This window comes from Vibrio sp. NFR (assembly GCF_027587095.1).
GTDB classification, from domain to species: Bacteria; Pseudomonadota; Gammaproteobacteria; order Enterobacterales; family Vibrionaceae; genus Vibrio; species Vibrio harveyi.
On the sequence record NZ_JAPPTN010000004.1, the window covers coordinates 1 to 57671 of the forward strand.

Annotated in this window: 40 protein-coding genes and 1 pseudogene (1 of these 41 running past the window's edge); 31 read left to right on the plus strand and 10 right to left on the minus strand. The window is 43.8% G+C overall.

Annotated features, from left to right (window positions below; translation table 11 throughout):
• The 4 genes from OH463_RS08815 to OH463_RS08830 all read left to right on the plus strand — a co-directional run.
• A partial coding sequence (locus OH463_RS08815) for a hypothetical protein (RefSeq protein ID WP_269991012.1) occupies positions 1 to 540 on the plus strand: 540 nt, incomplete at its 5' end.
• A gap of 762 nt (positions 541 to 1302) precedes the next feature.
• A complete protein-coding gene (locus OH463_RS08820; RefSeq protein WP_269991013.1) occupies positions 1303 to 3021 on the plus strand; it encodes a hypothetical protein in 1719 nt (572 codons plus the stop codon).
• Between the two features lies 1 nt (position 3022).
• Entirely contained in the window at positions 3023 to 4258 is a 1236-nt protein-coding gene (locus OH463_RS08825) for a TolB family protein (protein ID WP_253649602.1), read from the plus strand.
• The gene (locus OH463_RS08830; RefSeq protein ID WP_269991015.1) at positions 4251 to 8942 is read left to right on the plus strand and encodes an OmpA family protein; all 4692 of its coding nucleotides are present in this window, start codon (positions 4251 to 4253) and stop codon (positions 8940 to 8942) included. Before OH463_RS08825 ends, OH463_RS08830 begins: the two co-directional genes overlap by 8 nt.
• 70 nt (positions 8943 to 9012) lie before the next feature.
• On the opposite strand, the gene OH463_RS08835 is transcribed toward OH463_RS08830, so the two are convergent.
• Positions 9013 to 10650, minus strand: coding sequence for a sigma-54 interaction domain-containing protein (locus OH463_RS08835; protein ID WP_050903711.1), 1638 nt, complete (start codon positions 10648 to 10650; stop codon positions 9013 to 9015).
• Complete coding sequence (tssH, locus tag OH463_RS08840) at positions 10637 to 13315, minus strand: type VI secretion system ATPase TssH (protein ID WP_269991017.1); 2679 nt, start codon at positions 13313 to 13315, stop codon at positions 10637 to 10639. The genes OH463_RS08835 and tssH overlap by 14 nt, the downstream gene beginning before the upstream one ends.
• A gap of 454 nt (positions 13316 to 13769) precedes the next feature.
• Here tssH and OH463_RS08845 point away from each other — a divergent pair, with 454 nt between their 5' ends.
• The 13 genes from OH463_RS08845 to tssG all read left to right on the plus strand — a co-directional run bounded on the left by OH463_RS08845 (position 13770) and on the right by tssG (position 29297).
• Entirely contained in the window at positions 13770 to 14288 is a 519-nt protein-coding gene (locus tag OH463_RS08845) for an Hcp family type VI secretion system effector (protein ID WP_005449492.1), read from the plus strand.
• Positions 14289 to 14360: 72 nt separating this feature from the next.
• On the plus strand, positions 14361 to 16439 hold the full coding sequence (tssI, locus tag OH463_RS08850) for a type VI secretion system Vgr family protein (RefSeq protein WP_009696465.1): 2079 nt from the start codon (positions 14361 to 14363) through the stop codon (positions 16437 to 16439).
• Positions 16439 to 16924, plus strand: a complete 486-nt coding sequence (locus OH463_RS08855) for a hypothetical protein (RefSeq protein WP_187993646.1) — start codon at positions 16439 to 16441, stop codon at positions 16922 to 16924. Before tssI ends, OH463_RS08855 begins: the two co-directional genes overlap by 1 nt.
• Before the next feature lie 99 nt (positions 16925 to 17023).
• Positions 17024 to 18343, plus strand: coding sequence for a hypothetical protein (locus tag OH463_RS08860; protein WP_269991019.1), 1320 nt, complete (start codon positions 17024 to 17026; stop codon positions 18341 to 18343).
• On the plus strand, positions 18324 to 19316 hold the full coding sequence (locus OH463_RS08865) for a DUF2169 family type VI secretion system accessory protein (RefSeq protein WP_269991021.1): 993 nt from the start codon (positions 18324 to 18326) through the stop codon (positions 19314 to 19316). The genes OH463_RS08860 and OH463_RS08865 overlap by 20 nt, the downstream gene beginning before the upstream one ends.
• Positions 19309 to 20253 (plus strand): hypothetical protein, encoded by a 945-nt coding sequence (locus tag OH463_RS08870; protein WP_269991023.1) that lies wholly within the window; start codon positions 19309 to 19311, stop codon positions 20251 to 20253. The genes OH463_RS08865 and OH463_RS08870 overlap by 8 nt, the downstream gene beginning before the upstream one ends.
• A gap of 223 nt (positions 20254 to 20476) precedes the next feature.
• On the plus strand, positions 20477 to 22477 hold the full coding sequence (locus OH463_RS08875; protein ID WP_050903531.1) for a serine/threonine protein kinase: 2001 nt from the start codon (positions 20477 to 20479) through the stop codon (positions 22475 to 22477).
• A complete protein-coding gene (tssA, locus tag OH463_RS08880) occupies positions 22477 to 24054 on the plus strand; it encodes a type VI secretion system protein TssA (RefSeq protein WP_050940858.1) in 1578 nt (525 codons plus the stop codon). The genes OH463_RS08875 and tssA overlap by 1 nt, the downstream gene beginning before the upstream one ends.
• A 26-nt stretch (positions 24055 to 24080) precedes the next feature.
• Positions 24081 to 24587, plus strand: coding sequence for a type VI secretion system contractile sheath small subunit (gene tssB / locus OH463_RS08885; protein WP_005449476.1), 507 nt, complete (start codon positions 24081 to 24083; stop codon positions 24585 to 24587).
• Positions 24588 to 24595: 8 nt separating this feature from the next.
• The gene (gene tssC, locus OH463_RS08890; RefSeq protein WP_005449474.1) at positions 24596 to 26071 is read left to right on the plus strand and encodes a type VI secretion system contractile sheath large subunit; all 1476 of its coding nucleotides are present in this window, start codon (positions 24596 to 24598) and stop codon (positions 26069 to 26071) included.
• Positions 26072 to 26132: 61 nt separating this feature from the next.
• Positions 26133 to 26543, plus strand: a complete 411-nt coding sequence (gene tssE, locus OH463_RS08895) for a type VI secretion system baseplate subunit TssE (RefSeq protein ID WP_005449472.1) — start codon at positions 26133 to 26135, stop codon at positions 26541 to 26543.
• A gap of 10 nt (positions 26544 to 26553) precedes the next feature.
• Positions 26554 to 28302 (plus strand): type VI secretion system baseplate subunit TssF, encoded by a 1749-nt coding sequence (gene tssF, locus OH463_RS08900; RefSeq protein ID WP_005449470.1) that lies wholly within the window; start codon positions 26554 to 26556, stop codon positions 28300 to 28302.
• Complete coding sequence (gene tssG / locus OH463_RS08905) at positions 28299 to 29297, plus strand: type VI secretion system baseplate subunit TssG (RefSeq protein ID WP_009696473.1); 999 nt, start codon at positions 28299 to 28301, stop codon at positions 29295 to 29297. Before tssF ends, tssG begins: the two co-directional genes overlap by 4 nt.
• Before the next feature lie 97 nt (positions 29298 to 29394).
• On the opposite strand, the gene OH463_RS08910 is transcribed toward tssG, so the two are convergent.
• The 3 genes from OH463_RS08910 to OH463_RS08920 are packed head-to-tail and all read right to left on the minus strand — an operon-like array spanning position 29395 to position 34601.
• Complete coding sequence (locus OH463_RS08910) at positions 29395 to 29847, minus strand: Lrp/AsnC family transcriptional regulator (RefSeq protein ID WP_005449466.1); 453 nt, start codon at positions 29845 to 29847, stop codon at positions 29395 to 29397.
• A 32-nt stretch (positions 29848 to 29879) separates the two neighbouring features.
• Positions 29880 to 33269, minus strand: coding sequence for a type VI secretion system membrane subunit TssM (tssM, locus tag OH463_RS08915; protein WP_269991025.1), 3390 nt, complete (start codon positions 33267 to 33269; stop codon positions 29880 to 29882).
• A gap of 27 nt (positions 33270 to 33296) precedes the next feature.
• Positions 33297 to 34601 carry a type VI secretion system ImpA family N-terminal domain-containing protein gene (locus OH463_RS08920; protein ID WP_114092926.1) on the minus strand — a complete coding sequence of 435 codons (1305 nt, stop codon included), beginning with the start codon at positions 34599 to 34601 and terminating at the stop codon, positions 33297 to 33299.
• A gap of 623 nt (positions 34602 to 35224) precedes the next feature.
• On the opposite strand from OH463_RS08920, the gene OH463_RS08925 reads away from it, so the two are divergent.
• The 13 genes and pseudogenes from OH463_RS08925 to OH463_RS08985 all read left to right on the plus strand — a co-directional run bounded on the left by OH463_RS08925 (position 35225) and on the right by OH463_RS08985 (position 49723).
• Positions 35225 to 35824, plus strand: coding sequence for a hypothetical protein (locus OH463_RS08925; RefSeq protein WP_005449462.1), 600 nt, complete (start codon positions 35225 to 35227; stop codon positions 35822 to 35824).
• 9 nt (positions 35825 to 35833) lie between these two features.
• Entirely contained in the window at positions 35834 to 37348 is a 1515-nt protein-coding gene (locus tag OH463_RS08930; RefSeq protein ID WP_269991026.1) for an FHA domain-containing protein, read from the plus strand.
• Entirely contained in the window at positions 37341 to 37841 is a 501-nt protein-coding gene (tssJ, locus tag OH463_RS08935) for a type VI secretion system lipoprotein TssJ (RefSeq protein ID WP_005449460.1), read from the plus strand. Before OH463_RS08930 ends, tssJ begins: the two co-directional genes overlap by 8 nt.
• Before the next feature lie 11 nt (positions 37842 to 37852).
• A complete protein-coding gene (gene tssK, locus OH463_RS08940; RefSeq protein ID WP_009696478.1) occupies positions 37853 to 39178 on the plus strand; it encodes a type VI secretion system baseplate subunit TssK in 1326 nt (441 codons plus the stop codon).
• Complete coding sequence (gene icmH, locus OH463_RS08945; RefSeq protein WP_025505396.1) at positions 39175 to 39966, plus strand: type IVB secretion system protein IcmH/DotU; 792 nt, start codon at positions 39175 to 39177, stop codon at positions 39964 to 39966. Before tssK ends, icmH begins: the two co-directional genes overlap by 4 nt.
• 149 nt (positions 39967 to 40115) lie before the next feature.
• The gene (locus OH463_RS08950; RefSeq protein WP_080993213.1) at positions 40116 to 41633 is read left to right on the plus strand and encodes a PAAR-like domain-containing protein; all 1518 of its coding nucleotides are present in this window, start codon (positions 40116 to 40118) and stop codon (positions 41631 to 41633) included.
• Positions 41634 to 41635: 2 nt separating this feature from the next.
• Complete coding sequence (locus tag OH463_RS08955; RefSeq protein ID WP_100224515.1) at positions 41636 to 42382, plus strand: AHH domain-containing protein; 747 nt, start codon at positions 41636 to 41638, stop codon at positions 42380 to 42382.
• 7 nt (positions 42383 to 42389) lie between these two features.
• Positions 42390 to 42956 carry an imm11 family protein gene (locus OH463_RS08960; protein WP_005449454.1) on the plus strand — a complete coding sequence of 189 codons (567 nt, stop codon included), beginning with the start codon at positions 42390 to 42392 and terminating at the stop codon, positions 42954 to 42956.
• A 21-nt stretch (positions 42957 to 42977) separates the two neighbouring features.
• Positions 42978 to 43466, plus strand: a complete 489-nt coding sequence (locus OH463_RS08965) for a hypothetical protein (RefSeq protein ID WP_005449451.1) — start codon at positions 42978 to 42980, stop codon at positions 43464 to 43466.
• A 154-nt stretch (positions 43467 to 43620) separates the two neighbouring features.
• Positions 43621 to 44196, plus strand: coding sequence for an imm11 family protein (locus OH463_RS08970; protein ID WP_422456321.1), 576 nt, complete (start codon positions 43621 to 43623; stop codon positions 44194 to 44196).
• Between the two features lie 8 nt (positions 44197 to 44204).
• Positions 44205 to 44695: pseudogene (locus OH463_RS08975) on the plus strand (hypothetical protein).
• A gap of 199 nt (positions 44696 to 44894) precedes the next feature.
• Positions 44895 to 48209 (plus strand): DUF5107 domain-containing protein, encoded by a 3315-nt coding sequence (locus tag OH463_RS08980; RefSeq protein ID WP_017188939.1) that lies wholly within the window; start codon positions 44895 to 44897, stop codon positions 48207 to 48209.
• Positions 48210 to 48295: 86 nt separating this feature from the next.
• A complete protein-coding gene (locus tag OH463_RS08985) occupies positions 48296 to 49723 on the plus strand; it encodes a sugar porter family MFS transporter (RefSeq protein ID WP_017188940.1) in 1428 nt (475 codons plus the stop codon).
• Positions 49724 to 49814: 91 nt separating this feature from the next.
• On the opposite strand, the gene OH463_RS08990 is transcribed toward OH463_RS08985, so the two are convergent.
• Positions 49815 to 51035: an ROK family transcriptional regulator gene (locus OH463_RS08990; RefSeq protein ID WP_045487629.1), complete on the minus strand. Its 1221-nt coding sequence runs from the start codon at positions 51033 to 51035 to the stop codon at positions 49815 to 49817.
• Positions 51036 to 51185: 150 nt separating this feature from the next.
• Between OH463_RS08990 and OH463_RS08995 the strand changes: the two genes are divergently transcribed.
• The gene (locus OH463_RS08995) at positions 51186 to 52058 is read left to right on the plus strand and encodes an aldose 1-epimerase (RefSeq protein WP_017819187.1); all 873 of its coding nucleotides are present in this window, start codon (positions 51186 to 51188) and stop codon (positions 52056 to 52058) included.
• Positions 52059 to 52161: 103 nt separating this feature from the next.
• Here the strand turns inward: OH463_RS08995 and OH463_RS09000 are convergent, their stop codons facing one another.
• The 4 genes in view from OH463_RS09000 to OH463_RS09015 are tightly spaced (at most 6 nt apart) and all read right to left on the minus strand, a layout consistent with a single transcriptional unit that may run on beyond the window.
• Positions 52162 to 53364: a type III PLP-dependent enzyme gene (locus tag OH463_RS09000; RefSeq protein ID WP_017819186.1), complete on the minus strand. Its 1203-nt coding sequence runs from the start codon at positions 53362 to 53364 to the stop codon at positions 52162 to 52164.
• Positions 53357 to 55183, minus strand: coding sequence for an IucA/IucC family protein (locus OH463_RS09005; protein ID WP_269991035.1), 1827 nt, complete (start codon positions 55181 to 55183; stop codon positions 53357 to 53359). Before OH463_RS09005 ends, OH463_RS09000 begins: the two co-directional genes overlap by 8 nt.
• The gene (locus tag OH463_RS09010; protein WP_269991037.1) at positions 55155 to 56354 is read right to left on the minus strand and encodes an MFS transporter; all 1200 of its coding nucleotides are present in this window, start codon (positions 56352 to 56354) and stop codon (positions 55155 to 55157) included. Before OH463_RS09010 ends, OH463_RS09005 begins: the two co-directional genes overlap by 29 nt.
• Positions 56355 to 56360: 6 nt before the next feature.
• Positions 56361 to 57671, minus strand: the 3' portion of a protein-coding gene (locus OH463_RS09015) for an IucA/IucC family protein (RefSeq protein WP_269991039.1). Its footprint extends 501 nt past the window's final position; only the last 1311 of its 1812 coding nucleotides appear in the window; its start codon lies off the right edge, out of view — the gene reads right to left on this strand; the stop codon is at positions 56361 to 56363.

Consider the following 57671-nt stretch of genomic DNA (forward strand, 5'->3'; position numbering starts at 1 on the left):
CTAGGTACTGCGACGATCAACTGGACGCCACAGGTTGGCACTCACACCCAATGGGAAGGTTTAGTTCAAGTGGCAGCGGTAGCCGATTCAGTGAAGAGCGTAGAGTTAACGCTGCAAGGCTTTGAGGATGCAACTGGCAATGCTGGTGAATCGTTCACATCGAGTAAGGCGTTAACTATCACACCAACAATTACTCTCGAAACTATCAACGATGTATCAGGTGCGACAACGGTAACCGTCAATGGTACCAGTACTCGTTTTGAGGTAGATGACACAATCGAAATCAAAGCTGTTGATAGTGCTGGCGTAGAAGTAACAGGGAATACACTTGTGCTTGTCGGCGGAGCATGGACGATCGATTTAGACCTTTCAACCCTAAAAGATGGTGTCATTACTGTCTCCGCAAAAGGCACTAACGCGTTATCTGCTACAGCTGATGAGGAGAGCACAACATTCAATTACGACAGTACGACGGCTCTTGTTATTCCAACGTCTTGGGGTAAACATCATGGTGATATCCCCTTGCTTAATGCAGCCTAATTGAAAGCGAGCTCTTAGCTCGCTTTTTTTACCTAGATTTAAGTGATCTAAATCAAACGATTCGCTTTTTATAATAATTTAACCGGATGATTCAATGGTCTTTCTACAAGGTGAATTATCTAGAATACCTATAAGTATTTTGTTTTTAGATGGTGTTGGTGTGATTGTGGTGGTCAATTTAGATATGTAATGGTGAATATGCCACGTTGAGAATATGTCGCAATATTATATAGTTACGGCTGATTGCTATACCCCAAGTATAGAGTTCTGCAAACGATAGGGTACAACCTATCACTTGTGTAATCGTATTGAAGTGACACCAACCTAGCATCACGTCAAAACGGTTATGCGTTTTTGTGGGTGTGATAAGCACTCACCTTTTTATTCACGCTTTCTCAGTAGTAATTAACCAACCAACGTATTGTTACTGGGGAAGCTGCTCCCTTTAGAGCCTTGGCTTGCCGCTATATTTTGGTCTATTGAAATTGTTAACTTCTGCCCAAAAACGAAAAAAAACCGATTTCTGAAAATATAACTTTTGAAAGGTTTGGGTGGTTATTGTGCCTTTATTGCTAGTGATAATTACCAATAAGCCTGTCTTTTTGTTGTTTTTAATGGTTTTAACCTTTTCGTCGTTTTCTCTATCTGATTGAATGTTATAAATTTAATTAGTAGCATTGAGCCACCAAATCGTACTTGTAAGCCTTATCAGCTTAAATGTCACCGCAACCATATTTACGATGTTGGTTGTGGAGAATCCAAATGCATTTAGTTTGCAAATTTATACCTAGCTCGAAGCTATCCTCCAACGAGCTATCTTATGTTCTTACGCCAGACGAGTGTATAGGGCAGCTTTCGCGTTTGCGAAATTCAGATGACATTCTTAGAAACCTCCCTAAAGAGTTTGCGCAAAAGATTTCTCTCTCTGCCAAGAAAACGACCAGCGGATTGTTAGCTGCGATCAGAATCGAATTGGGCAAAGGTAGCTGGGTTCCATTATCTTCCTTCGCTCGTAGGTCGCCATTAACGGATTCTCAGTTGCAAAGTTTCCCTAGGCTTAAAACACTCGTTGACTCTGTTTCTGCTTCGAATGAAAGCAAAGTTTTCAAAGCGGGTTATAAGCAGGTTACTGATGATGTAGCTCTAGTCCGCAGTTACACGCATGTACCTTCTGAGCCAAGCCCAGAACAAAAAATTGTTGTCGAATTTGCAGGGCAGTGGGCTAGCAATGCAGCATGTTTGATGTTGGGTAAAACCGAAGCTCAAAAAGAAAAAGTGACTGTAGGCAAGGCCGATACCGAGAACAAACACCGCAGCCTCGCGACGTTTAAAGATCTCGATGCTGAAGGCAAAACGCTTTATATCAAAATCCCTTGTTCCGACCAGCCTCAGCCAATCTTGCTTAAACTCGCCGAAGACCTGCAGCCCGTTGATCAAGAAACGCAGATGGACGAGTGGGATAACGTGTTGGTGCCTTTGGTTCCAGTTCATAAAAGTGATTCAGGGTATGTATCTATTGAAAGCGGTTATATTTATGTCGTTTGGCAATCAGAAGTTTGGCGAGAAATCCAAGTTCAAAACGACGGACGCTTTTCTGATGTCGATCTATCACTCTACCAAAGCACTAAGTCCTCGCCTCAAAGATCAGTCGATATTAGCTTATATGACGAAGACTCCGAAGCATTTCTGTCAGGGGAAGCGTTTCAGTTGTACCAAGACGGTAAAAAAGTCTATGAGGGTGTGTTGGACGAATATGCTTGCGCCCGTGTTTTTGGTCTTACTGCAGAAGAAGTTGAGGTAGTGGTCGCTGATTGGCCTAACGAAGGCGAAACATACACAGAATTACTTCAAACCGAGTTGAGTCCATTTAAGGCTGGAAGTAAAACTAAGAGAGAGCCGCTTGGTGTTCCTTTGCCTCATATTTGGCTTCCATACAAAATAAACGGCAGCGTACAAAGTGATGTTGCTCTTTATTATTCTCGGGCTCAACTCAATACTCAGCAACTCAATGAATTAAAGAGCGGGAATAACGAGAAAGCGATTAAAGTAGACCTCAGTGATTATTCTTCTGCTCATAACTTTGATGCGAGCTCCGAACCTGTGATTTCGCTGCCGAATCTAGATACTCAAGTGCTAAGCAAATCAGATTACAATGTCGTCAGTCAAAAAGAGCAGGGTGTTGCTGCTGCTGTTGTTAACTCCCCAAGTGAAGGCATTGTAATCACGTATAAAAGCAACCCTCAGTGCGATCAACCGGATGATTATTTCCAACTGACGTGTGTTGATGAAACATGGAGCCAAAAGATTTTTTTGCGCGAGGCTGAGTTTGTGGATCAGTATTGTAAAGAAGTCGTGTTTAGTGGTTGGTTACCAGAAGTTAAAAGGGTCAATCTAACCCGTCATTGCAGATCTCATAACTCAGATAAAACGGTCTTAATGTCAGTAATTTATCAAGACATTGAACTCACGGAACTATTATAAAATGAAACGAACAACGTTAAGTATCACACTTCTTTCGACAGTTATGTTATTAGCAGGCTGTGGTGACGAAAGTAATCAAGCTTCGAATGTTGCAACTACACAATCCGTAGAAAAAGAACCTACTCAGAAGGCTTGTTACGATGTCGGTGAAACAACGTCACTCGATCGCAAAGATGTAACCGGACCACGCTGCCAATGGCAAAGTGAGCACAACTTTATTGTTTACTCTGAAGATCTGTCCAAGCCTGAATACCCAGGTACACTTCCCGTAAAACCAGGCTATGCTGTTCGCAGAGCAAAAGAGTGGCCTCGTGAAGACTTGTCTGATGCGAGCTCTTATGACAAACCTCGAATTCAGTTTTGGTGGAATAATGTCAGCTCACGAGACCCTCTCGTAAACGATTACGAAAATGGCTACAAAATTTGGAGCGTGAAAATTGATGGGACAGATTTACGTTTAGTTACGGATGATATGCCAAGTATGGCGTCACCTCAGACCTTTGTGACGAGCCGTTCCCCTAATAATCGTTATGTGGCATACGCATACAGTTATGGCGAGCCTCTGATAAAAGCGATCTTTGACTTAAAAACGCAACAGACCATTCAGTTGGGCAGTGCGCGCACCAAGCCATATTTGGTCTGGGCGGATGACTCTAGCTACATCTATTTCTCAGACGGTTTTAAGCGCTATAAATACACACTCGCGACAGGAATCAAAGAAGAGGTAGACGTACCGTTGTCTGAAAATACGGTCATTGTAGACGGCAAATTAATCAATGCCGCGGGCTTGGGGGTTGGGGTTTATGACGCCAAGACACTCAAACGCTTATACACTATTTTACCTGAAAAAGAGTTTGAAGACTCCGTCGATATTGAAAAGCGTATCTACCGCCAAATTGCGATCAGCCCTAATGGTAAGTATGTATGGGGAATAAACTCGTATCGTAAGGTGCTGATCAACGTTGAAGAAAAAACGTGGCTTGCGTTTTCTAAGGAAGGCGATGAAAAGAACGTTTATGCTAAAGTGGGCAATATCAGTAACAACGGTAATGAAACACAAAGAGGAGCAGCAATAATAACCATAAGACGTTATGGGCCAGATCTCCGTTATGAAATGAATGGAAATGGTGCTCAGTCATGGAAGGTGATTCAATCTGGTCAAAACACGATAACACCAGTGTTATATAATGCCGATGCTAATTATGGACGCTTTCTGGAGGTAGATAACGATGAGTAATAACTTTAAGTATTTACCAACAGATGTCTATTTGTTCGGTGTCGATTTTCCTAATATTGGGGATGCACAGAACCCTCAATATAGAGCGATTAATATCGAAAAAGATCTGACCTCATTAGAAGAGTTGAAAAATATCCGCCCTATGTCACGTCTTCCTATTGCCATAAATTTAGGTGAGGAAAGCGCTGCTCTTTGGGCGACAGACGATTTAGGCCGTTTACATGTACTCGGTGATTCAACGCAGAAAAACCCAAAAACCAACGTCAATCAGGTTTTGGCACTGCGTTCGCCCGTACATGAACTAACACAGAAGACGTATAAGCTGTCTTTTCCTGAATGGTCAATGCTTACAGAGTTGGCGATTGGTGCGCAGAGTAAGGCTCGCCCAATCAAAAAGGCGTGCGCAGACCTCGCTTCTATCTTAGAAAAGCTAAAGGGGTATGGCGGTGATCAAACGCTTAACTCGCTAGAAAAAAAAGTGGAATATGCTGTTACAGAAGTAAAGCGTTCACAGCTCGCACCAAAATATGAAGTAGGTACTCAAGCGCTAACTGATGAGCAAGTTACATATAACAAATGGTATGACTCTGTACCTGAAGATAAGCCCATTCGTGGTTTTATCGTGCCAACTTTTTCATTTCTCGCTGTAGCGTTTTCAACCGATGATTATGACCTCGCTATTGTTGATGTAAAGCGTTTCGACGAGACAACGAGTACACATAAAAGCTTACAAGAAGAGGACACTGTAACGCAGGCTAAACTTGATAAAATCAGCGGTTCGCATCGTCCAATCGCGTTGTTTCCGTTGGCGTCAGAGGATTTTACTGATGGCATGTACACCATTGAAGTGGTTTTCGACCGAGAGTCTGCAGGTAAAATTCCCGAATTTGCCCAGAATGCCACTAATGTAACCAAAGAGTATGATGAGTTTGGACTTATCTCCAGAGTCACCTACGAGCTACGAGAGTACATCACGCTTAGCCAAACGACACCGTTTGGTAAGATCGCGGTTGTTGCGGGCGACATGATCTCACTTGAAGAGTCTTTGATATACCAATTTCCTACGCAGTTTAAAGCTCTACAAGCCTTCCGGATGGGGGAGCTTGAAAACCTAGAGAATAGCGGAACGACTGCCAGTATGAGTGCAGCGCTGTGGGAGATTGGAACAAAAGTTACACCAAGTTTGGTTAATGCTGGCATTAATATTCATCAAAATCCCTCAAGTAAACACGACGTGATTGGAAGTTTAGCAAATACGTTTTGGGGGCAAGTAGACAAGGGCGCTTTACCCCCAGCCATGATTTCGGCATTGGAGTTTTCATTTGGGGTATCGGCGACTGCAGCAGCTTACCAAACTCTTCAAGATTTACGCCAAGCAGCATCGGAATCTGAGCGTGCAGCTCAAGTGGGCTTAAAAACGCTTCTCAAAGAGAAAGGGTTTGATAAAAGTAAGTTCTTTACCAAGGTTATTGAACCTGCGAGAAATGGTAATGCCCACGTTGTGGCGGGGAGTGCTGCTAGAACGTGGTTGACAGGTAACGGCAGTGTCAAAAGCTTTTTGTCGCCCTTTGCTGGTGCCGGGCTCAATGCAATTAACACCTTCTATGAGATAAAAGAGATCACTGACAAAACCGAGCAATTACGCTTAGCAGAAGAGAAAGCTAAACTCAGGAAAAGTTATTTTGAGCAGGTATCACGTGATTATCTGAACTGGGTACCAGTCTGGAAAGAAAGTCTGAAGAGCGGGGAATTACTACTTAAGCAAATCATAGATAAGTTAGGCGACAATGTAACGTTTACTGACAGCATTCCGAATGACGTTGCTGAAGACAGTGCAATGTTTGTTCAAGACCATAAAGGTGCCGGTTTACGCTTGGTTTTTCCTTTTGATAACAATCAGGTTCAAGCCCCTCACTTGTCATATTTGGCTGCTGTTGATAAAGAATTATCCAAGATTCCAAATGCCGTTGTTGAAATCGAAGGGCATGCCTGTCAAAACGGTGATTCAGAATATAACCAAAACCTTTCGCAACAGCGAGCGCAGCATGTTGCTGAGTTCTTTTCTTCAGTCAGTGACATTCGATTTTTTGGCGAACGTCGACCGATAGTCGAGGTACCAAACAACGAAATCAAACGCGAAAACGCTCAACTTAATATTAACCGACGTGTTGAGGTTCGAATCTACCTACAAGAGTTTGCGGCGAGAATTCCACCGAGTCGACTCGGCTTTAAGGCTATGGAGCAAGCGCGTTTAGCTCAGTTAAATGCGAACTTGGGAGAAGAAGCAATTGCAAAAGAGCTCAAGCTAGCTATCTTCGAGATGATCGTTGGTATGGCTTGCTATGTTCCGATAATAGGACAGGCAGCAAGAGGCTTTTTCGTTGTCAAAGAAGGCGGGAAAATGCTGATGAGTGGCGCCCAGTTGCTAGACTCTGCGCTCTTCGATTATTACTTGTCTTCCTACAACGAAGTTAGAAAAAGCATATCTGCGATTGAACAACTTAGCCATGAAACCACAGAGATTATTGATTCATTGGCTGAAATTAATACTCAATTGACCGAGATGTATTTTACGTCTTCAGAGGCGTTAGTTGAGCACCTAGGAAAAGCAACGGGTGCAAAGGAGTTGATTAAGCGCTATCAACGCCGTGCACTTGCTATTAATGGTTTGGTGCTTTTGATTCAAAGAGCTTGTGCTGAGGGCGAACAAGAGTTCACAAAGCAGTGGCGAGTATTAGCCATTGATGAATACATTCAGCGATATATTGAAACCGATGGCTGGATATTAAACACAGAGTTAAAAGAAAACTTGTGTAACTTGTGGCTCCAAGAACTCATGCGTCGTGAGGGACACAAGCAATTAGTTGAAAGTTACGGTGAAGAAATAGCGGAACAAATCATTACTCGTAACAAAGCCAACTATATTGCTCCAAAAAGGAAAGATGTTTCTGGGGCGTTTAATGTCGCGTTTCCAGTGCAAGACAAGCTCTATAATCGCGATCAACAACGGGGCTTAGTGGAGTTTGCGACACAGTTTAATGTTGAGTCTAAAAGATTATCAGAAGAGGACCTAGGGTTCGTTAGGTTATTAGTCTCTGAGCCTCATGACAATTCTAAATGGGTCACCTTTGATGAGTGGGAGAAGGCACGATTAAAAGCAAATAAAAAGGTGCGATTATCGCCTTTCCACCGTTTGAAGTGGCAAATGGTGTTAGGCAAACAAAGTCTAAAACAGATGACGTCAAATGTGTTTCAGTGTGAGATGTCTTATCAGCGCACTGACGGTTTACTTAATACCAGTGGGCCTAAGTTTAATTTGATGTTCAAACCGATGAAACACGAGGAATTTAGTGTAGACCCCAAAGGTGAGTTGGCCGAATTTTTTGAGGCGGAAAAAGCAGATAGCAAAGTCCTTATTGGTTGTGAGTTTGAGCCGTATTTTTACTTTGGTGATGATGTCTTCTCTGGAGTGAAGCCTTTGATCGCCAAGCATGATTTAGTCGATTATAGCGGCTACTTATCTAAAGTTGCTCTCGGTCCGATTTTTGGGCAGGTGATAAAAATTGACTCCCAACAAGATGTACTCAAAGAATATGTAAACAGCGGTGGCTTCAAAAATATGACCTATGAGTTCACTCTCTCTGGAAGCAACTATAAGCTACCAGTACGAGTGGACAAGACAGTCGGACGATTTATTACGTCACCTAGACAGATTCCTGTAGGGGTTGATACAAACCATAACTATACACTCTCTGCTAAATCGGGCTTTTTGGCGAACGGAAATAGTGTGTCAGAGAAAGATTTGTTAACGCTAGATTTTGTCTTACATAGTAAAGTTCATAAAGGCCCGACAAAGCCTGTTATCGATGACATTAAGCACAGTGCGATTGCGGTCAACTACGGGAATAAACGACAGTTTATGAACGAGGACAGTATGTTCACTACTGCAGATGAGCTAAAAGGCTTTGATTGGACTTCGAAGAAGTCATTCGCTATGGAAGTTATGCTCATTGGTGGCAAGCATAGAAAAGAGTCGTATCAGGGCCAAAATCTTGAATGGCAGAGTGTTCCAGTTTCACTAAAGCTCTCAACCACTTTTGATAATGAAGCCGTATTTGGATCTGAAACTACCTCTGGTCCTGAGCATCTAAGTAACCTTACTTATATTGGGATACTAAAGAAGGACGGTTCTAAATGGATGCTAGATGACAGCGATGTGATTAACAAAAATATAAGCGCAGATTTTGTCTCTGAGGCTCTATCCAACATAGACATGGAAGAAGATTTCGGTGGTAAGGTCGTCTACGCGTCTCGATTCGAGTTCGCATTTAAAGCGCTGAACGGGCAAGAAATCAAGGGACTTCGACCATTTGGCCCCGTTGTTTCGACATCTGGTAGATTCCAAGAAGCAGTTCTAAAGGTGTCCTCTCTAACACAACGCAATACAGCGGAAAAGACGCCGTTCAAACTTGGAAGCTTTGAGATGTCGTTAGGCAGGCAGTACAAAAATGTAGATGAATTATCTTATTTTTCTGATTGTGAAGACCCAAGCTATAAAGTTGATAAAGATATGTACATCAACTGGGCAAAACTGAAACCAGACGAGCGTACAGAACGTTTGGTAACTTGGATTAGAGACCCATACTTGGCAACCATAATTGAAGCGTCGATTCTCAACAAATAAAAAAACCGCCTTCGGGCGGTTTTTCTTTTCTTATCAATGAAAACTGAAGTAGGAGTTCTCGTTTCTCCAATCAACCCGCTGCAGAAATATCGTATTTCTTCATCTTATGGTTGAGGGTACTCATTGGTAGAGCCAACTGTTCGGCGGCTTTCTTGGTGTGCCAGTTGCAGGCATTTAAGCAGTCGATGATCACTGTACGCTCGTACTGACTGACCACTTCCTTAAGACCCATCAAGCCATCGTCAGAATCAGAACGCCTTGGTTCTTGAACTGGCTGTTCAGGTTGCTCGGTAACAGGGGAGACAGCATTAACTTCGAAGCTTGGCACATCTTCTAGTATTTGTTCACCAAACTCAATGTGAGTGATGGTTTCAAAATCGGACAGTAGCACTGAGCGTTCGATGATGTTTTTAAGCTCACGCACGTTACCCGGGTATGGGTACGCAAGAAGCTGCTTTCGTACGTTGGCACTTAAGCCTGGTGCCTGTGGTAAACCTAACGTGTTAGTCGTGTGCTGAACAAAATGTTCCGCAAGTGGAATAATGTCCGACTGACGTGCTCTCAGTGGTGGTAAGGTAATCGGGAATACATTCAAACGATAGAACAAATCGGCACGGAAGCCACCATCTTTGATTCGCTGCATGAGATTACAGTGGGTGGCCGCGATTACGCGAACGTCTACCTCAATCTCTTTGCTAGCACCGATAGGGCGAACCTTACGCTCTTGTAGCACACGCAAAAGCTTTGCTTGCAGTAGCATTGGCATATCGCCGATCTCATCTAAGAAAAGCGTACCACCATTGGCTGCTTCAAACAGACCGACTTTGTCTTTATCTGCACCAGTGAATGAGCCTTTCTTATGACCGAAGAGTTCCGATTCTAATAATTGCTCTGGGATTGCGGCACAGTTCTGAACGATCAAAGGCTGCTCTGCTCGGTTAGAGTTTTCGTGAATGTATTTCGCGATCACTTCTTTACCAGCGCCCGTTTCACCACGCAATAACACATCGACAGGAAGGGATAACACCTTATCAAGTCGATTCAAGACATTGAGCATTTCTTCGCTCTCTGCAATAGGACCCTGATAGGTTTTTTGGGTACGCTTTTTGAGTTGAGTGTTCTCACGAAGCAGTGCTTGGTTATCGGCACTCAGGCTTTTGATCACTTGCCCATATTGCTCTAACCAAACCGCTTGGCGAATATTGCTTGCGGCCATGCGACAGAACTCGGTGAGTGCGGCTTCGTTGTCGATAACGCTCAAATCGAGCAAGACCAAGAGTCCAATGGTCTTACTTGCGCTGTCGATCAGCGGCCAAGCCAGTAAATTCTCGCTTTTTAATCCCAGCGTCTGCTCAGTTTGATAGATACTGTCACAGTCATAGCCGTTGTACTTATACAACTCGTTAATCAACACCACCTCACCATTGCGAATGGCAAAGTTAAATGGGTCGTTCTCACTAGCGGAATCTATCTGCAATGCCTCCCAAGGGTGGGAAACAATCGTTTTATCGTTATGGTGAGCGGTACTTGGAATTAACGCCTGGCCAGTCTGATCCAAAACAAAAATGATGCCGTGCTTTGCGAGGGTCATTTGTCTCGCAGCAGTCAACACGGCATCTAAGGTTTGGGTAAGCTGGCTGCGATCAGCCAAAGATTGACTGATCGCAAGTAGGGCGCTGCTAAGTTCGCTATGGTTAGCTGAACGCATAGGTTAGTGTTCCTTGCTCATCGACAGACACTTCGATTTGCGTATGTGAATCATCCTTGTCATGCACTAGTAGCTGAGTCGATAGCTGAGGCAGTAGTTGACGGTTGATGACCGCATCAATGTTACGCGCGCCTGTTTCAGCAAGACGACAGTTACCAAGTACGAACTCAACCAAGTTATCTTCGTAGCTCAAAGACAACTTATGATGACTCTGTAGACGCTGAGAGACTTTGTTGAGTTTGTGGTGGATGATTTCTGTCATTGCCTCGTCAGACAGAGGCACAAACGGGAGTACCGACATACGTGCCAATAGCGCTGGTTTGAAATGCTGGTTCAAAGTAGGGCGGATAGCCTCTGCGATGATGTTGGCATCAATGTCTTTTGATTGATGAACCAAAGATTCAATCTCATGCGTTGCAAGGTTGCTAGTCATGATGATTAGCGTGTTCTTGAAGTCGATAGTACGACCTTCACCGTCGCTCAGTGTGCCTTTATCGAACACTTGGTAGAACAGGTTCAATACTTCTGGATCCGCTTTTTCAACTTCATCAAGCAGTACAACTGAGTATGGACGTTGACGAACGGCTTCTGTGAGCATGCCTCCTTCACCGTAGCCTACATAACCCGGAGGTGAACCGATTAGGCGAGATACCGTGTGCTTCTCTTGAAACTCAGACATGTTGATGGTCGTCATGAAGCGCTCACCACCAAACATTTGGTCGGCAATTGCACGAGCGGTTTCGGTTTTACCCACACCGCTTGGACCAACGAGCAGGAATACACCTGTCGGTGCGTCTGGGTTTCCTAGGCCGGCTTTTGCAGTTTGGATACCTTCAGACAGTGCATCGATAGCGTATTCTTGACCTTTGATGCTTTGTGCTAGGCTTTCTTTTAGTTTAAGAGTGGTTTCTGCTTCGTCTTGAAGCATCTTACCCATTGGAATACCAGTCCAGTCCGAGATCACGTGGCTGACTTCATCTGGACCCACTTCAAAGTGAACCAGTGGGTTGTCATTGCGGATTGCGTCTAGCTGTTCTTGGCAGGCTGAAATTGCAATGCGAACCGCTTCTTCATCCATTTCTGCGCATGGAGAAATGTCTTGCTCATGTTCTGATTCTTCATCAGTAATCTGCTGTTCTTCGTCGGTTTCACCAGACACTAACTCATGTAAACGAGAACGTAGTGCAATCATTTCTTCGATTTGCTCTTTCTCTTTGTGCCATTGTGCTTCTTGTTCTGCTAATTCTTCTTTTGTTGCTTCCATTGCCAGTTTTAGGTCTGGAATATTAGCAAGACTGTGTTTATCGCCTGTTTGTTGTAGCGCATCTCTCTCAAGGGCTTCGAGCTCGCGCTGTTGTGCAGCAAGCTCTTGTTGAAGTGTTTCTACAGACGCAGGAATGGCATTTAGACTGATGTTCACACGCGCGCATGCTGTATCTAGAACATCAATGGCTTTATCTGGCAGTTGGCGACCCGAAATGTAACGAGCTGAGAGCGCTGCAGCTGCGGTGATGGCATCATCGCGAACATATACATTGTGTGATTTTTCGTAAGCAGGGCGCAAACCACGGATGATCAATGCCGCTTGTTCCGGAGAAGGCTCGTCGAGTTTCACAAGTTGGAAACGACGCGCAAGGGCAGGATCTTTCTCGAAGTACTTTTTGTATTCCGACCAGGTTGTTGCTGCGATTGTCTTGACTTCACCACGGGCTAGTGCAGGCTTTAGCAAGTTTGCAGCATCGCTGCCGCCTGCTTGGTTACCGCCACCAACAAGTGTGTGTGCTTCATCGATGAAAAGAATGATAGGGGTTGGCGAGTTTTTCACTTCATCCAATACAGCGTTTAGGCGTTTCTCGAATTCACCTTTTACGCTTGCCCCGGCTTGTAGAAGTCCCATATCCAAGCCATAAAGCTCGACACCTTTTAGGTTGTCAGGCACATCGCCTTGCACGATCTTAAGTGCTAGTCCTTCAACGACGGCTGTTTTACCAACGCCAGGCTCACCAACCGCAATAGGGTTGTTTTTGCGACGACGGGCAAGAATGTCCACAATTTGGCGGATCTCTTGGTCACGGCAGAATACTGGATCGATTTCGCCTTTGCGTGCTTTACCAGTGAAGTCGGTCGTGAACTTGCTCAGTGCTGAGCCATCTTCACGAGCTTGAGTGTTTTCTGACGTGGCGACTTGCGCTTCGATAGAGTGGCTCGTTAGCTCTGCAAAGTTGCGTTTGAGACTATCAGGATTTAGGGCTTCAAGGATAGAGGCGTAACCGTGTTGACCGTAACGTAGAGGGTTGCTAACAAGAGTAAGGAGCAGAGCACCGGAGCGGATTTGTGTTTCAGACAGATCTAAAGAAGAAACCAGCCAGCTTTCTTGTAACCATTCAATTAATAAAGCAGAAAAAACGGGTTTGCTGCCATTCCCTTTGGCGTTGGTATCGAGAGTAGATCGAACCGATTGCCTTAATAAGTTCTCTGAACAATCAAAATGACTTAATAAGACGTCAAAATCACTATTTGGTCTTTCTAATAGACTCAATAAATAGTGCTCAATTTGAACTTCGTTTGCTTTTTCAGAAACTGCAAGTGCAGCTGCGTCTTCTAGTGCAACTTTTGCTATCGGGTGTAGACGCTGAATTAATGAAGAAAGGTTTATATTTATCATGACCATTTAATTCTTTAGAGGAAAAGATGTAATGGCTATTATACTAAAAGTGACAATGCTCTTTTTTTATCAAGATGTTTTAACTAGCGTTTATTGGTGATTTTAATGAGAGTATTAGTGGTAATATTTATCGTGGCGAATCATACTTTGTTATTTTGAATTAATTAATAGTGAATATAACCAAAAGGCTAGATTTATTAACTTTATTGTCTTGTTGTTATATGGTTATTTCCACTTTTTATATTCGAAACAATTTATTATTATTTGAATCCAATTTTTTGGTTTTTCAACCAATAAATTGTACTTAACAAATAGGTAAATAATGGCTGATTTCTTGTAAATTATTGTATTTTATTGTTTATTTTAGTTGGCATGGAGATTGAATATACCAAGTAGTCGCGGTGATAAGCGATTTGGTGATTAAACAAAACAGATTTTAGAAAAGGAAATAGCGATGCCAACTCCAGCATATATGTCTATCAACGGTGAAACTCAAGGTCACATTACAAAAGATACTTACTCTGCGGACTCTGTAGGTAACACATGGCAAGAAGCTCACGTTGATGAGTTCCTAGTGCAAGAGCTTGATCACGTGCTAACTGTTCCACGTGACCCACAAAGCGGTCAGCCAACTGGTCAGCGTGTACACCGCCCACTTGTTGTAACTAAAGTTCAAGACCGTTCTTCTCCACTACTATTCAACGCACTAGTATCTGGTGAAAAACTTCCTGAATGTGTGATTCGTTTCTACCGCACTTCAGTTCAAGGTAAGCAAGAGCACTACTACTCAATCAAACTGATTGATGCGCTACTTGTAGATATCCAAACTCGTATGAACCACTGTCAAGACGCAGCAACCGCAGACCGTGTGACAGAAGAAGTACTTAAGTTCACTTACCGTGCAATTGAAGTGACTCACGAAAACTGTGGTACAGCGGGTAACGACGACTGGCGTGCTCCACGCGAAGCTTAATTGCTCTTTGCGTAAAGATTCAGGGCCAACAATTGTTGGCCCTAATCCGATTATTTGTATCAGGTAAAAGATATGGTGAATGACGTAGAATTTAAATTTGAAGTGCCTGGATGTGGGCATGAATTTCGAGTAGAAAGTTTTCAAGTGAATGAAGAGCTTTCGAAACCTTTTCACATCAGTCTCTCATTACTTTCACTTGATCCAGATATCTCTTTTGATGCGTTAATACGAAAAGCGGGCACATTAACCCTTTATGGACAAGGTGTTGGTGCTGCACGTGTATTTAACGGTGTCGTGAATGAAGTTCGCTATTTGGGGACTGGGCGCCGTTTCTCTCGATACCAATTGGTTTTGGTGCCGCAAGCTTGGTTTTTATCTCAGCGTCAAGATTGTCGAATTTTCCAGCAGAAGTCTGCGCAAGATATTATTACTGAAGTGCTGGATGATGGGGCAGTCACCGATTATCGCTTCGAGCTTTCAGGCATATATCCTCCCAAAGAATACGTTCTTCAATATCGTGAATCGGACTTGCATTTCGTTCAGCGCATGATGGCTGAGCACGGTATGTGGTACTACTTCGACCATACTGATGCAAATCACACCATGGTAATAGTGGATAGTAATGATGCGATTGCACCTTTGGTGAGTTCGCCAATCAATGCTTCTTACATTGGACCGATTGTTTATCATGCTGATGGTGGTGGCGTTGCCGATCGTGAGCACATCTCCGATCTAGAGTTAGTTAACCGGGTGCGAACGGGTCAGGTTACGTACACGGATTATAACTATGAGCAACCAAAGATCCCGCAAGAGATGACGCATGCGGGCGATCTTGACCAAGACTTGAAGCAGTTTGATTACCCTGGTCGTTACGTGGATCCTGCGATGGGGCAGGTAAGAACGACGGAATGGATGTCTGAACATATTGTTGATAATCAACAGGTTGAAGCGAGCAGTGATGTGATGCGTTTAGCATCTGGTTACAGCTTTAATGTCAGTGAACATCCTCGCGCTGAAATCAACCGTGACTACCTCATGTTATCTGTCATGCACACAGGGCAAGATCCACAGGTGCATGAAGACGAAACGAGTGGTATGCCAACCACTTACTACAACCAGTTCTCTTGTATTCCACGCGATGTGGTATTTAGAGCGCCTAAATTGGCTGCACCTGTTGTTGATGGTCCACAAACCGCTGTTGTGGTTGGTCCTGCTGGTGAGGAGATCTACACCGATAAACTCGGACGAATTAAAGTTCAGTTCCATTGGGATCGCTATGGTGATAACGATGAGCACTCAAGCTGTTGGATTCGTGTAAGTCAATCGATGGCAGCGCCAACTTGGGGGGCTGTGTATTTGCCGCGTATTGGTCATGAAGTGGTCGTCACGTTCCTTGAGGGTGACCCAGATCGTCCGTTAGTGACTGGGGCTGTGTACAACGGTCTGCATTTCCCTCCTTATGCGCTACCTGAGAACAAAACGCGTACTACGTTCCGTACCCAAACACACAAGGGGACAGGCTACAACGAGCTGAGTTTTGAAGACGAAGCAAACCAAGAAGAAGTCTACATTCATGCTCAAAAAGATATGTCGACTAAAGTACTCAACAACCGTTACCGCGATATCGGTCAGGATGAGTTCTTAAAGGTAGCGCGTCATCAAACCAACGAAGTGCATGGTGACCACAAAGAAACCATTGATGGTCATAAGACTACGCAAGTAAACAGCACATTTACCGAGACCGTAGAGCAAGATGTAACCGTCACTTACAACGCCAACGAAACTCAGTATGTAAAGAATAACTCTGATTTAGAAATTGGCGATAACCGCACGACTAAGATCGGTAAAAACGACGATTTGGATGTGGGTGAAAACAGTAACCTGACGGTAGGGGCGTCTAAGAGTTCGGACATCGGTGCCGATGACAATCAAACCGTAGGCGGCAATTTAACGGTATCGGTCAAAGGTAACACATCATACAAAGCCGACGGTGCGACGCAAATCATCAGTGGTGACAAGATTGTGTTGAAAACAGGCGGCTCTTCATTAGTGATGAACAGTGATGGCTCAATCAAGCTGTCTGGCTCTTCAATCACCATTGAGGGCAGCGATAAAGTCGTCGTGAAGGGTGGTAACGTAGCGATTAACTAATGATGGAAAAACAACTACTTACTACAGAAACTATCACGAAACAGCAAGCCGATACTCCGGCTTGCTTTTCGCGCTTTGGAACCATAGTCGCCATCAACGAATCCACAGGCAGTGTTCGAGTTGATTTTGATGGAAATCCATTTAACCAGCCACTTACCGCAAGGTTAGGGCGTGGCTTTCGTCGTTCTGAGTTACAAATGGCCATCGATAACCAGTTAAGTTGTCGAATTGAATTCCTGAACGAAGACTTAAGCTTGCCATTCGTGACGGACATATTCTTTTCCATTTTGGATGATTCTGACGAATTTGTATTAAGAGCCAAAAAGATGGTGATTGAGACAGAACAGGAGCTGATCGTTAAAAGCGGAGAGACAGAAACTCGCTATAGTGGGCGCGATGGTCGTATCACCACAAAGGCTAAGTACGTCACCTCTCAAGCAGAAAAAGCACAAAAAATTCAAGGTGGAACGATAGCAATTAACTGAGCACAACGAGCTGATTGTTAATAACTAACTAACCATTACTAACTAATTGCTACTAGTTGACTGCTATCGCGTTCTCGTACGCTAACAATGGATAAGTAGATGCGACAAAGAATCGGTGTCGAGCACCTAAAGGCACCTATAACCAATCAAGACGTTGAAGGTGCGTTGGCGAAAGCCGAACGTGCAGTGAGCGACCTTTCCCAACTGCCAGCAACATGGCTGACCTTTTGCAACGAAAAGCTTTCTATCGCCTCAGAGAGCCTCGGATTCTTAATTAGGCAAAGAGTCCAAATTCATAAACGTGGTTATCCAAGTCGTGAATTGGAGTATCTCAAGCTCATTGAGCGCCAAATTGCTGAGCTCAAGCAGGTTTACTTATCGTTTTATCGATTAGCACCGGGGGTGATTCATCAATTAAGAAACCAAGAGCCAGAAATCTATACCTGGATCATGCTTCAAGGAGAGTTAGGCTCAGAGCTTGATAACCTTTTGTGTGGTCTGAGTTTACTCGAAGAGCTAGACAGGCATACCGCTATGGTGATTGTTACGCAATCGCCAGTAGAGCATATCGATAGTGTGATGTCTGAACTTATCGAAGGTAAAGTGAAAGCCAGCGCGTATTATTTTGAGTGCCTACGTGTCCGCCAAGCATTGAGTGTTGCGTTGATTAAACGTTGGCACAAAGCGGAAATCATCCTTTCCAATATCGCTTTGCCATTACTGGCGTTGCAGGATGTGGAAGAGGGTATTGAATGGATCAACGACAATGCTAATGGCGAACAGTATCTGTTTGAACGTTTGATTACTAAACGCGACCGAGGCACTTGGTTCCGTCAGTATTTTGGTACTGAACGGAGTCAGTTGCCTTCTGATCAAATACTCACTTTTGCAAAATTATTGGAGCTTAGAGAGTTTGAAGTGTTTGATATTTCTTCTTCGTTAGCTCCTGTCGATTTTGCACTGAGTGGGGATCACAGGCTAGTACCTAGAATCATCGATCACTTGCAAAGTTTAGAAGAAGATGAAGGCGAAGTTTGGATTCAAGCATTGTATGTGGTCTACGGAAAACTTCTTCCCCTGACTCCGCAAGACATTGGCGTTGAGCATGAGTGGGGAGAGATTATCGATTTGCTTAACGAGTGGGTGGAAGATGAAAAGTATGTCCAAAACCTACCCAGTCGTATGGGTTATGCATTGAGCTTCGAATCTACTTTAACGGCGATGCAAGATGCCAATGTTGATGTCATGTTCCGCGATTGGCTATGGCGTCAAATCTGTATTCAATCAAGAGCTTATGTGCCATGGGATATGGCTATGCCGATCCATCAGCAAGACTGGAACTTTAACAATTTAAAAGCCGCACCTTCGGCGATCGAACGATTCAACTTAAGGAATAGCAATGCAGTTATGGGATATTGAAGCGCACCCAGAGCTATCACTTAAAGGGCGTTTTCAACGTGATGAAAACGGCGATGAAGTGTGGGTTGTTGTCGCTAAACGTACTTGGCAATTCGATGGTGTGGTTTGGCACGAATTAGGTGAAAGTGAAATCTTCGATGATCCCCAATATTTGGGCGAAGAAGGCTTCTCTGCGATGAAAGTTGACCACGAGTTTGCGTATACCAAAGACAACACAGATGTACTTGTTTACGGCAAAGCGCGCAGCTACGCGAAAAAGCCAGTGACATACCAAGAGTGCCGAGTTCTGATTGATGGTCATATCGATAAGACTCTCGCTATCCACGGAGAGCGCGTGTGGGTTGAACACGGGGGGAGTATCACACTCAGTAAACCGACGCCCTTTATAGAAAGAGATATTGATTACACCTGCGCGATCGGTGGTGACTTACGTAACCGAATTGGCGGTGGTGTCGCTGATTCCAATAAAGTGTTACTTGAGCAGAAAGTGCCCTCGGTTTTCTACCCGAGAGAAGAGTGGAGTGCTACTTCAAAAAATCTGCGAGTGGCGGGCTTTGGACCTATTCCCCCATTTTTTGAGTCTCGCCAAAAACTGGCTGGTACGTTTGATGAAGATTGGATTGAAAATCGCAAACCAATGCTACCGCTGGACTTCGATAGGCGCTTTTTTCAAAGCGCGCCCACCGACCAACAATGCAAAGGTTTTCTTCATGGAGGCGAGCGTTTAATGATGAGCGGTTTTTGTCATGAGGACACGCTTTCATTCCGCATTCCTAAAGAGAAGTATCGTGCAACCGCCACTTTCAAAGACGGCAGCTACCAGGTCGATATGGCGATGTATACCTTGTTCGTTGATACTGAAAAGAAAGCCGTATCAATCACTTATACAGCCGCGTTTCCCTGTCAAGGCAAAGAACATTTGTTGGTCTCTACGTCTATCACCCTATTAGAAGAGGTAAGCGAGCATGCCTAATTCAACCGGTCGTTACGTGTTAGGCATGGAAGTCATGACGCCTACAGGAATGAACCTGGACGTTGCTACTAGCGTGGCTAAGGCGGACTTAGCTAGGTTTGATCAAATGGTCGGTAAAGACGGTATTGAACGATTTACGTTTGCCACAATCGAATACACGAAAGAGAGCGAATTATTTGGAAAAACCTGTGAGCTAACGGCTCACTTACTGGATTCCCTTTTGGTCCAACTACCTCGGTCCTTGAAGCCGATTCCGTTACTTATTTCTGTGCCAACGACAATTTCATTAGCGAAGATACAAGAGTGGCTCGGTGAAAGTGACTATTCTGACTTTCTTTCTGTGGTTGAAGCCGTGCATGCAAGCGGTCCTAGCTTCGTGCTACAGGCAATGAAGTCTATGGATAAATACGACGCCATGATGTGCATTAGCGTGGACTCTACGGTGAGTTCGATGCAAGAGCTTATTGACGATGCGATGGTAATGAGTACGAATAACCCATGGGGTGTTATTCCGAGTGAGGGGGGAGCGGGGTTAATTCTTTGCAGAAGAAATACTTTAGAAACATTGAAACTTAAGCCTCAAGCACAGCTTGGTTATATCGACACAGAACTGAATACCGCAGACCGAAGAGGCATGTTTAGACTTGTGCAGCGAGTGAGTAAAAAACTTGATTCGTTTGGTGAAGTTTATTCAGACATGACAAACCTGCGCGCGCATACGGAAGATTATGGTTTTGCTCTAGGTGCTAAAGCAGAACGCTTTATTGAACCAGAACAACCTAATCTTATCAATGAGTTATGGGGAACGATGGGCAGTTGTTCGGCACTTGCGCTGATTGCGTTTACGGTTAAAAATCATCACTTTAACCACCCGGCATCGTTATTAATGTTTGATTTTAATGGCGACAAAGGGATGCTTCAATTATTGGCATGCTAGTGTGATTCTTAAAGTAATATCCTTGAAGTCTTTTCAAGAACCTTTACTCGATAAAAACAACATAATTGATGTAGTGAAAGCGTAAGTTAATGAGTCTAATAACTTAGTAATTATCACTAAAGTAATAGGTTTACCGTTCGTTTTAAATACCAGCCTTGAAACAAGGATGTTTCAGCAAATATTATTTCGGCCTAATAATATTTGTTCGATAAAAGAGTGCAAAGTGTCAGATAAGCAGGGAGCAGCCAAAGGTTATATTGATCAATTGGTTGTTAAAGCCATTGAGAAAAAGAAACAGAACGAGCAAAGATTGGCGCAAAAAAATAAGCCAAAGCTTGAGTATGTACTTTTTTCACAATTTGATGTGCTAGACACACTGTTATCGAAAAATGGTAGGACGACCGTCTATCATCTCGCCAAAAAGGGTCAACCAGAAAAACAAATCTGCTGTAAAGTCGTCAATGAAGACGCCCCAGATATTGCCAATAAAATGTTGGTCAATGAAGCAAGCAGATTAGAGCTCTCTCAGCACCCAAGCGTCGCTGATTTTATTAAGATCGGTAACGAATTCGAACGCCCATATTTAATGTACGAGTGGATTCAAGGTGAATCACTGGCAGAGAAGATGGAACGCCATTCCTCTAAAGGTTTTCGCCACGACCACATTGCTTGGTTAGTGTATCAACTTGCGGGTGCGCTGGAGTTTATGCACACCCGAGGTATTTGCCATCTTGATATTAAGCCGTCAAATGTTCTTGTTAGTGAGGGCGACTACGTTAAGTTGATCGACTTTGGTGCCGCGCGCTACATCGGTGAAAACGAGTCTCATGCTGAAGCGAGTTTGAGTTATGCGTCACCCCTGTATCTCGAGACAGGTACGACAGAACCACAAGACGATGTTTATTCGCTCGCGCTATTAACTGGCCATCTCTTTATTGGTTCGATCTTTGGTGATGCTTGGCACAAACAGTTAAAAGATCGCAAACGTCCGGCATTAATTCCAAACCATATTTGGAAACTGCTTAAGCAGGTGATTAATAACCCAAGAGGACACGGCTACACGGCAATTTCCTTTGCCCAGCAACTTGCACGTATTGACACTCAATCTATTGATTCACAATCGAATGCACCTATTTTTAGCAGTTTACGCAATGCCGATTTATTACTGACACACTGTAAACCTCAAGATAAAGCGAGTTACGGTCGCTTTAAAGTGCTAGAAGCGAGTTTGGTATTGAGTGTGGTGGCAGTAACGGGTCACTACTTGTACCAGCAGAATCAGCCAGAGTGGAAAACGATCGTTAAGTCGCAGCCTATCTCGCAAACGGAAACACCACTGGTGAGCACCATCAAACCAGCGCAAACGGCTTCTTTTTTGGCTCAACCCCCTTGGGCGATTGAAACTGCACTTAACGATATGGAAAAAGACGTGATTTCGACTGCGCCTTATCGTGAAGCTTACCAAGTACAACAAATGAAACTGTCTAAGTTATACAAAAAGAATCAGGCTCAATTGACGTCTTATCAAGCTTTGGCGGATGAGTTACCAAAAACGCTGGTGGATTTACGCAAAGAGCTGGTCACGCTGCGAGAAAAACTCGTTGATGATGGAGCATTATTCCCATACGCAGACAAAACCTTGACCAAAGTGATGGCTGGTTTGAATGTTGCTTCGATAGATTCAATGAAGATCTCTGCTGTTGCAGGAAGTAAAGACGAACAGATTGCGAACTTAATCCTCGATGGCGAAGCAAAGCTTGCAGACGAAGAAATGAAAGCTGCTTGGTTATTAAATCAATCTGAAGCTTATTTCTATAGCCAAGTCTTGCCAAACAAAGTGATGGAAAATATCAATGCGTCTATCGATTCACACGCAAAAGATCACTTTTATACCAAAGCCATTGAAGAGGCTAAAGCCGCTAAAGCTTACTTTGGTAATACGCCAGAGCTCAACAAAAAGGTGACGGATCTCATTGTTGCTCGAAGCGAGTTCATTTTGTTTAGTACCGTCACTGAGCAATCCGTATTTGATAAGCAAAAGCTGCACGATTCACTATCCGACCTTGAGCGAAATGCCCCAAAGAAATTTGGCGAAATTACCGACCTGCTTGAGAGCATGGCTAGAGACTCCATTGATAAAAGTCATCAACTTTCTCGTCCTGCGCGTGGTGCAATCGCGGTTGAACGCGCTCTGAGAGACTACTTAGCAGAGGGGAGAAGTTAATGTCAGTCATTGAAATTGAACGCTTGCTCGCTCCCATCTCTGATTCCGCACCTGTAGGTGAGGATGCTCGCTACGAATTTTGCTATGAAATGATGGAATCCGAAGTAAAGAAATTCGGCTCATTGTTTGGTGAAACGGTAGATTGGAGCGTCGTAAAAACACATGCCACTGAAGTTCTAGAGCATCACAGCAAAGATTTAAAAGCAATTTGTTACCTCGTTCGCGCTCTAACAGAAGAGTTTGGACTGCAAGGCTTTGAACAAGGTCTGAAGCTGCTTAGTGAGGCGTTAAATCGTTTTGGTGTTGAACTGTATCCGTCGCGAAAGCGAGGTCGAGATGGCGCAGTGGAGTGGCTGAACCATCAATTTAAGTTGGTGAGCAGCAAGTTGGCTGAAAGCCCTCAGTCTTGGGAATTAGTTTCAAGTTGTATTTCAACCATCGAAGATGTGCAGCGTCAGTACGACGACGTTTATCAAGACTCGGAAGCGGACTTCTTCGAGATTCGTACGCAGTTAAATGTGTTGTCTCAACAAGTTGCTGTCGACAATCAGAGCGACGATGCAACAGCGACTCTAGAACAAGCGACACCAGCAGCACAGCCTGCCAAAGCCGAAGTGGTAGAAACGCCAGCGCAGAGTGATGTGCAAACTAGGGCATCTAACACGGTTTTGCAGACTTCTAAACCTGCACCAGTTAAGAAAGCCGTCACAAAAGAAGTCGATATCGATACGGACTTCTCGTCGCCAACCGCTTCGAAACGCACCTTGAAGAAAGTCGCGGAAGTGATGCTTCATGCCAACCCAAGTGATCCTCTGGCTTACCGAATTTATCGTCATCTAACGTGGGATGACATTGACGGTCTGCCTGATCATCAAAACAATCAAACGCCTTTGAGTTTGGCGGTATCGTCCGATCAACAAACGGAATACCGAGATAAAGCCAATCAAGAAAGCGATATCGACACCATCAAACGCTTGGAGCGCACATTAACTGATGCGCCGTTTTGGCTGACGGGTCACTACTTGGTGTCTTTGATGCTCAATAACTTGGGTTTTGATGACGCAGCAATTGCTGTGAAACAGGAAGTGAAGCGTTTTGTTGATTCGCTAGAGGGCATCGAGTACCTCACATTTAAGAATTCTTTGCCATTTGCAGATGAAGCTACCTTGAGCTGGTTATCGACTCAAGATGCAACTTCTTCGTCTTCTCAACCCGTTGTTCAAACGGTTGTGATTTCTGAAGAAGATTCGCTGCCGATGGAGGATATCACTCTAGAAAATCTAGGGGAATATGCCGCTGAACTTGCCCGCAAACTTGAGCTGGATAGCTCGGGACGTGGACAGTTCATGCTGTATTTACAATTGATAGCAGCTTACCAGTCTGTTGGATTATACCCGTTGTGTCTGCCTTATCTTGAGAAGGGTTGGGAAGTACAAAAAGCGTTTAATCTCGCGAGCTGGGAACCCCACTTATCTTCACAGTTAGAAGACCTGATTCGAAAAACACTCCATCAGTTATTCAGAAGTAAGGACCTTTTGCCTGAGAAGTATGAAGAGTGGAAAGCAATTTATGACTAATTAAAGAGTTAAATAAGGAACTAATTATGTCACGTGACGGCTCGGTGGCTCCTAAAGAGCGAATTAATATCCGTTATGTTCCAGCAACTGGTGATACGCAAGATGACGTAGAGCTGCCGCTGAGCATGATGGTTGTTGGTGATTTTACTGCACGTGCAGATGAGACGCCAATCGAAGAACGTACTCCAATCAATATCGATAAAGACAACTTTAACGAAGTGCTAGAAGGCATGTCTCCAAACGTTAAAGTTAACGTTGAAAACCGTCTTTCTGATGAAGAAGGTGGTCAAATCGGCGTTGATTTGACGTTCCAAAACATGAAGGACTTCTCTCCTGAAGCGATCGCGAAAAGCGTACCTGAGCTAAACAGCCTGCTTGAGCTTCGCGAGGCCTTAGTTGCACTTAAAGGTCCTCTAGGTAACGTTCCTGCGTTCCGTAAGAAGATCGCATCGGTTCTTCAAGATGAAGAAGCGAGAAAGAAACTGTTGGATGAACTAAGCATTGGCGATGACCAAGAAGCGAAAGAAGAGTAAGGGATACCATGTCTGCAGAAGCACAAGCGCCAGAACAAGAAGCAGCCTTAGTTGAATCAGGCTCACTTCTGGATAGCATTCTTAACGAAACTCGTTTAAAGCCAAGTGATGAAGGTTTTGACGTTGCGAAACGCGGCGTAGAAGCATTCATCAGTGAGCTACTAAGCAGCTCGAACACAGAGAAAGTAGATCAATCTTTAGTTGATTTGATGATCTCTGAAATCGACCAAAAATTGTCTAAGCAGGTTGATGCGATTCTTCACAGCGAAGAAGTTCAAGCGATTGAATCAACGTGGCGTGGTCTTAAGTACCTTGTTGACCACACCGACTTCCGTGAGAACATTCAAATTGAACTGATCTCAGCGAAGAAAGATGAAGTTCTTGATGACTTCGAAGACGCACCAGAAGTGGTGAAGTCTGGTCTTTACAAACAAATCTACACGCGTGAATACGGTCAATTCGGTGGTAAACCTGTTGGTGCGGTAATCTGTGACTACGACATGTCAGCGTCGTCGCCAGACATCAAACTGATGGAATACATGGCGAACGTAGGTGCAATGTCTCATGCTCCATTTATCACGTCAGCATCGGCTAAATTCTTCGGTTTAGACAGCTACGAAGAATTACCAAACCTAAAAGATCTTAAATCTGTATTCGAAGGGCCACAGTACGCGAAATGGCGTGGTCTGCGTGAGCACGAAGATGCGCGTTATCTAGGTCTATGTACTTCTCGCTTCATGCTACGTACGCCTTACTCTGTAGAAGATAACCCAATTAAGGCGTTTGACTACGATGAGCAAGTGACAGATAGCCACGACAACTACCTATGGGGTAACTCAGCGTACGCAATGGCGTCTAAGATCAGTGAATCTTTTGCTAAGTACCGTTGGTGTCCTAACATCATTGGTCCTCAAAGTGGTGGTGCAGTTCAAGACCTACCGGTTTACAACTTTGAAGCAATGGGTCAAATCGAAACCAAGATCCCAACCGAGATCCTTGTTTCTGACCGTCGTGAGTATGAGCTAGCAGAAGAGGGCTTTATTGCGCTAACAATGCGTAAAGGTTCTGATAATGCAGCATTCTTCTCTGCAAACTCAGTTCAAAAACCAAAAGTGTTTGCGAATACGCCAGAAGGCAAACAAGCAGAGATGAACTACAAGCTGGGAACTCAGCTTCCTTACATGTTCATCATCAACCGTCTAGCACACTACATCAAAGTGCTACAACGCGAGCAAATCGGTTCTTGGAAAGAGCGTTCTGACCTAGAAATCGAACTGAACAAGTGGATTCGTCAATACGTTTCTGACCAGGAGAACCCGCCAGCGGAAGTTCGTGGTCGTCGTCCACTGCGTGCTGCTAAGGTTGAAGTATCAGACGTAGAAGGGGATCCAGGCTGGTATAAAGTATCAATGTCTGTGCGCCCTCACTTTAAGTACATGGGCGCAAGCTTCGACTTGTCTCTAGTTGGTAAACTAGACCAATAGCCCTTTGCTTAAACCAACAAGCAGCCAGTGAAGACTGGCTGCTTTTTTCGTAGGACCGAACATGGAAAAAGGTTATCGTCTTTTAGAGCGGATCGAGCTAGGTGAACCAAAGAATTGCTACGAGAAAGTGATGTCTCACAAGCATTTGATCGAGTCCATTCATTCTCATCTTGCTGATTTGCTGAACACGCATTCTGGTAACGCAATGATAGACAGTGATTATGGGCTGCCAGATTTTAACGACGTGCTTTCCAACAATACGAACCTCGTTCGTCATATTCAAAAGAACATCACATCAACCATAGAACGCTTTGAGCCGAGACTTCTGAATGTCGAGGTTCATTACCGTGAAGATCACCATAACCCACTACAACTCGGTTTTGGTATTCACGGCGAAGTTTCCCATAACGGCGGTAAAGTCCCAATGTCGATCGATGTCTACATGGGAACCGACGGTCAATTTAACGTTTAGTAGGTGCCACTTGAGTAACAGTAAATACTTTCAAGATGAACTCACGTATTTGCGTGAGTCGGGGAGTGAGTTTGCCAAATATCACCCGAAGTTAACTCACTTTCTCTCTGAAGGAACCTTCGATCCAGATGTCGAGCGACTGCTTGAAGGTTTTGCTTTTCTGACCGGGCGTATTCGAGAAAAGATAGACGATGAGCTACCAGAGTTAACACAATCGTTAATGACGTTGCTTTGGCCCCACTACATGCGCTCGATTCCGTCTTTGTGTATCAGTGAACTCAAACCACATACGGGCAGTGTTACTGAGAAAACCCTAGTAAAACGTGGCGCAGAGATGGCAAGCGAACAGGTGGAAGGTACTCAGTGCCTTTTCCGCACTTGTTACGATGTAAATCTATACCCAATCACGATTGCCAACATTGAACAAACCAACAGTCGCACCAGCTCGGCGATTGATGTCACGGTGTCAACCGAGCATGGACTTGAATTGTCTCGCATCGGTTTGGATACGTTGCGCCTACACCTGCATGGTGAGATTCATATCACTCGCACGGTGTTTTTATGGTTATTCCGTTATTTGGATTACGTTGAACTGGATGTCGGTGGCGGCTACAAACATCGTCTTGGTCCAGAATACGTTAAGCCAGTAGGGCATGAAGAAGATGAAGCGCTGCTGCCTTATAGTAAAAACTCATTTGCGGGTTATCGTTTGCTGCAAGAGTTCTTTTCTTTGCCAGATAAGTTTATGTTCTTCGATATTAAAGGACTCGAGTGGCTAAAAGGCATCCCACAGCGCAGTACGGTGAAAATCAAATTCCACTTTAAGCGCGCATTGCCATCAGAAGTCGTGCTTAAAGATAAACATTTAAGGCTGCATTGCACACCCGCCGTAAACTTGTTCCAAAAGGATGGGGACCCAATTCGTTTAGAGCACCGCCGGAATGAATACAAAGTTCGCCCGCAGAGCAGCACCCAAGAACACTATGAAGTGTATTCGATTGAGCAAGTAGAGAGCTGGAGTAAAGATGAGCGCCGTCGCAAACCGCTTATCGAATTCGAGTCTTTTGAGCACCAAATCAACCAACGTGACAAACGAGAGTTCTATAAATCGAAGGTAGGTGAGCGAGTAAGCGGAAGGGGTTTAGAGCGCTATATCTCGTTCCATACTCACAATGGTGACATTGCGGATTTAGGTACCGAAACAGTATTGATGAAACTGCAATGCAGTAACGCGGACCTAGCCGAGCGTCTGTCGGTCGGTGACATCACTTATGCAACCCATAAATCACCAACCTATGCGACGTTTAGAAACATCACAAAACCGACCCAATCGGTCAGCCCTCAGGTAAACGGCGAGCTTCAATGGCAGCTGATCGCCAATATGTCGCTCAACTATTTGTCTTTAGCGAATATCGATGTGTTGAAAGTTCTGCTCTCTACTTACGACTTTCATTCTCGTGTAGACAGGCAAGCACATCGCGCGTCGATTCATCGGCTTGATGGCATTATTTCTTCAGAGATGAAACCAATCGACCGTGTGTTCAGAGGCGTTTCAGTACGTGGTAATCAATTTAAGTTGGTTACTAACTCTCAATTCTTCGTAAACGAAGGCGATATGTTTCTCATGGCAACGGTACTGAACGAGTTCATTCGTCTGTATTCGAGTGTGAACTCTTTTACCGAGCTGGAAGTGTTTGATGAAGCAACCGGGGAAGTTTACAACTGGGCAAGCCTCATTGGGCAGCAGACGATTCTATGATTAATACACTTTCTGATAAGTCGAATGAGTTTAGCTTCTACCAAGCGGTGTTGCTGCTTGAGAAGCATTACCAGCTTGAACCAAATTCTAACTTTATCGCAGTCGGTGAGAACAAATACTTTCATCAAGAACGTATCGAGTTCAGTGTGTCGTCAAACCTTTGCTTTCCAAAGAGCGATATGGAATTTATCACCCATATGGAAAGAAACGGGCAGCAGTATTCACGCGTAGAAACGAACTTTCTTGGATTGCATGGTTCTAGCTCACCACTGCCAGCTTCTTATACTGAGAAACTTGCAGGGCGAGACCCAGATGACAATCCGGTAAAAGACTTTTTTGATTTCTTCCATAATCGCTATACCAGTTTGCTATATCGCGTATGGAAGAAATACCGTTACCATGTACAGTATCAAAGTGGTGCGAACGACGCTTTTTCCGGGCGTATACTGCATTTGGCTGGTCTATCCGGCGTAATGCAAGATTGCGACGTCGCTGAGTTAGATCGAGCGAAAATTCTCTCTTACGTGAACCAACTATCCACACGCACACGTTCTCCTAAGTTGATTTCAGGTATAGTTTCACACTACTTTTCGTTACCTAGTGTCCGTATCGAAGAGTGGGTATATAGACGTGTTGAAATTGCTGAGAGTCAGCGAAACAAACTAAACCGTTCCAATTGTGTGTTAGGTCAAAGCTTACATTTAGGGCAAAGTATTGCAGACTTAAACGGTAAGTTTAATTTGTGCATCGACAACATTGATTTTGAAACTTTTAAGCAGTTTTCATACGATGGTGAGTTACATAAAACCTTAGTAGGTTTGATGCGTTTTATTTTGCGTGACCCGATGTCTTGGGATCTTAAGTTAACGGTTAACCTCGATACTATCCCTGAAAACCAACTGGGGAATGGGGAAGGGAACCAGTTAGGGCAAACATTTTGGCTTGGTAATCCGGGTGACAAAGACGCCAAGATTCGCCTGATTGGCAGCATCTAATGCTTAGCATATGATGGGGAAAACGCCAGTTACAATAAAGCCGCGAGTTGTTCGCGGCTTTTTCGTCTGTATAGAATATTTGGCGGGAACCAAAAACTTATCGGCTGATTGGTTGATGAAGAACAACCGTCGTGTCGAGCTTCTGAATACCGCTAAAAGATTCAATCTCATTACATAGATGGTGAATAGACTGAAGGTCTGGTGCTTCTATAAGCGCGATAATATCGAAGCTACCACCTACAACGCTTGTCAGTCGTACCTCTGGAATTTCTTTAAGGGCATTTGTTACGTCGTTTTTTTTGCCCTTTTCGCAAGAAATCAGCAGGTAGCTGGCAGCTTTGCGACCTTCATTTTCAACGCGGATTTGTGCAGTGTAGCCTTTTATAATCCCCGTTTTTTCCAATCTATTAATTCTTTCTGCAACAGCAGTACGAGACAAACCGATATTTCGAGATAGATTCGCAATCGACTCTCGCCCGTTAGATAACAGACTGGAAAGTATTTTACGATCTAACTTGTCTAAGCCTTGTAAAGTCATGTTTGAAATCATGTGTTCTGCCTATTCTGGTTTTTATATTGTTATTAAATCGACTCTGGGAGTGTAAAGTTATACAGCTCAGCTAGAGTGAATGGGTTTTTCTGTGTCAAAGGGGTGATACGAAGGCTCAAATCCCTTCCTGACACTTTTATGTCACTGACGAAGCTACCGTTATGAGTGTTTGTCAGGGTCGAATCACCTAGCAATCTGTATATCGCCCACTGACCACTCTTATTTAGAACGTGTTGTTTGCCTTCGTCTGTCACATCTTGGATCGTGATTCTTATATTGAAGTCACCGTTCTTCGGCGGCCACTCCATTTCACGAATTCGGCTCGGACCATGATAGTAGTTGATATCAGTGTCTGAAATTTTCAGACTGGCTCTGATAGCACTCGAATCAAGGTCTAGTACTTTCGCACTGAACGGGATGTAAACTCGGTTTGTGCTCTTATTGATTAACGTATCGCGGATAACGTTGTAGTTGCGCAATTGCACCAATAGGGCAGGAGAAAGAGGCATGGTTTCGCCATCTACCTGTTTTGGTGTCCACAAGTTAGTATCGTAGAACGGTGCGAAGTTCTTCTGAATAAACGTGTCTAATAAACCACCTGATGCGAACAACAGCTCGAAGTCTTCAATTGAGATCTCTTCTGTCGCGTTCAGATCAAATGGGTATTTACCAAGCCCTAGCTCTTTAAACTTGGTGTAAATCTCGCTGTACCATTGGGTTTGAATGCCTTTTGCTGATTCTTTGATCATCACTGACCAGCTTTGCTGAACGACATCAAGTAACCAACTGCGCACTGGCTCTGGCGATTTCTGAGCAATCTGCTTAAGTTTAATCAATGGATCGGCTTCAGTGCTGTTCATTCGGTGCTGGGCTGCAGCAAGTGCGGCCATTTGCGGGTCTGGAGCATCAGCAATGTCTTTCATATAAGTACGAACACGGCTTAATGCTGCAATTGTTTCATCCCACGGAGTAGGGGAGTTAGGTGTTTCACTGACTTGAAGTTGGTTCAACAGGTGGAAGGCTTGTTCGACACGCTTCATTAACAAGTAGTCAGGCTTCACTGCTTCTTCTACCGCTTCTGATGCCGAGTCTGCTGCTTCTGCCAGTTTCGGGTTTACTTTAGCAATCAATGCATTCTTCTCGCCGACAGGGGAGAACTGAGTGTTGGCGTAGACTTGCTTTAACACTGTGGTCATCGGCGAAGATGGACCTGAAATTAAGTCGATAGCATTGGTTAGATCACCGACATTGTTGTAATGGTGGACTTTCAGTTCACTCAGCGCATTACGCCAGTAGTTGATGTAGTCATCGGTGTACTTCTTACGGACTTGAGTTTTGAACGCTTCTTGTTCTTGTTTCGTAGGGATCACATGGTTAGATAAACCAAGAACCCAGTTGTCACTGATCACTTGTTGTGACATCAAATCCACACGAGGGCGATAGAAGGTACTAAAGCCTGTTGAAGTGTAAACCTTATCGATGACCAAGCGGTTATCGTCGAGTGGTTCGTTGAAAACGTTATTGAATTCGAAGCCAACCGCGCGTTGAAGATCGAGCGTGCCAAGGTCGATGGCATCTGCTTGGTTCAATATACCAGCATAAACAAGATCTACGTTAGAGTGAGCAAGCAATGAGCGTCGAGTAGCGCGAACAATGTCCATGTTGATGTCGACAGGGGCAAACTGGGTACGGAAATAAGCATCCAAGTAACGCATTGCCTGATTCACAACATCTGGTTTGTCACTCAAATCGTTTAATGTTTGTAGCGTCTGACGACGTAGGAATTGAATATCACGCTTGGATGGATCATTCAGCATCAAGTAGCCTTTGAGTAAAGGCAGTGTCGCAGTAATGTCGTGCTGATTATGAGTCAGTTCCAGACGGTAGCCTTTCTCAACAACTGGCATGAGCTGTTGTGAGACTTCTTTGAGCAGTGCTTCGTAGGCCAGTCTTGTCGTTTGGTCCAAGCGGCTGATGTTCAAAGGTAGTACTTCTTCATCAAGCGCACGAGAACCTTCTAACCATGCGCTGTATGAAGGTTGAATTGCACGAGTTGCACTCACTAATAGCTGATTAAAGCTTGCTTCTTGTTCTACCTGCCCTTTGTCGTCAATGCCGAGCAGTTGGTTAATCACACGCAAGTTGCTATCTAGTGTTGTGACAAAGAAATAGCCGCCGCCAGCTAATAGAATAATTGATGCCAGCATAGCTAAATGGCTTTGGCGCTGAATCAAGCGCAGATACGTTTTGTTTTCTCCCGCAAAGTCGCTCTCCGGTAAGATCTGAGAATCAATCAAGAAACGAGAGAAGTAAGGGGTTTCTGTAAGTTGTGTGTGCTCAGAAGCAATGATCGGCAAATTGAAGTAATTGCTGCAGCTTTTCGCCAACAAGTTGTACTTACGACCGCCTTGCAAGCTAGAACAGAAGAAGATCTCACGAATATCGAGAGAGTAAACACCACTGTTTGCATCACAAAGGCGTTCAAGTACATAACTAATTTCTGCTTGGCAAAGTTCAAACTGTTTTGGGAAAGCAAGAATGGCTTGTTTTTCGTCGATATCCGCTGAGTTTGCGGATGCGTCTAACGCATTCGTTTCCAGCACTTTCACTAAGTTACGGAATCCGTCACGATAGTACTCAGTGATTACGCCTTTCGCTTCTTTTAAAGGAATGGAAAGAAACTCTACTCGAGTCTTAAGAGAACTGAAATGAACGTATTCTTTGAAACCATCTAGCTTATCAAGCTTAGACATCATCATGTAAACAGGCAGTGCTGAAGACGTTTTCTCGCTGATAGAGCTTAGTCTCTGCAACAGGGCAGTAATCGTGTAGTCTTTTTGCTCTGATTCTGAAACGATCATGAATTCAAAGTCTGTAAAGAATAGACATCCGGAAAATGGTTTTCTTGGGCGATGACGAATAACTTCATCAACGAATGTATTCCACAATGATGCGTCGCTACTGGATACCTCTTGAAATACGAGGCGTTGGTCTGGTTTGACATAAACGGCACTGTCAGACTCATACCATTCAAAGAAGTCATTTTTTGCCGTACGAGAACGGTCCATCGGTTTAATCGCACTGGAGTTAAACAAAAATTGGCGTCGTCCAGAACCTTTATTACCAATCATTAGATAAATTGGCTTTTTTCCAGCGTTAGAAAGAAGAGGGCGAATCACCATTGAAAGCGCCTCTTCTTCGGTTTCTAAACGTTGTGCTTTTGAGTTGTTCTTTTTCTTAAGCCACAGTGAAAACTGGAATATAAGATAAAAGGTAGCAATGACTCCTAGACCAATCCATAGATAAAGCTTATCTGCATCTTGGAGTAAGAATAAATATACTGCTGCAAATATTACAGCCAAGATTAAAGCCACTATGGTAGAAACCACGATCGGGTTTCTTAGTATTTTTTGTTTGAACATAAGCCTATAACTTCTTTACTTGTATTGTTATTTATTGTCGTTTGACGCAGTTTTTAACTGATTAATCTTATATAGGTAGGTGTTCAGTAAAAGGAGGGAGCGCTCAATTTCCTTTTGCTGCGCATTTTTTTCTGCAAACTCTATTCGACCCAGAAGGGGAAATAGCGAATTGCTATACTCATACGCCTTCTTAGAGTCTTTATCTGAATTCTGATTAGCGACATTAGCGAATACCGTCCTAGCATAGGTAAAGCGTTTGTATATGACATCGAATTCATTTTCGAAACGAGAACGTTGATCTAAAAAATTCTCACGAAGTTGTTGAGCCGAAGATGAGTCAGGGTAGATTTCCGTCAATTCATGAGTGAGCTCATCAATCGTATTTACTCTGCTTACTTTTACAGGATCGAGCGTCCAATCCGTCATCAACGTATCTAATCGTTCTATCGTTGCTGAACGTAAAGAGAGGGAGTGATCTTTGTTTTCAACGCTAAATGAGCCGACGATGTTCGTCAGCTCTGTCAAAGAGGCATGCTCAATCTCAACTTTTAGTGTCTGAAACTGATGTTGCTTATAAATAAAGTGAGAAGCCAAAGCCGCACCCAGTAGTCCAACCACGGAGAGCAGCACAACGCGGCTTGATTTGGATGTTTCAGGCTCTTGAGCTGGTGGGATATGTTTCGCATTGTTCTTCGGTGGTGGTGCGATATCAACTTTAATTCCAGTGACCGGTTTAGGCGGCTCTGGCTTAGTTTGCTTCGCTTCTAATGCCATGACTTCTTTGGCTTTCGCTTCCTTAATCTCTTCAATCCATTGATTCAAGATACGACGAATACGACCAAAAGATGGAGCCTTAATGCCATAGTGAAGACGCAACTCTTCCTCGATGCGTAAACATAATTGATGTGCCGCTTCGATGAGAGGAAGTTCTTCTGGTAAAACTCGTTGTTTTTTGACTCGTTTCTCGGTGTATTCAACCATCCATTCGATGGCACTGATACGAGCATTAGCCTTTGCGTGTTCAGGGTAGGCGGTGTACCAATACACGACACACAAATCAAGCAACGAGTTCAAACCCTCAACTAAGCCTTTTAAGCCATCGTTGTGGGTGGCGGCTACCGTAAAGTAACAGCTACATCGAAAGTCTTTACCTTGAGTGCTAAGAATCTTCTTTGACAGAGTCTGAACAGTCTTCCATGAGACTCTTCCGGTTACTTTATTTAAGTTATTTATTTGACGCTTTATTTCGTCAAAATCATCTAAGCCATTAGGATTTGATCCACTAGGGTTACTTTCATCGATCGGTCTTCGAGTGAAGTCGCTGAAAAACATATTTTTTTAATTCCAACTGATTATATGGAAGGCAGAAGTTGACCATTTAATTATAAATGCACTGCTATCATCTTTTTTTTGAGGGATTTTATAGGCAAAAGAAAGAATTTGAATCTTAAATAATATCTAAATCAATATAAATTAACTTAGTGTGACGTTCCTTCACAAAAAAAGTCGGTTATGTTGATTTGTTTGGTATTAGCTTTAGTGATGTATATTCCAATTGTTGAGACAAAAAATGAAATTAATGGATTTCCTAATATTAAGCGTAGTTATGAGAAAAGTTATTTTTTTGAATTAAGATCAAATTATTAAAATTAAGACAATGTCGGTCTCGAAAGTGTCTCAATATCGAAAACTAATCATTTGTTTAACATTTCTGAATCTAGATGATAGTGGGTTTTCTAATTAAGAGCGCGCTAATTTAGTTGTTTTGATTGTGACCACAATATCTGTACAAATAACCTTTGCCGATTTTATGAATATATCAGTAGTTATATTGCTTTTATTTATAGGTAATTTGCCTTATTTAATGGGGCTATTTTTAACCATATTGAAAAAGAAAAGAGACTTGATATCTTTCGTCCCTGAATATTATTACTAGGTTTTCCAAGAGGGATGAAATGCTAAAACCAAGTCAAGTTGGGCTAATCTCAGCCATGTGTTTGTTCTCTACTTTTGCTGTCGCGAAAGGTGAGCGGTATGGTGGCTCGGTCAGTATGCTTACGATTGAGAGCATTGACTATGACGAAGGTTCTAGCGGAGACGTAGATACGTTGCGGTATGGTCTTGTGCACACACGTCCGATCGACGAAAACAACAACCGCTGGCGCTGGTGGCTTGGTCTTAATTACCTTACGGAGGATGTTGACGCTCCTTCAAATGGGATTTACCAAGAGGTCACAAACTATGAGCTTCGTGTCGTTCCTCAATACGCTCTGAGCTCTTGGAGTATCTTTACTCCATACGTTGGCGCCGGGCTTTCTCTTGGTTACTCGCAGTATTCGAATCGCTGGAAAGTAGACTCGGATGGCTTTCGTTACGAAAGTATTGATGACATCGACCAATTCGAACTTGGTGCAGTTGTTACTCTCGGCACTGCAATCAAACTGGGCAGTAACCCAGATGCACATATTCAGATTATTCCTCAAGCTTCCTACATTCTTCCGGTAGTCAATGACGGAGTTGGTGGGGTAGAGCTTTCTGTCTCTTTACTATTTTAAGGTTTAGCAATGCAAACACATCAGCTAGTCCTATTCATTTCAAAGTGTCCAGAGGAATACACGGGTGCCAAGCATATTGAAATGCCAGAAGGTGGCGGTTCAGTTGGTAGAGCGCCAAGCTGTACTCTCGCTTTGACAGATCACAACCGTTTTATTTCTGGTACACACTGCTTGGTCAGCGTATACGGAGACACTTTTTACATCAGTGATGTGTCTACAAATGGCACTATGGTCAACGGTAACAAGATCCTCAAGAACCAGCCGGTTTCGATTGTGGACGGTGATGTGATTTCTCTTGGTCAATACGAGATTGGTGTGGCATTGGAGCATGTTTCGGCAGCTCAAGACATTGCTGCGGATATTGCCCCAGAGCGAGTTTCCAATGACCCTCTTGTTAATCTTGGCGAGGCTGTGGTCGAGGAAGAGGAAAAAGTCGGTGCATTGGAAGATTTGTTCATGGAAACAAAACAAGACGATGTGGACAGTGATGACCCGATCGCTCACCTGAAGTTTTCGATGCAACGCGACGACGACCATCTTATTCGTGATGTCGAAAAGCCAGATGCTTCTCATTCCAAACCAATCGGAAATACACGACAAGTTGTTGATGATAGCTTTAGCATTCACTCAGAATTCGATATCCCTAATTTGATTCCAGAAGATTGGATGGCGGATACAGAGACGAGCCAGGCATCAGTTGGACCAGAAATAGTGTCCGCTCAAAATCGCACAGTTATCCCAGAGGATTTTGCCAACTCCGAACCTCTTGCATCTCAAGCAGAGAGGGGGCGACCTGAAATCCATCAGTCTGGTTCGCAACCATTCGAGCAACGCGCTAATCCCTCAATTCAGCCGTCTCCTCAAAGATCAGAGCCTGCCGGTCAGAAGTGGGAAGAGGTAACACAAGCCTTTATTCCTTCGACACAATCGTCTCAACAAGAAGTGAAAACTACAGAAACGAAAGTGGGCTTTGTTAGCAATGAATCGTTGAACCCAGAGAAAGAAGGCGCTTCCTCTGACATTAGTAAAGCCTTCTACGAAGGTTTAGGGATCAGTAATCCAGATTTGATCAGCGACGAAGCCTTGCTGTTTAAGCAAATGGGAACGTGTCTTCGTCTGTGTATCGACAATTTGCAAAAAGACCTTCATGAGGTGGAATCACTTAAAGGTGAACAGGGATTATGTGAAGCGGATTCGAATCTTGCGGAACTGATGTTGACGCTAAACAGCCAGAACCTTCTATCTCCTAACGAATTGGTAGAGCAAATGTTAGATGAGCTCAACGACCATCAAATTATTTTTAATAAGGCACTCAATGAGTTGCTGATCGAGCAGTCAGAGACGAATGACCCTGTCACGTTTGCAAGCGATGTGGCAAGTAAATCTATGTTCACCACTAAATCAAAGTTGTGGGGTGAATATGTGGAGTTTTACGCCAATAACCGTCGCCAGATGAATGAGATGTCATTGAAAGGTCTGATCAAGAAAAACTACACCAAAGCGATTAAGGGAAGTCATGCGTAGTATTGCGATGTTGCTCGGATGTGCTTTGCTATCCGGTTGTTCCATGTGGGACCAATTTAAAGAGTCAACGGGAATTACACCCGAAACGTCCTCAGTCGAATTAGTGATTGAGGCATCTTCTGTGCTTAATGTTCGTGAAGGTGGTCAATCCTCCCCAGTTATTTTGCGTGTTCATGAACTGACATCACCAGTGCTATTTCGCAGCTTAGATTTCTTCGCACTGTTTGAAAACGACAAAGCGTCGTTAGGCGATGAATACATCAAACGTTACGAATACCAAATGCAACCGGGTGACAAAATCCATGAATTTTTGGAGCTTGACCCTGCCACTCGCGCTGTCGGATTTTCGGTAGCGTTTCGCGATATTGATGGCTCTTCTTGGCGCAAAGTTGAAGTGATTGAAGAGAAGAGTGAGTACTACATCAAACTTAAGTTAGAAGGCAGTGAGTTAATTTCTGACAACACTCGCGGCATTGAACAAGTTTACTTTTAAGGAATAAAATCATGTCTTTATACAATCCAGTTGTTTGGCAAGATGGAATGTTCATGAAGCCGCAGCACTTTCAGCAACTCGATCGTTCACAAAGTAAACTATCGAGCATGCTGAGCGCCAATGCATCGCCTCTACATTGGGGAATTAAGCGTTTAGATATTAACTCGCAACTGCTGGCGTTGGGTAAAATTGGTATTACTCGCGCTGAAGGCATTCTTCAAGACCGAACCCCTTTTGATCTGCCACTGCTCGCTGAACTGCCAGAAGTAAAAGACGTTGATCCTTCGATTGCCGATAAAGTGGTTTACCTTTGCTGTCCGTTACCTTCTGAACGTTCAGAGCTATTCGGCACCAAGAAAGACGGCGCACGTTACACGATGGAATCGCAAGAAGCGGTTGACGCTTGCTATGATTCGGAAGACATGGCAAACATCGTAGTCGGTAAGCTTAACTTTTGCTTGATGTACGACCACGAAGACAAGAGTGCGTACACATCGATCCCAATTCTAAAGATTTCAGAAGTGAAGCCAGACGGCAGTGTTATCCTAGATGAGAGCTTTATTCCGACTTGTATTGATATCCATGCTTCGACCGTACTGAACAAGTTCGCAACCGAGTTTGCTTCTATGCTGAAACACCGTGCAGAGTCTATCGTTCAGCGTTTAGGTGTTGTTGACCAGCAAGGTGTATCTTCAGTTTCTGATTTTATGCTGCTTCAAGCTCTCAACCGATATGAACCATTGTTTTGGCATTTCGCCAGTGCAGAAGGTATTCACCCTGAGTCGTTTTATCGCATTCTTCTTCAAGCAGAAGGCGAGCTTTCAACCTTGTGTTCTGCATCTCGTCGACCAGTCGAGTTCACTAAGTACAACCATGGCGACTTAACCAGTTGTCTATCGCGTACGCTTGATAGCGCAAAAATGACATTGAGTGTGATGTCAGAGCAACGCGCAATCCCACTGACGTTGAAAGACCAAAACTACGGTATTAGAACTGCAGCGATTCCAGACAGTAAGATCATCGACACAACGACCTTTATCCTTGCGGTTAAAGCAGATGTTACTTTGGATGTTCTTCACACCCAGTTTGTTAGCCAAACGAAGATCGGTTCTATCGATAACATTCGTGACTTGATTAACCTTCAACTGCCGGGCATCGAGATTAAACCAATGCCAGTCGTACCTCGTGCTTTGCCTTACCACGCAGGTTACACCTACTTCGAACTGGATAAGACAGGCGAAGAGTGGGCAGCACTGAAAAACACGGCTGCGATTGCGGTTCACGTAGCGGGTGACTTTGCTAACTTGTCATTGCAACTATGGGCTGTTCGTCTATGAGTTACGCAGAAACCGACGTCACTGTAGTCTTATTCCAACCAGAGCCTGGCAAACCGATGGAGGTGATGCCAGCGCCTGACTTGTCTCGTAATATCGCGGTACAAGACCTAAACATCGAAAACATGGGCATCAACCCTTTGGTCGATCAATTCTCATGGTTGATCGCTAGCTTGTCTTGTATGTCCTCAATTCCTTGGCTTGATGACCCAATGCCGTTCCGTGAACAAGTGGCTCGCGAGATAAGAAAAGGCGAACGTAAGCTCAATGAAATGGAATTGGATCGCGCATCCATTTTGGTCATCCGATACTGTTTGTGTGCTGCGATTGATGAATCGGTTTGCCGACAAGAGTGGGGCGCTAACAGCCATTGGAGCCAGAACAGTTTGCTGTCAGAGTTCCACAATGAAACATCTGGCGGCGATAAGTTTTTCGTTATTCTCGAGCGTTTAAAAGCAGACCCACGCAAATACCGTCACGTTATTGAATTTTTGTACTTACTGCTTCAACTCGGTTTTCAGGGAAAATACGGTCGTGAAGAACGCGGTAACGAAAAGCTCGCTGAAATTGGCAATACCATTTATCGCTTGGTACGAGACGAACGCTTGGCAGAGCAAGAGAAAGTCTCTCTCGTTAACCTTAAGGCCAAGTATCTTAAGAAGCCGTTAAAAAGGGTTGTCTCACCCAAGCTAATTTTAGGTATCAGCGCGATTACCTTCGCAATCATGTATGCCGCGACCTACATCGTCATCGATTTAAAGTTCCAGCAACTGCTTGAAGTGTATCGATAAACAGGAGATCTCAAAATGAGATCTTCTGCCAGTTTTCAGCTTTATCGTGAGTATTACTAGCTTATTAGTGAAATTCACTAGGTATTTAGAGAGATTGCAATATGCGATCTCTTTTATTATTCAATCAACAAAATTCAAATGGATTGGTTATGGGCGTAACAGTTGGTGCAAATGGACTTTCGATAGTTCATAAAGGCTCAGGTGGTGAAGCGAATGCAACGCTCCCAGATGTTTGTTTAACGAAGGTCGGCAAGCCGATCGTTCCTATCCCTTATGGCAACAATGCCAAATCAGCAGATCTTGCTGGTGGCACTACGACTATCTCGATGGATGGCGGCAACAGTGTCGCAATTAAAGGCAGTACGTTTTCAAAAAGTACCGGTGATGCGGGCGGCGATAAAAAAGGCGTCGCATCCGGCACCATAGAAGCCGAAGCAAAATTCATTTCAGCCTCACCAACGGTTAAGTTTGAAGGCAAGGGCGTATGTCGTCTGTCTGACCAAATGACCATGAACAAAGCCAACACTATGTGTTTGGGTGGCGCACAAAACCCATCGGTTTCTGTTACGGAAGATCAGGAAGGGACGTATACGGTTGATTTGTACCTCTCTTACTCAGACGGTGAACCCGTTCAAGGCGCAACTTACACTCTCACAGATCAATCTGGCGCCGTATTTGAAGGAACACTAGACAACAACGGTAAGGCTTCGGTCGGTGGCGTTGCTCCGGGTGAGTTTGCCATAGAGTACGGCGAGGACAGCCGCGACTTTATGCCGAATGTCCCAACGAAGACCAATCCAAACTTTAATCCAAGTGCGAACGCTCAACTGATCATTGAAGAAACAAAGAAAGGTGAAGTTGGCTTCTGGGAAAATGCTTGGACGCGAATGTCTGGTGCCGCCAGTTGGATTTGGGGCGTGATTCTTGGTGATTTCAACGATGATGCTTCCGTTGAGCAGATCATCGCCAATACGGCGCTGACAATGATTCCTGTTGTAGACCAAGCCGCTGACGTGCGCGATTTATCTGCGAACATTATGACTTTGTTGACTGAAGAAGAGCGTGATAAGCCTGAAAACTGGTTAGCGCTTTCACTTACCCTTGTCGGCTGTGTTCCTACATTTGGTAGTGCAGTAAAAGGTACGTGTAAAGTTGCGCTAAAAGGCGGTAAAGGAACATCAAAAGATACTTTGTTAGCTGTTTTAAGAGGCATGGGTAAAGGCGATCCAGAAAAATTCTTGCGTACGTTAGATTGGATGGATTACGCCAAGCAAACCAGCCAGATTGTTAGCGATGTTCTAAAACCTTGTATTGAAGTGGCAACTGAGTTGGCTTCATACGCAAACAGAATGGGCGCAGATGAGCTTGGTGCGTATTTCTTGAAGCTAGCGGATGAGGTAAAAATCATCGATAAGATGGTACCGGATAAGCTTAAAGAAGCGATGGGCGAGTTTGATGATCTTTTTGCTCGCATCTTAGGTAAGGGCGAGAAAACGTATCCAGCAAAAGTAAAACATAATACCGGTGAGTCTGCTCAGTCAGGAAAGAACTCTGCGAAGGCAAATGAGGAGAAAGGGACTAAAACAGTTCGTTGTAGAGTGTGTAAGCGGGCAATTGCCGATAAACGACATAAGAAAAAATGTGTCCTTCCAGGAAGGAAAAAATGAGTATGAGCAATAACGGTTTTTCTCGACATGTTTCTGGTGAAGCATTATTAAAGGCCAATCATATATTAGCTGAAAAATGTGATTGTCCTCTTACTGGACATCATCTGATTAGCTTTAATTTGTTCGAAAAGCTATCAACTCAGCGAACAGAACAGATGCGAAACAAAGAATACAGTTGGAACAGTTTAGACAATATAGTAATACTTCCCAGCAGTGACAAAGGTACTGCTAAAAAGGTTGCGTGCAAGTATCGTTTGCCTTGGCATTCTAGTGGTCATACGGGTAGAAATACAGTAAGTAAACTGAATCTTAAGAGTGATGAACAAGTGTACTCTAATTCAAAGCCTACCTCGATGTTAAATGGGGGGAATCCAATGAAGAGGGCCAGTATGCTGAACAGAGACAAAAATAAGATTAAAGCATATCCTTCTAAAGCCTATCATAAGTTTGTAAAGCAAGAATTGCTAGAGACGTTGGAAAAGCTACACTGTGAAATGCCACCTCCTGTATATCGAAAAGAACTGAATGATCTTTCGGAAAGAATTTGTGACATGATAAGTGAATTTACGATATTGCTTCACAATACAGGAGATGACTTTTCTCCAAAAGGAAATGGTTGTAGAAGCTCAGATTGTCAGCAAAGAACACACAAAAATACGACTTGGCCGGAGATAGAAGAAATATGGAGTGGACTTTTTTATAAGAAAGCCCTTAAGTTCAATTATCTAAAGGTTGCTAGTAAATTATAGGTTTAAGATGGAAATAGCATACATAAATGAGGACTTTAACGAGGGTGAATCATTATTTACTGCCGTTGATAGTCGGTCGTCTTTCTATGATGATAATGATTTCACTCCCACTTCTTGTATAAGTGAGATTGTGTGGAAAGATGATGATATCTATGAAATTGAAGCATTAGATTTAATCAGAGGTGGTGCTTTTAATGTCACTAAGCCTATTGCTGAACTAATTATGAGTTTCGACCCATACGGTGTTGAAGTTTATCCCGCAAAATTAACCTGTTCCGGAGACGGAGTGTTAACTGAGCGCTACATAATAGCAGTAGATAACTTAGTAGATGTCGTTGATTATGATAAAAGCATAAAAGTGACTGACGTAACTACCCGTTTTTACTTATCTGATGAAAAGATTAAGGAACTTCCGGATAGCAAGAGGCACGTTTTTAAACCTGTCGGAATGACAAAAACGTTCTTCTCAATCGAGTTGTTTGAAGCGCTTGTCCGTTTAGATGAGGAGGGTAAAATAAGTACTAGTATCGTTGCCTTTTCATTTGATACATCCGAAGAGACGCCCCGAGTCTAGTGTAAGTAGGTAAATAGAATAATGACTAACTACATAGTTTTATCTAAACAATCTTTGACTGACTTCCCATTCCAGCAAAGCCCTAAGCCAATAGTGCCAGTAGAGCCAGATTTGCTTTTGGAAATGACCTTTTCTCCAAAGCTATTTATCATCAGTGATATTGCGTCAAAAGTAGAGAAACTGGTCGTACATGGAGTAGAGTGGCTAGACGCTCGTGTCGATTGTTCTCCAAGCCAACCAACAGATGAACAAATTAAAGTTTACGAAGATTATCGTATGCCTTACATCCATCAAACTTATAAATTGACGGACAAAGAAAAACAATACGGCAAGTTAAACTGGCTAGACATTGAATCAACAGAGTTTGATTTTTCTAAACTAGACAATGTTCCTTTAGAAGAACGATTAATATTTAAGCTAGAAGAAGACTTTGGTTTAGTGTTTATTCACCAGAGTGTGATTGACCTTCTTAAAAAAGACGTTAAAGACGTTTGGGTAAGAGATGTATAGAAAGCGCTGAAAGGCGCTTTTTCATTTGTTACAAGATGGAGTCTAAAGGTAGGAAAATAAACCATTTTAATAGCTAAGATAATGCTCCCAGTACTATAGAAGTAAAAGCATTTTTTTATAGTAGTCGTCGCTGGAAAAATAAAGTAGGGTATATATGTATTTTGCATTGATCTCAGAAGATTACTACGCATCTAGTACTAATTTCACTCCCGTTGATAACAGAGAGTCAATGTACAGTACAAACCATTATCATCCAACTTCATCGATAAACCCTGTTGTGTGGGCGGATAGTGAAGGAGGAAGTATAAAAAACGTTGGACTGATAGTTGATTGTGGTGATTTATCGGTAAGTCGTCTATTTGCTGAAATCTTAATGAGTTTCGACCCTTTTGGTATTGAATATTATCCTTCTCAGCTGAAGTTGGAGGATGGAGAAGTACAGAATCGATACATTTTAGCTATCAATAATATTATAGATGTACTAGATGAAGAGCGTTCAGATATCGAAATCTCTCCAAGAAGCGGTGAACTGATAGTCCACGAATTATTTATTTCTGAAGAAAAGTTAAAGCAAATTCCGTTATCTAATAGAGTAGCATTTCGAGTAAAAGGTGCTGAAACGGCGATGTTTTTTTGTGAAGAATTGTTTGATGTGATTGACTTTATGGCAGAATTTGACTCTTTGAGAAAAGCTAAGATTAGCACTGATGACCTTGCTCCAAAGTTTTGAGGCTTAAGATGAAAGAACAATATCATGTACTAACAAAGCAGGACATTACTAGTTTCCCATTCCAACAAAGCGCTAAGTCAATAGGGCCAGTTGAGCCTGATTTACTACTTGAAATGACCTTTTCTCCAAAGCTATTTATCATCAGTGATATTGCGTCAAAAGTGGAGGAACTGGTCGTCCACGGAGTAGAGTGGTTAGACGCTCGCGGGATTGTTCTCCAAGCCAGTCGCCTGATGATGAAATTAAAGTTTACGAAGATTATCGTATGTCTTACATCCATCAAACTTATAAATTGACGGACAAAGAAAAACAATACGGTAAGTTGAACTGGTTAGACATTGAATCAACAGAGTTTGATTTCTCTAAATTAGAAAATATCCCCTTAGAAGAACGATTAATATTTAAGCTAGAAGAAGACTTTGGCTTAGTGTTTATTCACCAAAGTGTGATTGACCTTCTTAAAAAAGACGTTAAAGACGTTTGGGTAAGAGATGTATAGAAAGCGCCGAAAGGCGCTTTTTTAATACCTATGAATAAAAATACTATATACGTTGCTCTATAAAGCCAGTGTCTTAGTGTCACATTTATTACTAAACTTCGTTTAGTTAACCACGTGATTGCTTCATACATCCTTTTTTCTGTTCGCTTTTTATACTGCCTGTAAATCAATCACAACGACTTACAGGTAGTTTTAGATTATGAGTACGAATGCAAAAGCATGGGTAGAAGAGATTGTTTTACCTACTTACCCGACGGGCAAAGTTGACTCGAATCCGTTATTTTTGGAAAACCGTGTTTATCAAGGCTCTTCTGGCTCCGTATACCCTTACGGCGTGATCGACAGTATATCTGATCATCAAATAGAACAGACATATCAAGCGGTATATATCGAAAATGATTATATAAAAATCATGCTATTGCCTGAGCTTGGTGGGCGCATTCATCGTGCGTACGACAAGATGAAAAAGCGTGATTTTATTTACTACAACGAAGTCGTTAAGCCAGCTTTAGTTGGACTACTTGGTCCTTGGATTTCTGGTGGTATCGAGTTTAACTGGCCTCAACATCATCGTCCGACAACGTTCATGCCTACAGATTTTAAGATTGAAGAGCATGAAGATGGAGCCGTTACCGTTTGGATTGGTGAAGTTGAACATATGTACGGTTTGCAAGTAACCGCTGGCTTCAAACTTTATCCGAACAAGGCGCTTGTCGAGATAACAGGCAAGGTATATAACGGCAACGATACTCCTCGACAGTTCCTATGGTGGTCTAACCCAGCGGTAAAAGGTGGTGATGATCATCAAAGTATCTTCCCACCAGATGTCACTGCGGTATATGACCATGGCAAACGAGATGTTTCGGATTTCCCAATAGCGACTGGGGAATATTACAAAGTCGACTATTCGCCGGGTACGGACATCTCGCGCTACAAGAATTTGCCTGTTCCTACTTCTTATATGGCAGATAAGTCCGCTTATGACTTTGTTGGCGCTTACAGTCATGATGAGAAAGGAGGGTTGTTGCATGTGGCTAATCACCATGTCTCTCCTGGCAAAAAGCAATGGACATGGGGAAACTGTGATTTTGGATTAGCCTGGGATCGCCAGTTGACCGACAGCAATGGACCTTACATCGAATTGATGACTGGGGTTTACACCGATAACCAACCGGATTTTACTTGGATTGATAGTCATGAAGAGAAAAAATTCACTCAACACTTCCTTCCATATAGCAATTTAGACAACGTTCATAATGCGAACACGGAAGTCGCGATTAAGTTGGATCGAAGCGGGCGTTTCGTTGAATGGGCAGTTTACGCTATTTCTGAGATTGCCAACTACGAGGTGGTTATTTCGGACAAAGCGAGTGTACTTGCTAAACACCAACTGACAATGACTCCAGGTGATGTGGTTGAAGAAAGCATAGAGCTTTCTGAGAGCACGCGCTTAACCATCACAATCTTGAATGAGGAGGGGAGAGTATGCCTGTCCTATCTAGAGCATATTGACGCTAAAGATGAACCAACGCCCGATCCTGCCTCCGCACCAGAAAAACCTGAAGATATATCGAGCGTAGAAGAACTGTATTTCATTGGACAGCATTTACAGCAATATCACCATGCAACGAGTAATCCAGCGGACTACTACCAAGAAGCCCTCAAACGCGACCCAAATCATTATGCAACCAACGTCGCGATGGCTTCGCTTGCTTATGATCGAGCGGATTATCAAGGCACACTTAAATATTCTGATGCCGCTTTGGAGCGTGCTCACAAGCTCAACAAAAACCCTTTATGCGGCAGAGCAAGCTACCTTCGTGGCTGTGCAAATGAAAAACTGGGGCGTCTTGATTCTGCCTTTAGCGATGTATTTAAAGCAACGTGGAGTAGTAATTGTCGTGATACTGGCTTTTTCGCCGCTGCTCGCATTGCCACAAAGCAAGACCGTTTAAATGAAGCATTAGAATACGCGGAAAGAGCACTGGAACTGAATGGTACTCACTACCAAGCTGCAACATTGAAGGTGTTTTTGCTTAGTGCATTGAACCGACACGCAGAGGCTCTTCGTTTTATTGATGAACAAAGTGAGATGCAGCCTCTCGGTTATGGCATTTCATTCGAAAAGTATCAGTTAACTCGCTCTGATATTGACTTATCAGCGTTTAAGCAACTTATGAATCAAAGAGAAGCTAACACGATTCATCTTATTAACTTTTATCTTTCGATTGATGCAAAAGAGCGCGCTAAAGCGGTCTTAGCTCTGAACGAGAGCACAGGTTCAATGAGTTTGATTTATAAAGCGTATTTAGTCGATGAACCCGAACAGGCGGAAGCCTTATTAGATGTCGCTGCCGATCGATTTAACGACAATGTTTTATTTCCGAATACCTTAGCCGAAGTTGAAGTTTTAAGTGCTTTTTCAGGGCATTACTTTACCCAATATCTACTGGGTTGCTTCTTCTATGCGAAACGAAGCTATTCAAGAGCGGTATATCATTGGGAAACAGTACTAAGGCTCAACTCACACTATGCGCCCGTGCTTCGAAATCTATCTGTCCATGCCTATAACAAGCGTCGAGAGCTGGATAAAGCGATTTCTTTGATGGGGTTAGCATTCGAATTGTCTCCGAGCGATGCCCGAGTTCTCTATGAACTGGATTACTTGAAAAAAGCGGCGGGTGATACGCCATTAGAACGACTTGCTTTCTTGAAGGCAAATCTAGAAGTGGTCAATCAGCGAGATGACTTAACTGCAGAGCTGCTTAATTTGTATAACATCTGTGGTGAGCTCGAACTTGCACAGACATGCTTATCTACAAGGCAGTTCCACCCTTGGGAGGGGGGAGAAGGTAAGGTGACAGGGCAGTTCATCGTCAATAAGCTGAGATACGCATTGCAGTTTATGCAACAACGAAGCTTCAATAACGCGCTTGAGTTATTGAATGACGCTCTGACTTATCCAACAAATTTGGGTGAAGGTCGCCTCGTTGGTCAAACTGACAATGATATCCACTATTTCTTAGGGCGTTGCTACCAAGAGTTAGGCGAAAGAGAGTGTGCCAATCAGCACTTTGCTCTTGCAACTCAAGGTAAACAAGAGATTAACCAAAGCCGTTACTATAACGATCAACCCGCTGATTACTTGTTCTATCAAGCGGCTGCAATGCACCAATTGGGAGATACCGCAAAAGCAGTATCACTGTTTGAGGATATGGTGTCTTGGGCGGACTCAGAATGGAATGGGCCTGTAGAGGTCGACTTTTTTGCTGTATCACTCCCAGCGTTAATTGTCTTTGATAGCAATTTAACAACAGAACATCAGCAACACTGTTTATTTGTAAAAGCAATGGGTCAATTTGGCTTAGCTTTGATAGATGAACGTCATGGATTTGAAGATTTTGAACTTACATTGCAGGCACTGTTAGGACAAGCGCCTGCTCATACAAAAGCGAATCTATTAAAAGAAATCGCACAACATCGCTATGCGTTTGGCTGTAACAGTCAAAATTAATGGATAGGTCACTCCCGGTGACCTATCACCTGGGGTGACTCTAAAACAATAACTTTAATAGATATGTACCTCTACAAGGATTTACTATGCGTAAAACAAGCGATCAACTCAATATGAGAAACATATGGCTCATCAGTCTGGTGGCCGCCTGTGGTGGATTATTATTTGGTTATGATTGGGTCGTAATCGGTGGTGCCAAACCATTCTATGAGGCTTATTTCAACATTACGAATGCGTCATTGTCTGGATGGGCAATGAGCTCAGCGTTAATCGGCTGTATGGTTGGGGCATTTATTGCCGGCACCGTGTCTGACAAATATGGGCGTAAACGTCCGTTAATTTTAGCGGCACTGTTATTTGTTATTTCTGCATGGGGAACGGCCGCTGCCGATAGTTTTAATGCGTTTGTGGTGTTCCGAATTATAGGTGGCGTTGGTATTGGCTTAGCGTCAGCATTGTCACCGATGTACATTGCTGAAATTGCACCTGCTGATAAACGAGGAAAATTTGTCGCGATAAACCAACTGACCATTGTTATTGGTGTACTTGCTGCTCAAATCATTAACTTATTGATTGCGGAGCCTGTTGCTTCCAATGCAGCGCAAGCGGATATTTTGCAATCATGGAATGGTCAAATGGGTTGGCGTTACATGTTTGGCGCCGAACTTGTGCCTGCATTTGCGTTTTTACTGCTCATGTTTGTTGTGCCTGAATCTCCACGTTGGTTAGTAAAAATGGGCATGGTAGACAAAGCGAAAGCTACATTACTGCGTATTGGTAGCGAAAGTTATGCGTCTCGCACTGTGCAAGAGATCGAAAGTACCTTGTCTGCAGAAACTCGTTCACTTCCGTTTAGTGCGTTGTTTAAGCCAGATGTGAAGCCAATTTTGGTGATCGGTGTTGTTCTTGCTGCTTTCCAGCAGTGGTGTGGTATCAACGTCATCTTTAACTATGCACAGGAAATCTTTGCCTCTGCAGGCTTTGATATCAACGATACCTTGAAGTCGATCGTTGCAACAGGATTGATCAATCTCGTGTTCACCATTTTGGCGATTCCTTTTGTTGATAAAATTGGTCGACGTAAGTTGATGATTATCGGGTCGGCTGGCTTGACGGTGATTTATGGTTTGATGTCAGCCGCATATGCCTATGGAATGCTTGGTTTGCCGGTATTGATGCTCGTCCTTATCGCGATTTCTATCTATGCTTTGACGTTGGCACCAGTGACTTGGGTTCTTCTTTCTGAAATGTTCCCGAATAAGGTTCGTGGCACCGCGATGTCGGTCAGCACGTTGGCACTTTGGGTCGCGTGTTTCGCACTCACTTATACGTTCCCACTGCTTAATGCGGGGTTAGGTGCTTCAGGTTCCTTCCTACTTTACGGTGTTATTTGTGCCTGTGGTTTTGTGTTCATTTACAAACGCGTTCCAGAAACGAAAGGGCGCTCTTTGGAAGAACTGGAAAAAATCCTTGTTACTCGTGAAGTTGCGGTAGGTAAAGAGGTGAACGCATAACTCACTCAGTGCTTTCTATTGAGTGAAAATAACAGAGTAAGCTTCAAGAAGGTCGCTATTAAGGTGACCTTCTTTGCGCTTAAATTGGGAGTTACGTATAGAGGTTATCTAACTCTTGCTCAACCCATAGGTAGCTCATCCCGACTATTCGCTCAATTTGCGTTAAATGCCCGAACGAGACTACGGTGAGATCTTGTTTACGAGCATTCTCGTCTTCGAATGGATTAATGAGTGTTTGTTGTGTGATTGTCTTTAACCAACATTCACCTAGAGCACAAGTGTTTCCATACAAGATGATTTTGTTGATGTTGAGTGTGATAAGAAAGTTATAGAGAGATTGTCCAAGAATTGTGGCTGCGTGCATTGCAACTTCCTGTGCAATTGGGTCGTCGTTTTGATACAGCTTAACAAAATCATCGAATACAAAGTCATCGATATGCACAAGCTTGGATGCGTTTTCCTGACGGGAAAGGTATTGCTTACAAAGCGCTGTGGAACTGGCTTCCGTCTCTAAGCAACCTTCTCGACCACAGCCACAAATGATGCCGTTATTCGCGACTTTAATGTGACCAATCTGCCCACTGCCAAACATCTTTCCCCGGTATATGTCATTGTGGATCAAGAAAGAAGAACCGATACCGTAATCAACGTTGAGTACGCAAAAATCTTCACCGTGATGCCCGTCTAACCACTTTTCAGCTAAGGCTAGCATGACGCAATCATTGTCGACTAGGACCTCAACGAGCAAGCGTTGTTCAAGAAGATATTTTAGCTCGATAGGTTGTGTCCAAGGAGCTTGCGGCATTCGCATGGAAGATCCTACATGAGTATCCACTTGCCCGTGTACGGCAATAGAGAGTCGATAACTGGTATTTGGCTTGGACTGACGGCAAGCAACAATAGCCGTCACGATATCCTCAATTAGTTCGTCAGGTGTTTGTGGGGTAATGGCTTGATCAATAAAGTCCGAAGAGGGCGTCATTTCATTATCGACCATTACCGCTTGGATACGGGTAGGAGAAACACTCATGCACACGGTGTAAGGGCGATCACTTGATACTTTGTACAAGCCGCCAAAGTTCCCCTTTGTTGCTTTGGATACACTGAAGTTTTCTACTCGACCTTGCTCAACTAAAGCATCAACAATCTTACTAATAGCAGGAATGCTAAGTTGCGTTTCACGAGCTAACTCTGATTTGGTCATGCCTTTGCTTTTATACAGCAATGCCATCACAAGGCGACAGTTGTAGTGTCGAACTTTTTGATTATTCAACCCCTTATGGGCGCCAGATTGAAATGGTTTGTTAGGCATTGTTCGAACATGGCTCTTGGATGATTTAATGTAGAAGGCGCTAACTAAATTCTGTTTAGTTATCTCTGTGACTTTGTTATCAGTTGTTGAATATCTAACTGCATAAAGTAGCTATAAACAAACATATCATAATGAAGTGAAGGTTTATCGATGGCTACTCACACTCTGAATAATGGCAAGTTGAAGTTGGTCGTGAATGAGGCTGGAGGGTGCGTTGATTCATTTCAGTATATTAACGGATTCACCTTTGATGTGTTGAGAGCCAGAGTCAATACTTCCAACGGCTTTGCCGGAGATTCAAGTATGTTTCCCATGCTGCCAATGGCGAATCGTATTCGCGGAAATCAATTTGTTTGGCGTGGGCATAAAGTCGTGCTGCCGGTTAGTCGTGCCATCGATGATATGTTTTTCTTGCATGGAAATGGATGGATTTCTGATTGGGGATTACTGACCAAAAACGCAGGTGATGACTTTTTGGAATTAGAGTTAACGTCAAGTATCGACGGCGTATGTGAATACCATGCCAAACAGTCTTATCAACTGTGTGATGACGCCCTTATTGTTACCATGGTTCTGACCAACCTTGGGGATGATGCTTTTCCTTTCGGGGCTGGCTTCCATCCATTTTTCTCAGTTCAGCAAGATACACTTGTAGAATTCCCGGCGACAGGTTTTTGGTTTGAAGATAAGCAGAATCTTCCTGATCGTTTCGTTAGGCACATACCTTCAGATTACAACTTCAATAGCGAAAAAACAGTGCCCGATTTATGGATCAATAATGGATATCAGATGAGCGATAGCGGAGTTATGGCGTCGCTAAGGCACAAAAATGGGGTGTCAGTATTAGTGTCGAGCCCTTGCCGTTACCTGCAAGTTTATAAGCCCTCGGGTGAAAGTAACTTCCTTTGCCTTGAGCCTCAAAGTCATTATGTTGATGCGCATAACTTTGGTTGTGAAAGCCTGAGCGTTTTATCGCCGCAAGAAAGTATGCAAATCAGTATGTGTATACGAGTTGTGACATGAACTTGATGAGAAATGTGCCATAAAAAATTGGTATGAAAGCCCCTAGCGATAGGGGCTTATTCTGTGGAACCATTTATTCTGCGGAACTATTTGATAGCGAGTGTTAGAAATAGTGGAATAGTGGAGGTTCGTGCATTAAGAAGTTTTGATGAGAGATGTTCCAAGCATAGGCGCCAGCAAGCGTGAACACGACATAATCTCCAATATCGAGGTGAGTAATGTTTTGATTTCTCGCAAGAACGTCTTTTGGCGTACAAAGTTGACCGACGAATGTCGCGTGTGAGTGCGTAATCGGCTGTGATATGACTTTGGGTTTATTACTCGCTAAAATCGCAAATGGATGATCGTGACTTTGTGCCGCAGGGGTGCGGAAGTGATGTGTACCACCACGCGCAATGACAAAGTTCTCGCCTAAGTTTTGCTTGATGTCTAACACTTCCATAACGTAATAGCCGCATGGTGCAGAGATGTAACGTCCGCATTCAAATCGCAGTTTCCAATCTTGAACTTGTTCTTTCGCGATCAAAAACTCTAACTTGTCGCAAAATTCAATCCAAGGGAAGTGCTGCTCATCATTTTGGTAGTTAATGCCCATGCCCCCGCCAAGGTTGATCATTACTTCATCCAGCTCAAATTGTGTTTGCCAAGCTTTAACGACTTGGAAGTAACGTTGCATTAATGCTAGGTGACGATCTACCTCGAGTTGATGAGACATTAAATGGAAGTGGAAACCTTTTAGGTGCACGTTTGGAAAATCACGCAGCAGAGTGAGTGCGTTACTTAACTCGCTTTCATCCAATCCAAAAGGCGTGGGTTTCCCACCCATGGCGAGTTTGCTTAAGGTGATATCGCCAATATCGATGTTCATTCGTAGAAAAATCGAGGCAGAACGGTTCAGCTTTTCTGTTAATGCACCAATGCGATGCAATTCAGTGAGGCTTTCGACATGAATTGCATCTACGTTGAGCTCAATCGCTTGCTTAAGTTCGCTTGGCATTTTGCCCGGACCGCCGAAGATCAAGGGCATATTGAGTTGTTGTTCGTGCAGATGAGCAAGCTCTCCGCCGGACGCAGCTTCGAAACCATCGACATAAGGCGCGAGTGTTTTCAAGATTGGCTCTGATGGGTTGGCTTTCGCGGCATAAAACAGCTCTACATTTTTGGGTAGAACGTGTTTCATCTGTTTAACGTGTTGCTCCAGCGCCTTTAGGTCATAAAGGTAGGCACATAGTGGCTGCATGTGTTGCTCTGCCAATTGCAAAACTTCTTGTTGGACGTGCAACGGAAGCTGTGAAGAATTAAGCATGATTGGCTCCTTGGTGATTCGCCCATGGCACTGGAACTTGGGTGTAGTTGGATTCTTTATCCGCTCTTTGCATTAAGCGCGTAGTAAAGTTGTTTTTGCTCGGGAAACTGCCGCCGTTTATCAAGGATTCAAGCTCAGGTCGTTTGCCATTGACGGATTGCCAGCGAACAATTGCGCTTTTAACCGAGTTCCAAAGCGTTTTCTCAAGCGTTTGGTCTCCTTCCGCAATAAAGAAAATGGCTTCACTGATGTTGTTGATGAAGGTACAGTAACCAATACGATTCCAACCTTGCTCCCGGCTGTAATAAACCGATTGGCGAGCGCGTTCAGAAAGCTGGTTCAATGACTCCGGTGACCAGAATTCTGGAAGCAATTTGGTGCCTTCTAGATCGCGTATCCACACGCAGCAGGGCATGCCTTTTTCAAACCCAATGAGTGTGTTTTGCAAATGAGGCTCAAATGCGACGCCATGTTTAAAGTAGTAGTTGAATACGCCGGGAATTAAGCAGTGTAAGTAGCGCTCAAACCATAAAGTCGCGATGTCGTGGTACGTTGTTTCTGATGCTTGTGCTTTGGTTTCTAATTGAGCAGCGATACAGCTGTCGCCATTGCGATCATAGGCAAATAGTGCTCCCGCTAACGTTGGTTCTAGTACATCAATTTCACACAAGGATAGGTTTTCTCGATATAGGATACCAAACGACTCTCGGGCTTTCGTCAGATCTTCTTTTTGCTCGGAATCAATCGATTCCAAGTTGATGGTGGTGGCAAAAGGTTCTGTCATCACTTTGAAAACCGGATTCTGTAACTGCTCACTTTCTTTTATCGGATGCAAAATCGAGCTCAGTTGCACCGCACTATCGAGTTCATACCATGCGTTTTTACGGACACAATTGGTCAAGCGGACGTTAATCGAGAACTTGGCGAACCATTCTGTTTCAGGGTGGTACATGGTACGCACCGATGATGTCGGCAGCATTTTTTCTCCGCCTAGCCCTAATGGCGTCATTTTGCCTTGTTCAATCGCTCGTTGAACTAATGGGTTTTGCAAGATCGTGTAGCTCTCCCATGGATGGCAAGGGTAGAGGGTGGCGTCTCCAGAGTGCGGCTTTTCTGGTGCCAATTGCTCAATCATCGACTTAGGAGTATGACGTTCATCCGAGCGAAGCACATCGAGCAATGTATTATCCACTTCAAACCAATATAGCGGGACGCTGGCTCCCACTTCTGGTGAGCATGCTAATAGATCATCCATACTCACGCCGGAACGGCTTTTTGGCGTTGGGTGGAAGGAGTGCCCCCAAAGCAATGACTGCTCTGAAGCGATAAAAGCATTGTGCTGTTGAGGTCTTGTGTTTGCGTTTAGAAATTGCTCCGTTACCAGCAGGCTGTTTTCCATTTGAGCCACAAGCTCGTTGTTGAATGGAATCGCTAACACTTGTTTTAGATAGTTCAGTAACAGTGTCAGTGTTTGGATTGCATCTAATTTATGCCATCCAGAGCCCGGCATTTTGCTCCAGGGCATATCAATCAGTTTGACTTTACCAAGCTGACTCACGTACTCAGCAGGCAACAACAAAACACCGTTTTGATGGGGAAGATGAATGCCCACGCGCTGTTGTTGTGAATAGTTACGCTTCAATGTTTGTGGTAAAGACGTTGAACGGTACTGCCATTCAACTTGCTTGTTAGGGAGCGCGTATTCGCGTAGATAGCAGTTGACGACGCCCGTTATGGTGTTGAGCTGAGCTTTTCTATTGTTGAGTTGTGCTTGGCTTTTCGCAAGCGTTTTACTTGGAGACAATGGCGTTTGTAACATGTTGATGCCCAAATTTTGAATGGATGATCAGTGCGATAAGAGTCAAAGCACTGACCAACGCAGAAAGGAGAAAAGGAACGTCGAGCGAATAGAAGCGGATAATAGAAGATGCGCTAAGACCTGCGGCAACTCCACCCCATTTAGACATTGCATCAAAGCGAGAAAACACTTTGCCGCATTGTTGCCTATTAAGTCGGGTTGCAAGCGCTTGATGTAAACCTTGGTAACAGCAAACCATGCCACAGCCAAACACGATGCGAGCTACGATCAGTAAGACTTCATGTTGAACGAGGTGCATGACGCAACTGAGGGAGAGTAAGGCAAAACCCAACCAAAGTGTACGTTGCTGCTGGTGGCGGTTGATCTTCTCTGAAAGTGCATGAATCTTGGTTGCAAAAACAAGATAAACACCATGCGGAATCGCATACAGGAAGCCGATCCATGCCGGATTCACGTTGCCGTATTGCTCAACATAAGGCGAGAAGTACGGGAAGGTCACTACCATAGCGAAAGCAAAGCTGAACTGAGCACCAAACACCCAATATAGAGCACGTAACGAGCAGTCCGATATAACATCAGATTTGTCTACAAGAGCGTCCGATTGGGGGGAAGGCGTTTCGGTTTGATCGACGGGTAGGGTAAGCGTGATCGCAAATGCCACAAGTGGCAATACGGCTAACCACAGGTATGCATTCAGAGGGTTGGATTCCGATAACGTCCATCCTAGCCCAATGGGTGCCACTATCAGAGCCAAACGAGCAGATAGTTGGGTTTTATTGAGCGTTTTACTCAGCGCTTTCGCATCTTCTATTTGGCTTGAAAGGTAGCTATTAGACGCTGCCATTGTTCCGCCAAACGTTCCTTGAATAATGAGACCAAACACAAACATGGGTAGCGTTGTTGCTAAGCCACACAGCATAAACCCCGCGGCGAGACCAACTTGAGCGCGCAGTAGAGAACGGCGTCTGCCGTATTGGTCGGCAAACTGCCCCCAAAAACGAGCGGCCATAGCAGTGCAGAAGGTAGGGAGAATAAACAAAACACCTGCCCAGTCTGCATTTATGTGGGCTCCAAAAGTGGGTAACACCGTCGGTAAGAACAACGGCATGCCTAACGCAGCAAATGCAGCGATAAAATGGCAAAGCAGTACGCTGTAGATGAGTTTGGTCATGATTAATTAGCTCACGCTCTGTTTAATGGCAGTGAGATAAGCATGTTGAGCGTCTTCGCTGGTTAACAACAAGAAGTTGGGCGCGGATAACCCATAATATTTGTTGATATCGCTTGCACCTGATGCTTCTTTGGAAAGTAGACTCCCTGAGCTCAACAAATATTTGGCGTACAAATCTGGGGAATCAAATAAGAGTTCGCGTGCCAATTTTGTTTCGTGACCTTGTGCGCCTAAGTAGTCGATATAATAAGCGAGGCTTCGTGCGACTACTGCGTACAAAGAGGCGCTTGAAGCAATCCCTTTCGCTGCCATTGCCTCTACAATCGCGGCAATATCCAGTTGCAGCGTAATCGTGGTAAACATCTGACCCAACGCGAGTTCATTATCGACCTTAATTCGTTGATCCAGTAGTTGATCGCACTGAACAGGGGAATGCTGTTCAAACGCTTTGAAACGATTTGGCCAGATACGAGCGGCGTCATTGTCCTTCATAGCTAACGTCATTTTGCCTTCTTTATTGAACGCAATGATGGCGTTTTGCTGATTGGATTCCAAAGCAATGCCATAACGCAACCAAAGAGTCAGATGCACTTTACATAACAGATCAACGTAGTCGGTAAACCAAGCCAATGTATCTTGCTGGTAGTATTGTTCAGCGAGATGCTCAAGGAATAAGCGACCATCAGGCATTGGACTGGCAAGGGCTGCAACAGGCACTAATGCTTGGTCTTCGCAGTGGTGAACAGGGTATTCGCGCACAATGTAAGCGAACGTTTTATCATCGCCAACGTGCCCACCATGCTTTTCGTTACAGTGGAAAAGCGTGCCACTTAGCTCACTATCACTTTGCTCTAAATGCGTTAACAAACGCTCAAACCAATGACCGTCATACAGTGTCGATGGTTTAATAAGACGAATGTTCTTAGTTCCTAACGAACGCATAATAAGTGGCACTTTTATATGAACATTCGGTGTTTGGTTCACTACCACAGTGCGCACCGATAAGGTTGGTGTCACCTCGAGAAAAGCTAGTGGCGCTTCAATCACGCCTTCAGGTAGTGACTCTAAACTGCGTAAAGTCAACGGATGAGCAGGGAACAAGTCATGACTCAGTGAAAAGTCGGCAGGCAATCCAACTTGCTCCATTGTTGGCCAGCACTCAGGAGGCGCAGAGGTTAAGGTCACTAGTGATTTTTCAATGGCTAACCAACGCAAAGTAAAACTCTTGGCAAACTCCGGTGCATATTGCGCTAAGTCATTATCACTCAGTCCAAATTTTGCTCGAGCTGTCGGATAGTATGGATGATCCAAATATGA

Bases quoted from the DNA above. Each gene is read 5' to 3' on its own strand.
- OH463_RS08820 (WP_269991013.1), top strand. From the start codon at position 1,303: ATGCATTTAGTTTGCAAATTTATACCTAGCTCGAAGCTATCCTCCAAC.
- OH463_RS08825 (WP_253649602.1), top strand. From the start codon at position 3,023: ATGAAACGAACAACGTTAAGTATCACACTTCTTTCGACAGTTATGTTA.
- OH463_RS08830 (WP_269991015.1), top strand. From the start codon at position 4,251: ATGAGTAATAACTTTAAGTATTTACCAACAGATGTCTATTTGTTCGGT.
- OH463_RS08835 (WP_050903711.1), bottom strand. From the start codon at position 10,650: ATGCGTTCAGCTAACCATAGCGAACTTAGCAGCGCCCTACTTGCGATC.
- tssH (WP_269991017.1), bottom strand. From the start codon at position 13,315: ATGATAAATATAAACCTTTCTTCATTAATTCAGCGTCTACACCCGATA.
- OH463_RS08845 (WP_005449492.1), top strand. From the start codon at position 13,770: ATGCCAACTCCAGCATATATGTCTATCAACGGTGAAACTCAAGGTCAC.
- tssI (WP_009696465.1), top strand. From the start codon at position 14,361: ATGGTGAATGACGTAGAATTTAAATTTGAAGTGCCTGGATGTGGGCAT.
- OH463_RS08855 (WP_187993646.1), top strand. From the start codon at position 16,439: ATGATGGAAAAACAACTACTTACTACAGAAACTATCACGAAACAGCAA.
- OH463_RS08860 (WP_269991019.1), top strand. From the start codon at position 17,024: ATGCGACAAAGAATCGGTGTCGAGCACCTAAAGGCACCTATAACCAAT.
- OH463_RS08865 (WP_269991021.1), top strand. From the start codon at position 18,324: ATGCAGTTATGGGATATTGAAGCGCACCCAGAGCTATCACTTAAAGGG.
- OH463_RS08870 (WP_269991023.1), top strand. From the start codon at position 19,309: ATGCCTAATTCAACCGGTCGTTACGTGTTAGGCATGGAAGTCATGACG.
- tssA (WP_050940858.1), top strand. From the start codon at position 22,477: ATGTCAGTCATTGAAATTGAACGCTTGCTCGCTCCCATCTCTGATTCC.
- tssB (WP_005449476.1), top strand. From the start codon at position 24,081: ATGTCACGTGACGGCTCGGTGGCTCCTAAAGAGCGAATTAATATCCGT.
- tssC (WP_005449474.1), top strand. From the start codon at position 24,596: ATGTCTGCAGAAGCACAAGCGCCAGAACAAGAAGCAGCCTTAGTTGAA.
- tssE (WP_005449472.1), top strand. From the start codon at position 26,133: ATGGAAAAAGGTTATCGTCTTTTAGAGCGGATCGAGCTAGGTGAACCA.
- tssG (WP_009696473.1), top strand. From the start codon at position 28,299: ATGATTAATACACTTTCTGATAAGTCGAATGAGTTTAGCTTCTACCAA.
- OH463_RS08910 (WP_005449466.1), bottom strand. From the start codon at position 29,847: ATGATTTCAAACATGACTTTACAAGGCTTAGACAAGTTAGATCGTAAA.
- tssM (WP_269991025.1), bottom strand. From the start codon at position 33,269: ATGTTCAAACAAAAAATACTAAGAAACCCGATCGTGGTTTCTACCATA.
- OH463_RS08920 (WP_114092926.1), bottom strand. From the start codon at position 34,601: ATGTTTTTCAGCGACTTCACTCGAAGACCGATCGATGAAAGTAACCCT.
- OH463_RS08925 (WP_005449462.1), top strand. From the start codon at position 35,225: ATGCTAAAACCAAGTCAAGTTGGGCTAATCTCAGCCATGTGTTTGTTC.
- OH463_RS08930 (WP_269991026.1), top strand. From the start codon at position 35,834: ATGCAAACACATCAGCTAGTCCTATTCATTTCAAAGTGTCCAGAGGAA.
- tssJ (WP_005449460.1), top strand. From the start codon at position 37,341: ATGCGTAGTATTGCGATGTTGCTCGGATGTGCTTTGCTATCCGGTTGT.
- tssK (WP_009696478.1), top strand. From the start codon at position 37,853: ATGTCTTTATACAATCCAGTTGTTTGGCAAGATGGAATGTTCATGAAG.
- icmH (WP_025505396.1), top strand. From the start codon at position 39,175: ATGAGTTACGCAGAAACCGACGTCACTGTAGTCTTATTCCAACCAGAG.
- OH463_RS08950 (WP_080993213.1), top strand. From the start codon at position 40,116: ATGGGCGTAACAGTTGGTGCAAATGGACTTTCGATAGTTCATAAAGGC.
- OH463_RS08955 (WP_100224515.1), top strand. From the start codon at position 41,636: ATGAGCAATAACGGTTTTTCTCGACATGTTTCTGGTGAAGCATTATTA.
- OH463_RS08960 (WP_005449454.1), top strand. From the start codon at position 42,390: ATGGAAATAGCATACATAAATGAGGACTTTAACGAGGGTGAATCATTA.
- OH463_RS08965 (WP_005449451.1), top strand. From the start codon at position 42,978: ATGACTAACTACATAGTTTTATCTAAACAATCTTTGACTGACTTCCCA.
- OH463_RS08970 (WP_422456321.1), top strand. From the start codon at position 43,621: ATGTATTTTGCATTGATCTCAGAAGATTACTACGCATCTAGTACTAAT.
- OH463_RS08980 (WP_017188939.1), top strand. From the start codon at position 44,895: ATGAGTACGAATGCAAAAGCATGGGTAGAAGAGATTGTTTTACCTACT.
- OH463_RS08985 (WP_017188940.1), top strand. From the start codon at position 48,296: ATGCGTAAAACAAGCGATCAACTCAATATGAGAAACATATGGCTCATC.
- OH463_RS08990 (WP_045487629.1), bottom strand. From the start codon at position 51,035: ATGCCTAACAAACCATTTCAATCTGGCGCCCATAAGGGGTTGAATAAT.
- OH463_RS08995 (WP_017819187.1), top strand. From the start codon at position 51,186: ATGGCTACTCACACTCTGAATAATGGCAAGTTGAAGTTGGTCGTGAAT.
- OH463_RS09000 (WP_017819186.1), bottom strand. From the start codon at position 53,364: ATGCTTAATTCTTCACAGCTTCCGTTGCACGTCCAACAAGAAGTTTTG.
- OH463_RS09005 (WP_269991035.1), bottom strand. From the start codon at position 55,183: ATGTTACAAACGCCATTGTCTCCAAGTAAAACGCTTGCGAAAAGCCAA.
- OH463_RS09010 (WP_269991037.1), bottom strand. From the start codon at position 56,354: ATGACCAAACTCATCTACAGCGTACTGCTTTGCCATTTTATCGCTGCA.